Raw genomic sequence first — 57,671 nt, 5'->3', positions numbered from 1 at the left:
GGGACTGCACGATCCTTATTGTTTTCATGTCAAATCGGAAAGCAATCGGAGCTCTTCCATTTGCTGGCGAGTGGCCGGTGTTCCTAATTGGTAGATGGTCCGGTACACCTTGTCCAGAGAGGATTGAAACAGGGCATTGGCGTTTTGTTGCGGTGTATCCGGCCAAGGAAACAAGTACCCTGTCATTTCTTCGTCTTTCTCCTGCATCATGTCCAGTTCAATCCGAACTTGATCGGCCTCTTCCGGCGTTGCTTCGATCTCCCATTCATAAGCGCTCGCTCCCTGCTCGTTCAGCACGGACCGGCTCTGCACGGAAACATAATAGGTTGACTTCTCCATGGACGCATCTCTCCTTCGCTTTGATATTCGTCCTCTTTCTTAGTTTTCGTAAAAGGACAGACATTTTATGCCTTCCTTCGGCATATATCTGTATCACTTTGGCGACGTAGGATTAAAAAGAGTGGACAGCGTATGACAAAGACAAAGAGAGGATGAACCGTCATGTGCGGAATAACCGGTTTTATACAATGGAGCGGCGATTTGACGCAGGACTCGCAGCTGCTGGTAAAAATGACAGAAAGTTTGGCTCACCGCGGACCTGACGGATCCGGCACCTGGATTTCCAACCCGTGCGCATTCGGTCACCGAAGACTCAGCGTGATCGACCCCGAGAATGGCGCTCAGCCGATGATCATTCATCAGGAAGAGGAAGTCTATGCCATTGTATATAACGGGGAATTATATAATGCTGCGGAGCTTAAAGACGAATTGGTACGACGCGGTCATCGTTTCAATACGAAATGCGACACGGAAGTTTTGTTAGTCTCCTATATCGAATGGGGCCCCGAGTGTTTGGAGCGCCTCAATGGAATATTTGCATTCGCTATTTGGGACAGCGTCCGGGAACAGGTATTTTTGGCTCGGGACCGGGTGGGAGTGAAACCCCTGTTCTACAGCTATATTGACGGAACGCTTGTATTCGGCTCGGAACCGAAAGCTTTGCTCCAGCATCCGAAAGTGGAGTCCGTCGTAGGGGCCGAGGGGCTTGCGGAAGTATTTATTATCGGCCCGGCGCGTACCCCGGGACATGGCGTATACAAGGACATATCGGAGCTCCGTCCCGGCATGGCCATGATCTTTAACCGGGAAGGCTTGCGCAAGTATACTTATTGGAAGCTGGAAAGCAAGCCCCACGAGGATGATGCCGACCAAACGGCAAGCTTCCTTCGCGATCTTCTCCGCGACACCGTGGAGCGTCAGCTGGTCTCCGACGTACCGGTCTGCTCCCTGTTATCCGGCGGACTCGATTCCAGCGCGCTTTCCTCGCTGGCCGTCGATTACTACAAGCGGACGGGCCAAGGACAAGTGCACACCTACTCCGTGGATTATGTGGACAACAACAAACACTTTAAGTCCCATTCCTTCCAGCCGGGAGCGGATGCGCCATGGATTAAACGGATGCACGAGGAGCTGGGCACGAACCACCATTGGATCGAATTCGACACGCCCGAACTGGTAGAAGCGCTGGATGTCTCCACGCAAAAACGGGATCTTCCGGGCATGGCCGACGTGGATGCTTCCTTGCTTCTCTTCTGCCGCGAGATTAAAAAAGGCGCAACCGTCGCCATATCCGGTGAAGCCGCTGATGAAATATTCGGCGGTTACCCTTGGTTCCACCGGGAAGAAATGCTCAATTCCGGTACCTTTCCGTGGTCCGTCGCGCCGGATATGAGAGCCGGGCTGCTGTCTGCCGAAATCCGGGACTGGATCAAGCCGCTGGAATACCTCGGGGACCGCTACTCCGATGCGGTAGCCGAAGTGCCTAAGCTGGACGGGGAGACCGGGCAGCAGGCCAAAATGCGGATCATGTCTTACCTCAATATCACCCGCTTCATGCCAACCCTGCTTGACCGCAAGGACCGGATGAGCATGGGCGTTGGACTGGAAGTCCGCGTCCCCTATACCGATCACCGCCTCATCGATTACGTGTGGAACATCCCTTGGAGCATCAAAACGACAGGAGACCGGGAGAAGGGCATTCTACGCAAGGCCCTTGAAGGCGTGCTGCCGGATGACGTCCTGTACCGCAAAAAAAGCCCGTATCCAAAAACCCATAATCCGAACTATCTGGCGGCCGTCAAAGCACAGGTGCTGTCCATTCTGGATGATTCTTCTTCGCCGCTCCTGCCGCTCATCGATACCGCCCGGATCCGGGAGCTGGCATCTTCGCCGGATGCTTCCTCCAATCTGCCTTGGTTCGGCCAATTGATGTCAGGTCCGCAGCTGTTTGCCTACCTGGCCCAGGTTCATTTCTGGCTCAAAGAATATAACGTATCCATCCGTTAAGTCCTTATAGACTGCGACAAATCAAAAAAACCATACCGGCACATGCCGGTATGGTTTTTCGCGAATGGTATATCAATTAAGCGCCTGCAGGTCCGCTACAAGCTTTCGCAGCGCTTTTCCCCTGTGGCTGATCTCCTGCTTCTCCTCCAGGGAAAGCTCGGCCATCGTCTTCTCATGGCTTGGCAAATAGAAGAGCGGGTCATACCCAAAACCGCCCGCTCCGGCAGGATCCGAAGTGATCCAGCCTTCAACGTTCCCCTCCGCCTCGAGCTTTTCTCCCGAGACCGGATCATACAGCACCAGAACGCAGACGAACCGGGCCGGACTTAGCAGGGGCTGCTCGGTGTCCTCGCCGAGCCTTAACCGTTCGAGCTCGCCGAGCAGCTTCTCGTTATTGTCCTCGTCCGCGCCATGCTCACCCGCATACCTGGCGGAATAAACGCCGGGCGCGCCGTTCAGCGCATCCACGCACAATCCGGAATCATCGGCCAGCACAGGCAATCCCAGTGCGTCACCGACTTCCTTGGCTTTTTTGAATGCATTGGCTGCGAAGGTTGCTCCATCCTCAACGACATCAGGCAGATCAGGGTAATCGTACATGCTCTTTACATCCGTGCCGAAAGCAGCAAAAGCATGCGCGAATTCCTTGACTTTCCCCTGATTGCGTGTAGCTACAATGAGTGTATCTCCAAGTGTCAGTTTCATGGGATCAGACTCCGGTGCTCGCATTCACGGAACCGATCTTGGCCGCAATCGGGCCAAGCGCCTCCTGCTGACGCTCGATAAGCTCGCGGATCCCCTGTTCTCCCAGCTCCAGGATTTGATCCAGCTCCTCGCGGGAAAACGGGCTCTCTTCGCCGGTTCCCTGAACCTCAACGAATTTGCCGCTTCCGGTCATGACCAAGTTCATGTCCACCTTCGCCTTGGAATCCTCTTCATAGTTCAGATCCAGCAGCGCCTGTCCGCCGGCAATGCCCACGCTAATGGATGCCAGGTAGTCCGTGATCGGGAATACCGCTAATTTATGTTGTTCTGCAATTTTATTTACAGCTATGGCTAAAGCTACAAATGCTCCTGTAATGGAGGTGGTCCGCGTTCCGCCATCCGCCTGGATTACATCGCAGTCCAGCGTAATCGTCCGCTCGCCAAGAGCATGCAGATTCACAACAGACCTGAGCGCTCTGCCGATCAGCCGTTGAATTTCCATCGTCCGGCCACTGAGTTTACCGCGATTGGCTTCCCGTTGGTTGCGGGATTGTGTTGCGCGCGGCAGCATTGAATATTCAGCCGTCACCCAGCCCTTTCCTTGTCCTTTCAGAAACGGGGGAACTTTCTCGTCCACGGTTGCCGTAATCAGCACCTTGGTGTCCCCCATCTCGATGTACACGGAGCCTTCCGCATATTTATTCACATGGGTCGATAAATTCATCGGTCGGAGCTCATCGCTCTTACGTCCGTTAGATCTCATGTTTTCTGCCTCCTACTTCTTATCGCAATCCTGATTAGCATTCCCTATTCTACCAAAGTGCAGGCACAAAAGCACCTTTTGCGGGGGAAATTTCCCAAAGATGGCGGAGAATCGGTCAGATCGAGATTTCGTTGATGAACTCCGGACGGCTGACGGGCTCGCTATAATTTCGGCTATCCGTTCCAACCACCTCCGTGAGATCGTTCATCCGGATTTTCACTTTGGCATCATCCGCATTCTCGGCTACGGTAAGCACGACGGCCTGCAGCAGCTCGGTCGGAACCTGCTCTCCCTGTTCAAACATGCTGTCCTGAAGCGATACGGTTACGGCTCCGTCCTCCCCTTTTTCAACCGCCGCAACAGTGGTGTCATCCGGGATGACCTCAACAAGTCCGTCGCCATACTGCGGTCCGCGAATCAGCTCGTTTAAGGCCGCCTTCACTGCGTCTTGTCCGGTTGGAACAAGTCTTGTGACCGGCACGTAGTACTGAATGCCTTCCGGCGTCACCGATGAGAAATAGACCGTGACCGGTGAAGAGTTCGTGTACAAGGCATCATCCGCTTTTTGAAGATTGATTCCCATCGAACGTGAAAGCGGACGGTCCAGCGGCATGTGATTGACCGGCATTTCCGTCAGCTTGACGCCGTCCACCCATACCTGCATCTGCTCGATGCCTTCATGTCCTGTCAGCGTCCACGTCAACGCCTCCAGGATTCTCCGTTCATCTGCCGCTTTATATTCCGCAAATGATTTATTGAATTCGACGACCGCCAATTTGCTCTCCGGATCGACTGTCACGTTATGGACCTGCGTACCGGCAGGCAATACTGCCTGGAAGCCCTGTGGAACATAGCCCGCGTAACGGCCTCCGTTCACCAGCACTTCAAGGGATTCCTTCACCACGCTGGCGCCCTCCACCTTCGGAATGCCCAAGGTTACAGGTGCCAGCATCCCCCGTGCATCCGCAAGATATACCGTTGTCTGCATGCCAATGTCTCCTTGAGCCGCCGTGGATCCGGCCGTGTTCAGCATCTGCTTCTCCACTTGCGCAGGCGGCGGGTCAATCGCTTCCGATTGCTTCCCGGATAACATGCCGCAGCCGGACATCACGATCGGAACAGCAAGCAGCCCGGCGGCGGAAAGCCTGCGAAGAGTACGTTGATTACGTTTCATGTATTGTTCCTCCCTAACATTTTTTTGTACAGGTTGTACTCCTATGTATACGAGCCCTTTCCAAAAAAATAACTCTCAGTTTTGCCCTTTCTGGACAAAGGGGTGCGGAAAAAGTACAATCGTCGTAAGCATCTTCATCAACCACGAAAATGAGGTGAGTTCCATCATGGCAGAAAACGATTCAAACATTCCATACAGCCTGAACAGCAAGAAGGTAGCGGAAGCGACACGGAGCCTGCTGCATAAGCGTGGAATCAAGTTGGAGGAAATCGCGGAGCTGGTGATGATCCTTCAGAAAAAATACTACCCGAATTTGACGATGGAAGAGTGCATCGAGAATGTGGATGCCGTACTCAGCAAACGTGAAGTGCAAAACGCGGTGTTAACCGGCATTCAATTGGACATTTTGGCCGAGGAAGGCAATCTCATATCCCCGCTTCAAGAAATGCTCGCCAATGACGAAGGGTTATACGGCGTGGATGAAGTCCTGGCATTTTCCATCGTTAACGTGTACGGAAGCATCGGCTTCACCAATTACGGGTATATCGACAAACTCAAACCCGGCATTCTTGAGCAATTGAATGATAAATCAAGCGGCCGCGTACATACCTTTCTCGACGACATCGTCGGCGCGGTTGCCGCAGCCGCCAGCAGCCGGATCGCCCATCGCAAGCAAGCGGACCGGGAGATCGAGCTGTACGGTACGACCGAAGAGCTTCCAAAAGAATAAACCACTTCAAAAAGGGAGATTCGCTCAGCGTGCGAATCTCCCTTTTCCAGCCTGCCGGAAGATTGCGGCTTATCCGCAACCGCAACCTACCATTTTCGAACCGACGGGCTGATTTCAAAGAATCATAGACGATAGCAGGTAGAAACGCAGCCGGGATTCGGACCCGAAGGCTGAGTTTCTTCCTTTATAAGAAGGCTGATCACCGCTATGAAAAATCGGGCTGCCCTTCACATAAATCGGTAAATTTATGTCGTCATTTTTGCGAGTCTCGATCATATGCTATATGAAGAACAATCCAATAGAGCACCTATGGAAAGCCCCGCCATTTCCATGGCGGGGTTCTTTTTTGAGCATCGATATCGTTGACTATCCCTTCAGGCCAACCTTCACAGGCGAAACATTCCAGATGTCGGATGCATAACGGTGAATCGTATTATCGCTCGAGAAATGTCCCGAGTGCGCGATATTGACGATCGACTTCTCGGTCCAGGACCAGGCATTCAAATAAGCATCATCAATGGCCGACTGGGTTGCGACATAACTGGCAAAGTCCTCTAACACAAAAAACTCGTCATTATGGTCCAGCAGAGACTGCAGGATCTGCCCAAACTCCAGCTCGTGGCAGCAGAACGGGCCTGAGGAAATCAACTGATTCAGCACGCGGGCGATCCTCGGGTCCTGCTCATACCGCTCCCTGGATACGTAGGCCCCCGTTCTGTAATACGCTAACACGTCCTCCAGCTCCAATCCGAAGAGGAACATATTCTCTCTGCCGAGCAGCTCGAACATTTCCACGTTAGCCCCATCCAGCGTTCCGATGGTCAACGCGCCGTTCATCATGAACTTCATGTTTCCCGTGCCGGAGGCTTCCTTGCCGGCCGTGGAAATCTGCTCGCTTACATCGGCTGCCGGAATAATTTTCTCCGCGAGTGAGACCGAATAATTTTCAAGAAACAGCACCTGAAGTTTGTCATTGACCTGCGGATCCTTATTCACGACATCCGCAACGACGTTAATGAGTTTGATGATGCTTTTGGCCAGATAGTAACCCGGTGCTGCCTTCGCGCCAAAAATGACGGTACGGGGAACGCGATCCATGCCCGGCTGATCCTTAATCTCGTTATACACATGCATGACGCGTAAAATATTCAGCAATTGCCGCTTATAGCCGTGCAGCCGCTTCACGTGCACATCGAATATGGAATCGGGATTGACTGCGATCCCTTGTTTATTCGCGATATAATCGGCAAGCCGCTCTTTATTGCTCCGTTTGATCCGCTGAATGCCCTGCTGGAAGGCGGAGTCGTTCTTCAGTTCCTTGAGCTGCATTAACTGACGCGGATCCGTAATCCATGAATCGCCGATACCATCGCAGATCCATTGACTCAGGCCGGGGTTGCTATGCATCAGCCAGCGCCGATGGGTAATCCCGTTCGTTTTGTTGCTGAAACGCTCCGGATACAGCTCATAGAATGGTTTCATGACCTGCTCCTTCAGCAGCTCCGTGTGCAGCGCCGCCACGCCGTTCACGTGATAGCTGCCCACGATCGCCAAATTGGCCATGCGGATCTGGTCGCTTTCCATGATGGCGAGATGGGAGATGCGCTCATGATCGCCAGGATAACGGTCCAGCAGCATGCCGCAGAAGCGCTTGTTGATCTCTTCGATCATCATGTAAATGCGCGGCAGCAGCTCACGGACCATGCCGGCAGGCCATTTCTCCAACGCTTCGCTAAGCAGCGTGTGGTTCGTATAGGATACGGTCCGGCTCGTAATGTCCCACGCCTCTTCCCAGCCCAAGCCCTTGTCGTCGATCAGAATTCGCATCAGCTCCGGAATCACCAAGGTCGGGTGGGTATCATTGATATGAATGGCAACGTGTTCGGGAAGCTCATGATAGGTTTTGCCCAGCTTGTCGAACGTTCTGAGAATGCTCTGAACGCCGGCCGAACAGAGGAAGTACTGCTGCTTGAGGCGAAGGAGCTTGCCTTCGTATGCCGAATCATCCGGGTACAAAAACTCCGATATCGATTCAACCGAACGGTTGTATTCCAAAAATTTATAATAGCTGTTATGATGGTGGGCCGAACGGATTCTGGATATATCCGAGGCGGACTCGGCGCTCCACAGCCGCAGCGTGTTCACCTGCCCCTCGCCGTAACCGATGACCGGCACGTCGTAAGGCACGGCCAGGACCCGTTCGTAGTCCGCCGCGTGAAACACGGTCCGCCCCTCCTGCACGTCCACCTCCACGCGGCCCCAGAAGCGCACTTCCACCGCCTTGTCTGCCCGACGTTCTTCCCAGACGTTCCCCCGCTGGAGCCAGTTGTCCGGCAGCTCCACTTGATGGCCGTCGATAATCTTCTGTTCAAACAAGCCGTACTTATACCGGATGCCGCAGCCATGGCCTGCATAGCTGAGCGATGCTAACGAATCAAGAAAACACGCGGCAAGGCGTCCGAGCCCCCCGTTGCCGAGGCCCGCGTCCGGTTCCTGTTCCTCGATCTCATTCAAATTCCATCCCAGTTCCAGAAGGCCGCTCCGGACCATATCCAGCACGCCCAGGTTCAGCAGATTGTTGCCCATCAGCCGGCCGATCAAAAATTCCAGAGAGAAATAATACACCTGCTTCTGCCCGGTATCCCGGTATATCCGGTTGGCATCGGCCCATTCCCGTCCGACATATTCCCGGATCATGCCGCCGATGATTTTGTAAACATCCTCAGCCGTTGCTTCCTCAAGTCCCTTCCCCAACCGACTCACCAATTGCTCCGTAAAGACCTGCTTGAATGTTTCCTTGTTGTTAAACAAAAGAAAGTTCCTCCTGACGGATCGTTTTATTTTAGGATCAGATCGAAATGTCCTTGGCAATGACGAAAGGTTTGCGAAAATCGCCTTGGAGCTTATGATCGCGAGAGATGATCACATCTTTATCGAGTATGACGTTCTCGAGCCTTACGTTTTCGCCGATCAAGCATTTTTGCATAATGATGGAGTTATGGATGCTTGCGCCCCGCTTCACCTGTACCCCGCGGAACAGAATGCTGTTCTTCACTTCCCCGTCGATCTGGCAGCCGTTGGCAACCAGCGCATTGCTTACATCGGCCGAATTCAGGTATTTGGCGGGAACCTCGTACTTGATCTTGGTGTGGACCGCCTGCTTGCGGAACAAGCTGTTATACGCCTTCGGATTCAGGAGGTTCATGCTCGTACGGTAATAGCTTTCCAGCGAGTTGATCACCGCGTGATATCCGAGATATTCATATCCCGCAATGTTCAGCTTGTGCCGGTTTTGCATGATCGCGTCCCGAAAAAAGTTGTTGCCGCCATGAGCGATGCAATGATCGGCCATCTCGAGAAAGCGTGATTTCTCCATCACGAACATCTCCATGTATACCGCATCATGCTTGTGTTCATAATGAATGTCCGTGACCATGCCGTCCTCGTCAACTTCCAGGCGGGCGCAGGAACGATGCTCCTCCCTCGGTGCATTCACCCTGGTATACACGAGCGTTACGTCGGCGCCTTGCTCCAGATGGTACTCGTACACCTCGTTCAAATCCACCGTGCTGATATGCTGGCTGCCGGAATGCACGATAAACCTCGCCGCCCCCCGCTCAAAAAAATCGAGATTGTTATAAATATGCCGCAGCTCGCCGGCGGACACATCCGTTTCATCGTTCCAATCCGGCGGAAGTATGAACAGGCCGCCCCGTTTGCGATGCATATCCCACGGCCGGCCTTCGCCCAGATGGTCCATCAAGGAGCGGTATTTCCTGCGAACGAACAGGGCGATATCCTCAATGCCCGCGTGCATCATATTGGACATTACAAAGTCGATCAGACGGTACCTTCCCGCGAAAGGGACGGCGGCCCCGCACCGGTAATACGTCAATTCACTCAGCACATCCCGTTCATGCTCCAAATTTATAATACCCATGAGTTCTCTCATCTGCGCACCCGTCCTAACCTTGATTATTGTGGGACGAAGACGATTGAAGCAGCTTCAGGACGTCTTCATCATGACCGCTTACAAGCACAATCTGGGATGGATCTTCCGGCGGCGGACCGATCCGGGCATGATCTTGAATGACCATGTCCTCGGTCACGATCGCCCGGTGTATGCGAACATGGCTGCCGATGCGTACCTTGGGCATGATGACGGAATCGGTAATGACGCTGCCTTCCCCCACCTCCACGCCATAAAAGAGGACCGAATGCTCGACCTCGCCGCACACGGTGCAGCCTTCGTTGATCATGCTGTTCCGGACGATGCCGTTCGGAGAAATATACTCTGCCGGCTGATTCGGATTTCGGGTGTAAATGCGCCACAGCGGATCGTTCAGATCCAGCTTGGGCTGCTCGCTCAGCAGATCCATATTGGCTTCCCACAAGCTCTCGATGGTGCCGACGTCCTTCCAGTACCCTTCAAACGGATAAGCATACAGCGTTTTGCCGTCCGCGAGCATCCTCGGCAGAATGTCGTTGCCGAAATCATGGCTCGTATCCGGAAGGTCCGCATTCTGCAGTAAATAAGAACGCAGCAGCTTCCAGCGAAACAGATAAACGCCCATGGAAGCCGTTGTGCTCTTCGGATGCGCTGGCTTCTCCTCGAACTCGAAAATCCGGTAGTCCTCATCCGTGTTCACCATGCCGAACCGTTTCGCTTCGTCCAGGCTTACTTCGATGACGGAGATGGTGCAATCGGCATCTTTCTCCTTGTGGTAAGCCAGCATGCGGTCGTAATCCATCTTATAGATGTGATCACCCGACAAAATCAAAACGTGCTCGGGATCGTACTGGTCGATAAACTTGAGATTCCGGAAGATCGCATCCGCCGTCCCACGGTACCAGGTCGTCCCGTCCTCGCGTTCATGCGGCGGGAGCACGAAAACGCCCCCATTCAGCCGATCCATATCCCAATCGCTTCCTACGCCAATGTAGGAATGCAGAACCAGAGGCTCATACTGGGTGAGTACCCCGACCGTGTCGATTCCCGAATGGGAGCAGTTACTCAGCGGAAAATCAATGATCCGGTATGTACCCCCAAAATAAACGGCCGGTTTGGCCAGCGTCTTGGTCAGGCCCTTCAGCCGTTTGCCTTGACCTCCTGCGAGCAGCATCGCGACTACTTCTTTTTTCTTCATGACAGATTCTCCTTTGAGGGGCTTAATGAGATACGAATCCTATAACATGAAAATTGCAGAGTGAACCAAGGGAACGCTTCGATACGAAAAATGGCGGGTGGATCATGGTGATCAGTGTTAAAGAAAAAAGCGCTTGAGGGAATGCCTTGCCAAACAGCAAAGGTACATCAACTATATGCGGGGTAGAGAGAAACTCTGACTCGAATGAGGGAAGGCCCCCCATCTTGGGTATCACCTGCCTTCTCTTCTCTAAAAAAAGGTCGTGGCGACACTTGCCAGGCATCCTGATCGCGGCCGTTACGCCAGCAGCCTAAGGGCCACTTCAAAATATCGGATGCTCCATTATGTAGCCTTCTGAATCTATTAAACAAAAAACCGCCCTTTCTACGCATGATGGAAGCCAACGTACAATTAGACGGTTTTATTCATGTCTTGATTATATCAGGAATGCGGCGGTTTCCGTACAGAAAAATAGCACATTCCGTCCCCGGTTTCGATCATCGCGGCTTCTCCGCGCCGGGCCAGCTCGGCGAGATGGGCCAGCGCTTCGCACATGGCGAAACGCAGCTGGTGGATGCCGAGCTTATCGCCGAAGAGGGCGGTGCAGACCTCGTAGGCGGTGAGCCGTCCGGCAGCGCTCAGCATGCCGGCGATGGTGGTCAGGCGCTCCTCGTGATGGAGGAGGAGCGCGTCGATCCGTTCACGGAAATGCGTGAACGGGTGGCGGTGTCCGGGATACGCCGTCCGGACATGCAGTTCCCGCAGGCGGCGCAGCCCTGCAAGGAAGAGCGCCAGCGGCTCGGCGTCGCTGCCGGGCACCAGGCTCACGTTAGGCGAGATTTGCGGCAGCACGGCATCGCCACATAACAGGACGCCGCTGTCCGCATGGAAGAATGACAGATGCCCCGGAGCATGGCCGGCCGTTTGCACCGGCATCCAGATCCGGTTCCCCATCCGGAACGGCAGGTCCTCCCCGATGAACGAGATCTCCGGCTGCGGCGTGACTTGGGGAAAGAAGCTGTTCAGATGCTCCTTCAGCAGGGCAAGCTTGGTTTCCGGCATGCCATGCTGCCGAAAGAACGCGGGGAGCGCACGATCCATCGAGGAATCCGCTCCCCACATCAGCATCGCTTCCCGATGAGCCCGCTCTGACATCCACACCTTCGCGCCCGAACGTTCCTGAAACCACCCGGCAAGCCCGTAGTGGTCCGGGTGATGATGGGTCAGCACGACGGAGACGATGTCGCTGAAATCCATCTCCAGCTGCTCCATCGCCGCCAGCCATTCCCGCTCCGAGGAAGCCGTGCGCGGCCCCGGATCGATGACGGTCACCCCGTCATCTCCCCGCAGCACATAGCTGTTCACCCATCGTAACGGGTTGGACAGTGTAATTTTCACCTGACTGAGCTGATGCTCTTCTATATAATGAATATCCGGGCTGGAGCCCTTCTCTTCCTGATTCATCGTAGATGCAACCTCCGTCCGCAGTATGACTTATTATCCGACTCCTTCATCATAAGCTTGTAATCGGGATATGTATAGAAGGCTGCGGTGGTTTGTTTGCGGGGGCTATCGGTAATCAGTGCCTTGGAATGATAGATTGCTAGGGTGCCGCATTATGAATTGAGTGAGCTAGTATGTTCCAATAATGGACGCTACACGTACGTATCGTTCCTCCAATCGCTGTTGCCCCCGGATTTTTCTTACTGTATATATCTATTGTAAAAATCCGATGGCAAAGGCGACCGCTGCCGCTTTTCCGGAATCGATTCGTCCGCTCCGCTGCTTCGTGCTTGTTCATCATAAAGCGTTAAACATCTGGCAGGCTGTGTCATTCACACGTAATCATATAAGCCCATGCACATATTCCCCTTCTAACAAAACAAGAAGGCAACCTCAAAAAACAATTTGAGTTGCCTTCCCTCCTACTGACTTGCACGGTGTCCACTACATTTTCAAGCTATTCTAATATCCGATATAGGTTCTATCCGTTGGGCGTAATGTTCCTTCACATCATCTCCAACTTCATGAATACTCGCCTCATACTGAGAGGCTCCATTGCATTCACTTCAGCTGACGGACTGCCTCCTCGCGGGAACGCTGGATTGCTTCCTCGGCAGGCATGCTAATCTTGATTCCATCCTCGCCCATCCATTCAACCTCCCCCGAAGCCGCACCGCGCCCGACGATGATGCGCAGCGGAGCGCCCGCAAGGTCGGCATCCTTAAACTTGACCCCGGCCCGTTCGTCCCGGTCGTCCAAAAGAGGCTCAAGACCAGCACCGCTCAGCTCGCGGTAGATGTGCTCGGCCAGTTGCATCTGGGTCTCATCCTTCACCGCAACCGGGATGATGTGGACCCTGAACGGAGCGACGGACATCGGCCAGACCAATCGCTCATCCGAGATACGCTGCTCGGCGATGGCGGCCATGACGCGGGAAACGCCGATACCGTAGCATCCCATGATCAGAGGTTTTTCCCGGCCGTCGGCATCCAGGTACTTGCCGTTCATGGCGTCACTATATTTGGTTCCCAGCTTAAAAACATGCCCGAGCTCAATCCCGCGATGAAACTGCAGCGGTGCTCCACAGCGCGGGCAAGGCTCTCCTTCCGTCACATTCCGGAAATCGCCGACGTACTCCAGCGAGAAATCAAGTCCCGGGCGGACCCCCTTCAGATGGGTGTCCTCCAGGTTCGCACCGGTAATGCCCTCCGCCATGGCGGCCACTTCATGATCGACCATGATCTTTAGGCGTAAGCCAACCGGTCCTGCAAACCCGACAGGTGCCCCTGTCGCCTGTTTGACCTCTTCGGCACTCGCCATTTCCGCAGCTTCTGCTCCCAAGTAGGACTTCACCTTGGTCTCGTTCGTTTCCCGGTCGCCGCGGACAAGCACTGCAACCAGTTCCCCGTCCACGCGGTAAATCAGCGTCTTCATCAATTGCTCCGCACCGACCTGGAGGTAATCCGTCAGTTCCTGAATGCTCTTCACACCAGGAGTGAATATGCGCTCCATAGCTGAGCTGCCGCCGGTTTTTACGGAATCCCTCATAGCAGCAGGCTCTCCCGGAGCCGCAGACTCCGCACGTTCCAAATTCGCCGCATAACGGCAATCGCTGCAGGATACAACGGTATCCTCCCCTATGTCGGCCAGCGCCATAAACTCATGGGTCTCCCCTTGTCCGCCAATCGCGCCGGCATCGGCTTCCACCGCCCGGAACATCAGACCGCAGCGGCTAAAGATCCGCTCATACGCGTCATACATGTTCCGGTAGGACGCGTCCAGTCCCTCCCAGTCCCGATCGAAGGAATACGCATCCTTCATCAGGAATTCCCGGCCCCGGAGCAGGCCAAAACGAGGGCGTCGCTCGTCCCGGTATTTGCTCTGAATCTGATACAGGTTGACCGGCAGCTTCCGGTACGAGGAAATCTCCTGGCGTACGATGGACGTAATCACTTCTTCATGGGTTGGTCCAAGCACGAATTCACGGTCATGGCGGTCATAGAGCCTGATCAGCTCCGCGCCGTATACGTCGTATCTGCCCGATTCCTTCCACAGCTCGGCGGGCTGGACAGCGGGCATAAGAAGCTCCTGCCCGCCTGCAGCATCCATTTCCTGCCGGATGATCGTTTCGATCTTCCGCAAGACCCGCCAGCCCAGCGGCAGGTATGAATAGATTCCTGCCGCCGTTTGACGGATATAGCCGCCGCGGAGCATCCATTGATGGCTCAGTGCTTCCGCCTCGGACGGCACATCGCGCATCGTGGTCATCAATAATTGGCTTTGCCGCATCTTCCTCATACTCCTTCTTATACCCATGAATGAACCTGCCCCAACGCAAAAAGAGCACATTCGCTCCTAGGGACGAATGTGCTCGTGGTACCACCCTGATTCCATCTTGCAGACCGTCTGGACGCTCATAGCAAGATGCTTCATGCGGCGGTAACGGGCCAAACCGGCGCCGCTTGGTTAAGGCGGGCAACTACAAGGTAGGAAGAATGCAGCCTGGCGGGGAGAAGCCTTTCAGCCGGGGGCTTCCTCTCTGTCTCGCCGAATCTTGCATTCTCATGTCCTTGATGATGGTTATTCACGGAATTTCATTTTCCAATACATTACAGCCGTGCGGCCGGAATGTCAAGCCTCAATAGGACGGGATGTTCTAATGAGCGATATGGTCCAGCACCTGCTGCAAAATCCCGATAACATGCTCATCTTCATACGTGTAATAATATATATTTCCGTCCCTTCGGTATTTGACCAGTCTCAAACTGCGCAGATAGCCAAGCTGATGGGATACCGCCGACTGACTCATGCCAAGCACCTCGGCAATATGACCGACAGGGCATTCTTCCTGTGAGAGCAAATGAAGAATCCGGATCCGCGTCGGATCCGAAATGGCCTTCAGGAGTCGTGACGCTTCCATGGCCTGGTCTTCGTGCAGCAGCTCATGGTGTTCTTTTTCCATAAACTTACCCCCTCTTCTCCATAATGGCTTGAACGATTTCGCGGGCATCCCGTGAAACTCCTGCCAATAGCGCGGAGCCCCGATGCGTCTGCCAAGGCAAGCCTACATAATACAGCCCCTTCACCGGACTGATGCCGCGTGTATGAATAAGTGCCTTCTTGCGATCCAACGCTTGCTCTATATGAAGCCAATCATAACCGGCAGCAAAGCCGGTAGCCCAGACGATGTTCCGGACCTTTAACGCCGTCCCATCCTCGAATCGCATGCCGGAAGCGCCGGCACCAACGGCTCTCGTTTTCAACACCACTTTACCGCACTTGACCGCTTGTTTCAATTCATATCCGAAAATCGGGTCCCCCATGCCCCTCAGCTTGCGTCCCACCCAGGAGGAACTGCTGGCTGAGAGAACGCCGAGCCTGTCCAGCCACCAGAACATTCCCTTCCCCCAAAGAGTCATTGGCAAATACCGCGGCGGCTGCCCAAGCGCCAAATACGTCTCCCGGTCCCCGGACAATTCCACCACGATCTGGGCCCCGCTGTTTCCGCCGCCAACGACAAGCACATCGCCCTCTTGAAGCTGGGAAGGCCTCTTGTACTCGGACGAGTGCAGCTGGAGAACATCCCCCGGAACAGAGGCTGCAAACGCAGGGATTCTAGGCTGCCGAAACGGTCCGGTTGCGATAATAAGCGCCTTGGTATGGAAGCTTTTGCGATTGGTATCGACGATAAACATTCCACCTTCCTTGCGGACCGATGTTACATTCGTCGCGAACTGAATGGGCAGCCTGAACCGTGCCGCATAGGATTTCAAATAGGAAGCCACTTCATCTTTATCCGGGAACCCGTGCGGATCCCCCTCTAAATCCATCCCATATAGCGCGCTATGCGTTCTGGGCGTGAACAATTTCAGGGAATCATACCGCGTCTTCCAAACCTCCCCAGCCTCCGATCCCCGATCCAGCATCAGAAACTTCACCCCCGCCTGCTGCAGCCAATAGCCGGATGCCAATCCCGCCTGTCCCGCTCCGATTACGATAACATCCCAAACCATATAGGAATCCCCCTTATATATATGAATAATTGCTCATATATACATATTACATGCATCTTGCTTCCCTTTCAAGCATAAAATGGAAGTTCCAAGGGAAGCTGCATGGGAACCATCCGCATGAAACTGGAATAAATATCTGATGAATCCAGTTGACAATACACACATTCGGTCATACTATAGGCATAAAGTTGCTTCAAGGAAACAATATATGCTCGGCCCAATTTATTAGGGAGAGGTTAAACTTTATGGATGAGACAAAACATCGGCAGCATCTGCATCAGGCAGCTCTCGGAGAGCGATTTTTGATTGAACAGGTGGATATCCGCGGCGAACATAAACGGCGGCTTCTGGACCTCGGTTTCGTTCCGGGTTCCGTCATCGAAGTGTTGAAGGCCAGCCCGCTCGGAGATCCTACCTCTTATAGAGTAGCAGGCACCGTCATTGCGTTAAGAAAAGAAGAGAGCCAGTTAATATGGGGTAAGGTGATATCATCATGAGAACGCATACCGTCGCGCTGGCGGGCAACCCGAACACGGGAAAAAGCACGCTTTTCAATGCGCTCACCGGCTTGAAGCAGCATACCGGCAACTGGTCCGGCAAAACGGTCAGTCTCGCGAGCGGCCATTACGAATACAAAGACGCCCGCTTCCAGTTCATCGATCTGCCCGGGACGTACTCCTTGTTCTCCAACTCGGCCGATGAAGAAGTGGCGCGCGATTATATTATTTTCGAGAAACCGGACGTCACCCTTTTGGTCCTCGATGCAACCGCGCTGGAGCGCAGCCTTAACCTGGCCCTTCAAGTGCTGGAAATGACCGACCGCGTCATCGTTTGCCTGAATCTGATGGACGAAGCGAAGAAAAAAGGAATTCAGGTTAACGCGCGCAAGCTGGCGGATCAGCTCGGCGTTCCCGTCATTCCCATATCCGCCAGAAACAACGAGGGGCTGGACGTATTGTCCGAACAGCTGCTGTTGATGTCCTCGGGACAGACTCCGACCAAGCCCTACCGGATGAGATACAACGAACAGCTGGAGGCGCAAATTTCGGGATTAGAGTCCCAATTACGAGACGTTGTCGGAGACGAATATCCGGCCAGATGGCTGGCCATCCGCTTTCTCGACGGAGACCGCAAGCTGATTGCGACGCTGAAAGAGAGATTAAAGGCCGCGGATAAAGGGGGGATTTCACTTGGAACAGCTAAAGCGCTTGGAAGCTCTAACAGCGGCCATTCCTTCTGATCAGGTTGAGGATGTCCGGGAAGACATCGTGGGCGAGTTATTCAAAAAATCCCGGGAGCTGTGCAGCGACGCCGTCACCGTGACCAACCGGGAGCTGCTGTACCGTTCCGAGCGGCTGGACCGCATCTTCACCTCCAAGCTGTGGGGATTCCCGATCATGCTGGCCATGCTCGGCGTTATTTTTTACTTGACGATCGCCGGGGCAAACGTGCCCTCTTCCATGCTGGCCAGTTTCTTTGGCTGGGTTGAAGGATACCTGACCATGGCTTTTCAGGCCATCCATGCTCCCGACTGGCTCCATGGCGTGCTGATACTCGGGCTGTTCCGGGGAACCGCCTGGGTTGTCAGCGTGATGCTGCCTCCCATGGCCATCTTCTTCCCGGCCTTCGCGCTGCTCGAGAACTACGGCTATTTGCCGCGGGTAGCCTTTAATCTGGACCGACTGTTCAAAAAAACGGGAGCGCACGGCAAGCAGTCCCTCACCATGGCGATGGGATTCGGCTGTAATGCGGCCGCCATTATGTCGACCCGGATTATCGAATCGCCGCGGGAGCGGATGCTCGCCATTCTGACCAACAACTTCGTGCCCTGCAACGGTCGCTGGCCGACCTTGATCCTGCTGGCTTCCTTGTTCATGGCGGCCGGCTTTTCGGGAGGAGCCCAGACGCTCGTGACCGCCTCCGTTGTCATGGGCATGGTGCTGATCGGCGTCGTTGTCACGCTTACGGTGTCATGGGGATTATCGAAGACGGCATTGAAAGGCGTTCCTTCCCACTACACGCTGGAGCTGCCGCCATACCGCAAACCGAAAATCCTGAATACCATACTCCGGTCTACGCTCGACAAAACGATTTATGTCCTGCGCAGAGCCATCATCGTTGCAGCGCCCGCAGGCGTGCTGACCTGGATTTTGGCCAATATCTACGTCGGGGATTCCAGCATCCTGATTCACTTTGTAAGCTTCCTTGACCCGTTTGCACGCGCGCTCGGACTTGACGGCTTCATTCTGATGGCCTTTATCATCGGGCTTCCCGCGAACGAGATCGTGCTGCCGATCCTGCTGATGGGATATTTGGCAACAGGATCCCTGACGGAGGTGGAGGATATGTTTGCCCTCAAGCAAATCTTCCTGGACCAAGGCTGGACCTGGCTGACCGCGCTGAACATGATGCTGTTCTCACTGCTCCATTACCCCTGCGGAACCACGCTCGTCAACATCTGGAAGGAAACGAAAAGCGCGAAGTGGACGTTCCTGTCCTTTGCCATTCCGACGGCCATCGCCATCGGCGTGACCTTCCTGGTCGCCCAGGCGGCGCGGGCATTGGGATGGGTTTAAACGACAGGCTTCGGCAGGCAAAAGTTAGTTTCATCATGTACGGGGCATCCGCAAGGTTAATCTAACCTTGGGATGCCTTTTTTAATGGCAAGCGGCCCTGCAAGCTAATCATTATGCAATAGAAAACGAGCCGCTCCAAGAAATCCCTTGGAACGGCTCGATTTTTTTATTCGATGAAACTTAACCTTTAACAGAACCCGCCGCAATGCCCTCCACGATACGATCGCTGAGGAAAAGGAACATCAGCAGGATCGGCAAAATGCTGATCATCAGGGTTGCGCCGATAGCGCCCCAATCGGTCGTGTACTGACCGATGAAGTTCTGGACGCCGACGGTCAGCGTCTTGAACATATCCGAGCTGATGAACGTGTTCACGAAGATAAATTCGTTCCAGTTATAAATCATGTTAATGATGGCAGTCGTCGCCAGCACCGAGCCCGTCATCGGAAGCACGATCCGGAAGAAGACCCGGTGAACCGAACAGCCGTCCATGACCGCCGCCTCTTCCACTTCCTTCGGCAGCGTGTAATAGAATCCGAGCAGAATCATGATCGTGATCGGCATATTGAAAGCCACGTACGACAATATCAAAGAAACCGGATGATCGGTCAAACCGACCTTGTTAAAAATGCTGAACAGCGGGATCAAGGTGGAGTGAACCGGAATCATCATGGCCACCATAAACAACCCGAGCACGAAAGAGCTGCCCTTCCATTTCATTCTCGTAATCGCGAAGGTGACGAGACTTCCCAGAATGACCGTAAGCGCAGTCGCGACAACGGTGATCCACACGCTGTTCAGAAAATAAACGCTGATGTTGCCGGCGCTCCATACCTTCTCGTAATTCTCCCAGCGCGGATTCATCGGAAGGGACAGAGGCGGAAGATCGAATACTTCCTGATTGTTTTTCAAAGAGAACAACAGCAGCCATACGAGCGGGAACAGCTGGAATACGGCTACGCCGATCAGCACGATGTACAACAGCGCGTATCCAATCTTGCCGCCCGCTCCGTTTCCGGAACGGGCGCGCCCTTCTTGGAGCTGTCCTGTGGCTCCGGATATCATGAAGCATCCCTCCTTATGAATATTGGATCGTTTCTTTCGATGCTGTTAATTTCCGAATGACCCACGTTACGATCAGACAGATCACAAGCAGGAAGAACCCGATCGCGCTGCCGTAACCGAAATCATAAGCGCGGAAAGCCGTATGATACATGTAGGACGCCATGACTTCACTCGCGCCGTTAGGCCCCCCGTCCGTCATGACGAAGATGAGGTCGAAGTATTTCAAGGAACCTACCACCGCCAGCACGATCGTTACCTTGATCACTTCCATGATGAGCGGAAGCTTGATTCGGAACGCGATTTGGAAGGAGGTTGCCCCATCGATTTTAGCTGCTTCAACCAGCGAAGCCGGGATATTCTTCAAGGCTGCATAATAGATCAGGATATAAAAACCGGCATACTGCCACAGAATCGGAATAAATAATGCAAATAATACAAGCGACGGTTCGGCTAGCCATGCGGGCGGGTTCGTGATCCCGATGGACTCCAGGAAGCTGTTCACGATCCCGTTCGTCGGGTGATAGATGCGCAGCCAGAGCTGCGCGATGGCAACTGAGGACAGCAGCATCGGAATGAGATAGATTTTGCGGAACAGGTTGGCGCCTTTGATCTTGGAGGCCAGCACCATCGCCACGGCCAGGTAAATCATCAGGCTTGCAGCCGAGAATACGGCTAACAGCAGGGAGTGCCATGCACTGTCCCAGAACTTGCCGTCCGAGAGCAGGGCCTGATAATTATCGAGCCCGATAAAGGTCATCGCACCGATTCCGTTCCATTCGTTCAGTCCGTAATAGGCGGTGAGTATGATCGGAATATACACGACAGCCATAATTACAAGCAGTGCAGGCAGAACATACAGCGCGATGATTTTTTTGTTGGACATCACTTTATCCAAAGTGTCCGACTCCTTTCTTCCTATGGTCTTGAGGAAAGGTTTATCCGGCATCGCTGCCGGATAAACCAGGGTCCCGTTTCTTTGTTGTCCTACAGAGTCTTAGTTCCCTTTGGAAATCGCTGCGTCATGCTCTTCGGAGAATTTCTCCGGTGTGACGGCTTTGCCGAAGAGCGCCTGGATCATGTTCAGATGCGTTTCGGCGGCATTCGCCTGCATTTGAACATCCGCGAACAAGGTAATGCTGCTAGCTTTGTTCATTTCATCGAACAGATCGATGTACAACTGTGGAAGCTCAAGCGTCGAGGTATCCACTTTGGTTGCCGGGATGACGCCCGCGCCCGTTACCGACTGCTCGCCCCACTTGGTCACGAAATACTCCACGAATTTCTTGGACTCTTCCTTCACCTTCGAGTTTTCGCCGATAAACAAGCCTACGCCCGGTCCGCCTACCCAACTGTTAATATCGCCCTTGCCGCCTTCGACGGTCGGGAATTTGAAGAATCCGACGCTGTCGCGGAATTCTTGCGGAATCTCTTCATTTGTCGTAAAGTTCGGGAGTTCCCAGGTACCCATCATGTACATGGCCGCTTTGCCGTTCAGGAATTCCGACTTCGCTTCCTCATTGGACAAGCCGTTGAAGCCTTTGACAAACGCGTTGCCATCAACCAGCGATTGAACTTCGGCGGCTGCCTTGACGAGCGATTCGTCCTTAAAGGAGCCCGAGCCGCTGATTGCACCGGCCAGCTTTTCTTGTCCGCCGATCCGGTCTGCCAGGTACATGTACCAGAGCGAACCGGTCCAGCGATCCTTGTTGCCGAGCGCGATCGGAGCAATTCCGTTATCGGACAGCGTTTTCACGACCGTCTTGAATTCTTCGTAGGTTTGCGGAATCTCCAGGTTGTGTTGTTCGAATATCGCTTTGTTGTAATAAACCGGAGCGATATTGAACTCCAGTGGAAGCGCATACGTTTTGCCGTCAATCGCATAAGCCTCGGTCGTGCCCGCCACGAACTTGTCGCCCAGCTGGCCGTCCAGCACATCGTCGACCGGTGCAAACAGGTTGCCTTCCACGTACGGCTTCAGGAATCCGGCTGCCCAGGTCACTCCTACGTCAGGAAGCTCGTTCGATGCGGAAAGCACCTTCAGTTTGTTTTTGTACTGCTCATTATCCAAAACTTCTTGTTTGATCGTCACGTTCGGATTCTCTTTTTGATATTCTTCGATGATCTGATTCACGATTTTGTTCTGTCCCGCGGAGACGCCCGCCGGCCACAAGTGCATGAAGTTTACCGTAACTTTATCGCCTTCGCTGCCAGTGCCAGCGTTGCCCGATTCTCCCGTGCTGCTGCTGTTCGATCCACAGCCGGCAGCAACCAGAGCGAGACATAATGTCAAAAGCAGAACCGTCCATTTTTTATTGAACACGTTTACAACCCCTTTTCTAGTATGCTGTTCGCGTTATGAAACCGCTTTAATCAAATTTTATCAGTGAGGGGAAGATTGTATAAGGTCATAATGATTGGGACTAATTCCACTTTTATTAGATTTCCTCTCCGCTATCGGAAACGCTGTGGCGATATTGACTTGGGCTTACTTCCTCAAGGTCCCGGAACACTTTCACGAAATATTTTGCCGTCTGGTATCCGACCTTCTCCGCAATTTCCGAGATCGGCAGCGGCGTCCCCGCCAACAGTTCCTTGGCCCGCTGCACCCTGCGGCGCGTCAGATACTCGCTGAACGTGAGCCCGGTCTGCTCTTTGAACAGCACGCTGAAATAACTGGAATTCAGATGAAGCACCTCCGCCACTTCCTTCAGCGATACCGGTTCCTGAAGATGCTGATCCACGTACTTCAGCGCTTCCTGCACTTGGACGCTGTATCCCTTATCCTGCTGCGCCGCCTCCAGCAGCTTGGGGTCGACCAGTTTCTCCATCCGCTCAATCCGATCGATCTTTTCCCGCCGTTCCAGCGCCGATTCAACCGCGGTTACCAGCTTCCGCTTATCCAGCGGCTTCAGCAGATAATCCACGACCCCGTATTGCAGCGCTTTGCGGGCATAGTCGAACTCCGAGTAGCCGGATATGACGATAATGACTGGCGGATGCTCCAGTTCATGCAATCGCTCAATCAGCTCCAGCCCCCCGATTTCCGGCATGCGGATATCCGTTACCACCAGATGCGCCACCTGCTCCTGCAGCCACTCCAGCGCCTCTACGCCGCTTGTAGCCGTCACGATGTTGCATCGGCCGGACGACCACGCCTCCAGGGTCTTTCCTACCCCTTCCCTCGTTCTTGGTTCATCATCCACGATCAGTATCGTTTTCATGCTTTCTCCCCCTCCCCGTCGATAGCCGGGAAATCGTTCGGTATTTGAAATGAAATGGTCGTCCCCTGACCGAGCACGCTGTGAATGCGCAGGCCAGCCTGCTCGGAAGCGTAATACAGCCGGATTCTCTGCTCGACATTGGCTATGCCGACACCGCTCTTTTTAGCGGATTCCGCATACCCTTTTTCCATGGAGGAATATAACGAGGCCACGGTCTCCTCGTCCATCCCGGGTCCGTCGTCGGCAATCGAAACAACCGTGTAACCCGGTTGATCGGAGGCTTGCGCGCGCACAATGACGGTGCCTGGCCCCAGTCGCTGCTCGACGCCGTGCAGGATCGCATTTTCCACGATCGGCTGGATCAGCAGCTTTGGAATCGGCACGTTCTTGCTGGCTTCGTCCGCCTCGATTCTCCAGGATAACCGGTCGAGCATCCGCATTTTCATAATCATCAAATAACGTTCGGCATGATCCAGCTCGTCCCGCACCGATACCCATTCATCCTCGTCTTTGCGATTGATGACGTAGCGGAATAATCCCGACATGGCGACCACGATCTGGGCCAGTTCTTCTTCGCCTTGATCGTCGAGCGCCCAGTAAAACGCTTCCAAGGTGTTAAAAAGAAAGTGCGGATTGATCTGCGCCTGCAGCGCTTTAAGCTCCGTCCGGCTCTGAATGATCTCCTTCTGATACACGACCTCGATTAATTCGTTCAGGGAATCCACCATCTGATTATACGAATTGTTAAGCTCATTGATCTCCATCGTCTTCGAGGTGACGGCAATGGGCTTCAGCGTTCCCAGCCTCACGCCGCGCATGGCTTTGATCAAATTGAGAATCGGCCTGATGATCATCGTCGTCAGAATAAAGCTCAAGATCAGAAACAGCAGCGCACCGACGCCTCCGGATACGATTATCGCGGTCCGCAGCACCGATATCCCTTCGGTTGTATAGTCTACTGGCGTCAGGATGACCAAATTCCAGCCCGTTGCCGCAGACTGCCTCTGTACGGCGATATAGTCCTCATCGCCGACCGTAACGGTCTCTCCTTCGCGGTGCAGAACCGCCCTCGAATCCACCGCCGTCGCAAAATCCGACGAGATTTCATGGCCCGCCTGATCAAACAGCCCCATCGTTTCACGCGAATCGCTGCCCATGCCGCCCGCGGAATCCGTCAGCGCAAAATAATCCTTCTCCAGCTTCACGAGCAGGTACCCGCCATGCATAAAAGAATGGTCGATCAACCGGATTCGTCGTACCGCTACCACTACGTCGGGATCCCGGGGATCCTGGCCGAACCAAACCAGCTTCCCCATGCCCTTGTCAGCCGCTATAATCCAATCGACCCCGACCCGGCTGGTCAAACTGCCTTCGTCGAGCGGGAACAGCCGCCGATAATCCGTTGTATACAATTCAAGCGACCGGATGCCCGTAGCGTATGCCTCATACTTGCGAACCTCCTGCTGCAGGGACTGCCGTTCTCCGAACGTAATCGGATGACCTGCGGTCTCCTGCGCGAGATAACGCTGAACCGTTGCGTTCGTGGACACTTGGGCCGTCAGCGTATCCACCTGCTTAAGCAGCGCATCCAGCTTGCCCGTGGCCTGCACGGCCGTCTGCTGGATATGCTTCTCGGCACTGTTGCGCAGAAGGGCGGAAACCTGGTCATATACAAAAACCCCGACTAATGCCAACACGATGATCATCACCAGCATAAACCCGAGGAAGATTTGATTCCGCAGCGTATTCAGCCTGCCAAACCTGTTCACGTGCTTACCCTCCCTTTCGCTTGGAACTGTAATTCACTATACACAATCTTGAAGAAGTTAGGGAGTCCTCGCTCATCTGCAGGGGCGGAAGCCATATGTACTTTATTACTATAAAAAGAGGAAGTGCGGGCAGGTTATTTTTCCCTCGCACTTCCTCTTATATACCGCTGAAACTTCCGCTATACGGGATACAATTCCTGATGACGACCCAGCTCCTTTTTGCAATCGGTGCACAGCCCTCTTACGGCACCGGAATCATCCGCATAAAAGGTCAGCGGTCGCTTGCGGCGGCACTTGCTGCAGGCTTGTCCACGCTGCCCGCTGCTCGATCGCGTTTTGGATTTCAGCTGGATGACATTGCCCTTTCTTCCGCTGCTTCGCTTGCGTCCAAACCCTATCAATACCAAGAGAACCAGAACGGCTCCGGCCGTAATCCCGATCATCCATCCCATGTTTATTCCACCTCCGACATGTGCAGGCTATTTGTACAAAACAGCTACAAAACGATATGCAGGTTTGCATTCCAAGCTCGACCCAAACGATCGTCACTGCCTCCAACACCAACTGCCAACATTTTACCATATCTTCATTGTTAATAGAGGTTCCTGCTCATTATCCGTCACCCTCGATAACCGGATTCTTGGAGCCGAAACACAAAAAAGCCTTCTCACTCCCGAGCTAACGGGAAGGAAGGCTTTCGCTGTGCTTTCGTTCATGCAACCGGCATGGTGTCAGATCTTCAACTCACCGAGTTTTATCAACTCAACGACAGCTTGCGAACGGCCCTTGACGTTTAATTTCTGCATGACATTGGAGATGTGGTTACGCACCGTCTTTTCGCTAATAAACAACTGCCCGGCGATATCGCGAGTCGTTTTGTCCTGCACAAGCAATTCAAACACTTCGCGTTCACGGTGGGTTAACAAGAACTTGCTGTTATGGTCGGTCCCCTTCAATGGTGTCACCCCTCCTTGCCCGGGTATGTGTGGTCTAACAAGGTTAAGGGATACAGTCAACTCATCTTATGTAAGATCAAGGGGGAAGGTGCGAAAGAGGCGAATAAATTGGGCGTTTGGCCCGTATCAGCGATTTTTATCCTTGCTTCCCACCGCTTGTTGGTCTATGATGGGGGTGTAAAAATTATTTTCTTATTTTTTTCATATTTTTAAAAATAATTTTCAGAACGAAATCCCATTCGTTATGCCCAGGCAATAAGCTCACCGGGAACCTTAAAGGAGGCTTGTGATGACACCAATCTTGCATATTATTTCTGTCGAAAAGGAAAGTCTGCCCCGTCAGGAACGACGGCTCGCGGAATTCATTTTGACAGCCCCATCCGAGATTGTGCATATGGGCATTAAGGATCTTGCCGATCAGTGCGAGGTCAGCGCTGCCACCGTAACTCGTTTTTGTAAGAATTTTCAGTGTAAGGGGTATCCTGATTTTAAGCTCAAGCTTGCGGCCGAGATCGCTCATGCCGAAATGGCCTCGCGCACGGGAAACACGCGCTATCAGGACATCGTGGCGGGCAACCCGCTGGCCGGGATCGTCGAGGCGATCGAATCCAATCATCTGACTTCCATCCGGGATACGACGGAGTTGCTTGATCTCGGTCAGCTGGAGCGTGCCGTGGATGCCCTGTGCCGCGCGAAACGCATTGATCTGTACGGCGTGGCGACCTCTTCCATCGTGGCGCAGGACTTTTACCAAAAGCTGATCCGGATCGGAAAAAACTGCACCGCTTTTGCGGATTCCCATATGCAGATCACGTCAGCCTCCACACTGACCTCAAGCGATGTGGCCGTTGCCGTTTCTTACTCCGGCGAAACGCCGGAGACCATCGATGCATTGGCCTGTGCCAAAGACGCCGGCGCCTTCACGATCAGCATCACCTCTTACCGGAGCAGCGCGATCTCCGCCCTCGCGGATATTACGCTGTATTCATCGTCGCTCGAGGAAGGAATGCGCCGGGGTGATATGGCTTCGCGTATCGCTCAGCTTCACATTATAGACATCCTATTCATGGGAATGGCCAGCCGGGACTTCTCCACGTATGTCCCCCGACTGGAGCAATCATATCTTAATGTTCAAAATTATCGCAAAAGCCGAGGAGGACAATAACCAATGAATATTTACACATTCCGCGACGAAGAACAATTCGTGCAAACAGGCGCTAACCTGATTTCCAGCCTGCTGCACACTAATCCGCGCGCCACGCTTGGATTGGCTACGGGAAGCACGCCGGTTGGGCTCTATGCCAAGCTGATTGAAATGAACCGTCAGGGGCTGGTCAGCTTCGCCCAAACCACGACATATAATCTGGACGAATATGTAGGCCTTCCGGAGAATCATCCCGAGAGCTACCGCACTTTCATGAATGAGAAGTTCTTCAATCATGTCGACATCCAGATGGATCGCACCCATGTGCCGAACGGCAATGCTGCCGATCCGGAAGCAGAATGCCTGAATTACGACAAAATGCTCGAAGAATACGGCCCGGTTGATCTTCAGCTCCTCGGCCTTGGACATAACGGACATATCGGTTTCAACGAGCCTGGCGAATCCTTAAGCGGCGGTACCCATGTGGTTGAGCTGCAAGAAAAAACACGCAACGCCAATGCAAGATTCTTCCCAACCCTGGACGATGTCCCGACGCACGCGATTACCATGGGCGTTGCCACCATCATGAAGGCCCGCCAAATTCTTCTGCTCGTTCGAGGAGAGGATAAAGCGGAAATCGTACACCGCGCATTGACGGGGCCGATTACCACAGAGTGTCCGGCATCGCTGCTTCAATGTCATCCGAACGTTGTCGTCCTTCTGGATCAAGGCGCAGGGAGACTGCTGGTATGAGCAGCGAACGCAAAGATTCGGTCCAATTGTTGTACGGTCAAGTCTTGACGCCAGACGGCTTCTGTGCAGACGGCGTGCTGGCGATCCAAGGTAAGGACATTGCTTACGCCGGCGATGTTTCCGGGCTCCCCGCCGAGCTTAAACAGGCTGCAGCGGAAGTGATCAACCAACCCGACGGCTACATTATTCCCGGATTTATTGATATCCACGTGCACGGCGGCAACGGCGAAGATTTCATGGATGCAAGTAAGGATGTCCTGGATAAAATCACGTCATTCCACAGCTCCCAGGGAACCACGTCCATGCTCGCCACCACGATGACGGCGCCGAAGGCAGCCATCGACCATGTGCTTCGGGAAGTTAACGACTACCGCAGCCAAGGCATGCCTTATACCAAACTGGTAGGCGCACATCTGGAAGGTCCTTTCATCAGTCCGAAATGGCCAGGCGCACAAAATCCGGAGCATATCGTCCATGCCAATATCGACTGGCTGGAAGAATGGGTGTCCACATACCCGGATCTGATCCGCCAGGTGACCCTGGCACCGGAGCGCGAAGGAGCGCTGAAGGCTATCTCCTGGCTCAGCAGCCACGGGATCGTGGCCGCACTGGGTCATACGGATGCTACCTACGAGGAAGTGGAGGCCGCCGTTGAGGCAGGACTGAGCCATGGCGTGCATACGTTTAATGCGATGACAGGACTGCATCACCGCAAGCCTGGCGTGGTGGGTGCGATGCTGGGCGATGATCGCCTAAGCTGCGAAATCATCGCCGACGGCATCCATGTTCACCCGGCTGCCATTCGGATTCTGGCCCGCATGAAACAGGACGGCAACCTGATTCTGATCACCGATGCGATGTCCGCTACCGGTATGGCTGACGGCGAATATACGATTGGCGATCTGCCGGTCGTTGTCGAGAACGGCATCGCCACGCTCAAGAGCAACAAGGATAGCTTGGCTGGCAGCACGCTGACGATGATCAAAGGATTCCAGCTGCTGGTCCGAGAGGTCGGTTTGAGCATTGAGCAGGCCTCCAGGGTCGGAAGCCTCAATCCCGCCAGAAAAATCGGCATCGATGACTGCACCGGATCCCTTGAGTCCGGCAAACTTGCCGACGTACTGGTGCTCTCCAGCGACCTGGAGCTTCAAGGCGTCTGGATTCAAGGACAACGCAAACATTAATCTGATTGATCATGACCTATAGCAAATATAGGAAAGGAGCTGCCTTTTTAGGGATGATTTTCACATCCTAAAGGGCAGCTCCTTTTGGTATTGAAGTTTTACCGGCTGTTACGATTACCGCCAAACCAACCGTCATCCGTATCATTCTTCATCAGGTTGCCGCGGGTATCGTTCATTCCGTCACGACCGCCAACATGAAGCGGGAATACGCGGTTAATCCATGTGCCGAAATCGCGCGAAAGCGTACCAACCGTGTTCGCTGCACGACCATCCGTTCCAAAACGACGGGCATGCTGATAAAATCCTTCATCTGCGGAAACATATACTTGACTGATATGTGGAGCGGTTTTGCGAATTTTGTTCGTTATTTCATTATGAACATGCTGAGGAACCTCTTCACGAGTACTCATCATACCCATGTTGTTATTGTTGTAAGTTCCATAAGGAACGCCATTGATGCCTGTTCCCATATAGGTGTTATTAGTCGTTCCCCTAGTTCCTGTAAGGCTGTTGGTTCGTAAACCGTCAGTACCCATAAGTCCATCAGTGCGCGTTCCCATAAGTCCGTCAGTACGTGTGCCGTTAGTACCCATAAGTCCATTCGTACGTGTTCCGTTTAACGTATTATAATTGCTGCCCCCAAATCCGCCATGGGTTGTCGTTCCATTTACACCGAAGCCACGGTTATCAGCCGTGCGACCAAGCCCTGTTGTGTTTTCTACAGCACGCGTGGTATTTCCCACGACACGTTCTGTACCCCTAGCCATGTTGTTCAGTAGGCCCACACTGCCCGTGCTCGAAGTTCCGAACGTACGGTTCCTAACATTTGTTCTGTTCATGCCTGTCGTCGTCCGGCCGTCTGTATAACGGTTTGGAGTGCTCAAGCCTGTGACATGCCCGTCAATACTGTTGGTGTTTGCGCCATCTTTGGACAGCGAAACATACGCAGTGTGATTCGTCACGAAAACATGTGCAGGTCCCACACCACTGATATCTGACACTTTTTTGGACAGCGTTTTGCTGTACTTCAGGTTCGTCAGGTCATGCTGCTGCGTGTTTCGCACGTGCAGGTTATTATTACGCACGGATTTCACACCGACACGGCCACCGTCCACATTGTTCGTACGTGTCGTGTTACCGTCATTGGCGTTACCGCATCCTGCTACTGCAGCCATACTAAGCAGTAATGCCGCGGAGACGGTCAGGTTGAGGGCCTTGGATTTAATCATGATTCATCCTCCATCTCTATAATGAGTGTGTTAACATCGTATAGGATGACCTTGCGACAGAAGTGGTATGCTGAAAGGTTTTAACATGGAGAAAAATGCGCTACAGGCCATTTATGCACAAAAAACGCCGATGGAATCATCGGCGATCATTTCATTAACTAATCCATTCAATTAAAGAAGTCCTTCTTAATGACCGCTGTCTGCTGACTTTTCAAGAACTTGTTCCACCCAAGCCAGGTTCTCCTGATACCATCGAATCGTCTCACGAATGCCGCTTTCGTAATGATATTGTGGAGCCCAACCGAGTTCCTTCTTTATCTTATCTGCATTTATCGCATAACGGCGGTCATGTCCGGGACGATCTTTGATATGCTGAATCAAGGTTTCGGGTTTGTTCAGTTCAGACAGGATCGTTCGAATAACCTGCAAATTATTCCGTTCATTATGTCCTCCGATATTATATATTTCGCCGTCGACACCCTGGCGCAAAACCAGGTCGACAGCTCGACAATGATCTTCCACGTACAGCCAATCGCGAACGTTCAAACCGTCGCCGTATACCGGAAGGGGCTTGTTATGCAAAGCATTGTAAATGATAAGCGGTATTAGCTTTTCAGGATACTGATATGGGCCGTAATTATTTGAACAGCGCGTGATATTGATCGGTAATCCAAACGTCTCATAATAAGCTCGAACCATCAAATCGGCGCCTGCTTTGCTTGCAGAATACGGACTGTTCGGTTGAAGCGGTGATTCTTCGGTAAATAGGCCGGCGGCTCCCAGCGTTCCATAGACCTCATCGGTAGAGACCTGGACAAACTTGCCGACTCCATATTGCCTCGACAGATCGAGGAGCGTCTGAGTTCCTGCCACATTCGTCAAGACAAACAATTCAGGCTGCAAAATGCTGCGGTCAACATGGGATTCAGCCGCAAAATTAACGACCGCATCAACCCCCTCCTTAAAGAGGGGTTCTAAAGCTGCCCGGTCTCTGATATCCGCTTTCACAAAACGATATTTGGGATTCGTCCGCACTTCGCTCAGATTTCCTGAATTGCCGGCATACGTTAGTTTATCCACATTAATAAATTCGTCATTCGGATGTTGAGACAGCATATATCGTATAAAGTTACTGCCTATAAATCCCGCACCGCCTGTGACAACGATCTTCATGTGACCTCACCCCTCGTATATATAATTATTTTCTGCCAAAGCCAATCGAGGATGCTTTGAATCTTTGTCTGAGAGAACAGGTTTGTTCACAGGCCAATCGATATTGAGATCCGGATCGTTCCAGGCTATTCCTCGATCATGCTCTGGCGAATAGTAGGCATCGACCTTGTATATGACCTCCGTATCGTGGACAAGGGTACAAAAACCATGGGCAAATCCTTTGGGAACGAGAAGTTGAAGGTAATTGGCTGCGGATAAGATAAAACCTTGCCATTGTCCATAGGTAGGGGAACCCGACCGAATATCAACGACCACATCATAGATCGCCCCGCTTACAACGCGGATCAATTTCGTCTGTCCCTCGGGAGACAGTTGGTAATGCAGCCCTCTAATAACACCTGCCTCACGTGACATCGAGTGATTGTCCTGAATAAAATGGTCGTTAATGCCGCATCCTTTAAAAACTCGATCATTGAAACTTTCCATAAAAAATCCCCGATGGTCTTGGTGAACGGTCGGTTCAATCCGTTTCACGCCTTGGAGCTTTGTATCCGTGATTTTCATCTGCTGCCTCCGGTACATGGATTTGAGAGAGCTTTACCGAAAACATCGGTTGCCGCTCTCTCGATTATTTATATGTCTAATCCCTAATTAGGATATAGGCAATAACGCTCCCCGATGCAAAAATCCCGATCGCCGCTGCAGATCGAGATTTCGCAATGATATATATAAGATCTAATCTAAATCGATTCTTATCTTCTCTTTAACTTCTTCCAGCAGGCTCAGCACTTCTTCCAAACGGTCCCCTTTCACGATGATCTGGCCGATTCGGTCAGTGCCAACCCTGAATTTATTTACCTTCTCACCTATATGATAATCAAATGATATTTGAATAATATTCTCATGCTGATCATTTCCGTTCTCAAGTCCCGTGATATCCCCATCTTTATCGGAGATCAGTAATTCACACGCACAAGGCTGTGAAGTATGAGAGGGAAATGACGGATTCATGCGAAGAGCAGCCTTGATGATCTGCTCATAGTAATCGAATCCATAGAAAGTGGACACCAGTTCGGGCAAGCATGTAGCTCCTGCTCTGCCTCCGATTTCAAGAACATACACATGCCCGTCTTTCAAAATAAAATCCGCATTGATTGCGCAATGATTTAATTCCAGCGCTTCGATACTTTGTTTCAATTGGGAAAACAGATCTTGCTGCACTTCTTCGGGCAATTCATATGGGACATAATGACCGATGGGAACACCGGTATCCCCATAAAAGACGAAATCCCCGTGCGGCATGATGAATTGAATTTGGTTATCGTAGACGAATGCCTGTGCGCCAAACTCGGTTCCTTCAATAAACTCTTCAACGATGAAAAAATCCAGTTTCGTGTCCTTGCGCACGGTTTCAAATGCGTATTCCACATGGGCCATATCGGCAACCTTCACAATGCCCTTGCTTGCTCCCCCGTCCACTGCCTTAAAGATAAGCGGCGGCGACAATACTTCGAAAGCGCTGTAAGCTTCCTGCAAGGTTTGGACTTTCAGAAATCGTGCCGTTCGTACGCCATGTTTCATAAAAGCCTGTTTCATCTTCCATTTATTTGAGGAGAGAAGAGCGGATTCATAACTCAATCCGCTTACTCCCAATTCATCCACGACTCTGCCGATCGACTTGACGGCCACGTCCGTACCCGTTGTACAGATTCCATGAATTCCTTCATGCCGGGCGATTTCGACAATCTTATCCATATGGGTCGTATCCTCGTAGTAAACCTTGTCTGCCTTGGCAAACCCGGGATAGTTTCCTTGGCGGCTCACAACAATAACGTATAATCCCATTCTTTTCGCTGTTTCAATTAATGGGAGCTGGGAGATTCCCGCACCTAGAACCAACAGTTTTCTCATGGCTTAAACTCCCTTATACGGGTTATGATCCGATCCAAGTCCTCCTCCGTAATGTTCGGATGAATAGGAAGGGTCAGAATTCTTTTCCAGATCTCGGAGGAGAGCGGCACGATCGCTTTGAGATGCAGGTAGCTCGGATGCAGATGGCACGGATAATAATGGACGCCCGTCGCGATATTGTGTTCCTGCAAGTGTCCAATCATACGGTCCCTCTGGCTTTCCTTGCTGAATTTAACCTGGAACAAATGCCAGGAGCTTTGAGCATACGGCTGTTCACGAGGAAGTTCCAGCCATTCCAAATCCTTCAGTTCGGATTGGTAACGAGCCGCTATTTCTTTTCGTCTTCCGTTCAATTGGCTCAGCTTATTTAACTGAACGAGCCCGATGGCAGCCTGCATGTCGTTCATATGATATTTGTATCCTACGTCATCAACGAAATACTGCCATGCATACACCTTCTCATGTGACGACCGTATCCACGTATCGCGGGAAATGCCTACCCACCTCTTCTCACGCAGCTTACGGTTCATCCACTCGGTATTGCAGGTAATTGCGCCGCCTTCACCACTCGTCAAATTTTTGACGGCATGAAAGCTGAAGCAGGTAATATCGCTGATGGAACCGATCTTTTTGCCTTTATATTCCGCGCCGCATGCATGCGCAGCATCTTCTACTACCTTAATTCCATTCGCATGAGCCAACTCATGGATGGTATCCATATCGCAGGGATGCCCGCCCATGTGAACGACGATAATTGCCTTGGTTTTATCTGTTATCTTCCGCTTGATATCTTCCGGTGATATGTTCATCGTATCGGGTTCAATATCCGCAAAAACCGGCGTTGCTCCCACATAGCTAACCGCATGGACAGTGGATATGAACGTGATGGAAGGCACGATGACCTCGTCACCCGGCCCAATACCCAAAATGTCCATGGCCAGATGGAGCGCGGCCGTACCAGAATTGAGCGCAACCGCGAAACGGCTGCCGACATACTTGGCAAATTCCTGCTCGAACTGTTCCGTTTTGGGGCCAAGTCCAAGCCATCCCGACCGTAAAACATCTGCCACAGCGTCGATCTCCTCTTGACCTATACTCGGTTGAAGAACGGGTATCAGCTTATGGTCCAAGTGAACCTCTCCTTTCATAATCCCTCGTCATTCCGACATTAGAATTTGTGAACGCCATCGTTCGGCGCAAGCTTCCACTGAAAAATTCGCCCATGCTACTTGTTCGGCATGTTCCGCGATGCTCTGCCGTAGTTCCGGCTGTTCGATCAGTTGGACCATGGCTTCGTACCAATCATCGCTCTCACCGGAAACAATCAGGCCGTTTTCCTTCCCGGCAACCCATTCCTCGTAAGCCGGAGAAGAAGAATATATACCCGGAATCCTGCAAGCGGAATATTCGCGAAATTTATTGTTGCTTTTGCAATCATGCAGCAGCGTTCGCTCCAACGGCGCTAACCCGATATCCCAGTTGGACCGGTAAAGACGCTTCAGAAAGTTTTTATAGTTCTCATCGTAGGATTCCGTAAACACCTGCGGCTTCTCCCGGAGTTCCTCGGGAACATACCCGCAGAACTCGATTCTGAGTTTATCCCCGTACTTCCCAATAATTTTGTGCAATGCCCCGATAACGGGTTCAAAAGCCACTTGTTTTTTTCCGCCTTCATACCCGATTACGACTTTCCCTTCTTCTTTACGGTTCTTTTTCAAACCGGAAATAACGGAGAAATCAACGCTTCCCGGAAAATAAACTATTTTTTGGGGACTAAAATGCGTTTCAAGATGTTTGGCAAAAAAACTGGAAGCAACCTTTACGGTCTGGGCGTTTTTCAGAAATTTAACATACGTCTTTCTTCGTGAAGAATCATGATAATATCGTCCCATATCCGAACCCGGAGACATCGCGATAAAATGGTCGTCGATCACGTACACCGTTCTTTTTCCCATCTCCCGGGCCATCTCCAGATACTTATAAGCTTCGGGCTGAACCGTTCGGAAGAAGAGGACGATATCCGCTTCAGCCAGCCTTGATCTGTCCATCTCATCATCGGATCTGACGTCAAAGTCGCAGACTCCCATCTTCTCCAGATGGCGGAGCGGCTGCTCAATGCCGATTTTATAGGAAGCGATTTTTTCCGATCCGACGATGAGTACGTTTATATCCCCTCTTTTCCCTCTTTTCCCCATGTTCCCGCTCTCTCCCCCGATTTTTACGTTTTGAATATGAATTTCTTCCAATTATCGATGCATGTCTGAAGTGAAAAATGCTGACGGGCTGACCTATGCGCATTCTCCTTGATTCTCTGCCGCATCGTCGGATCTTCAATCATCGCCTTGATTCCTTCATACCAATGCTGCTCGGTATGCTCAACCAGGTAGCCGGTTTCGCCCTGCTCGACCCAGTGCGTATAAACAGGAGACTTCGAGTATATGCCCGGAATGCCGCAGGCACCGTATTCACGGAATTTGGTATTCGTTTTTCCCTTGTTAAATGAATTGTTCGCAAGCGGCGCAATCCCGATGTTCCAGTTGCTTTGATTTAGCTTTTTCAAAAACTCCTTGTATTCCATTCCCCCGCCTTCATATTTGACGCTTGGATGATCAGCCAGCGAAGGCGGAAGGTAGCCGTAAAATTCTAATCTCACGAATCCCCCATAATAATCCAAAATTTTGTTCAACGCTGAAATGACGGGCACGAAATCTTCCTCTTTGTCCCCTCCTGCATAACCGATGACCACTTGCCCCTGATCCTTATCCGCCTTCACGTTCTGGTCCAGCCACTCGAAATCGATGCTGGCAGGGAAGTAAATCACGTGTCTATTGTACCGCTCATGAATATAGGTGCCGAGATCAGGTGCATCGACTTTAATGATTTGCGTGTTTTTCAAAAACTTAATAAACGTCTCTCGACGGATCGGATCGTTGTAATATTCGCCCACCGGAGTTGTTGGCTGAATCTCCAGGAAATTATCGTCAATAACATAGACCGTCCTTTTATTCAGCTGATGGGCCAGCTCTAGTAATGCATAGGCCGCCGGTTCCACATTGCGAACGAATACAATCATATTCGCGGCCGCAATCATTTCGTGGGTCACGTCGGTTTCCAGTTTCACGTCGAATTGCAGGTTCTCTTGTTTATTCAGCGTTCGGAGGGGCTGGATAACGCCGATTTCAAGTGACGGTATCATGCCTGCCGCGATAACCAGAACGTCCATCTTGGGCAGAGCCGTCTCGATGACGGCAACAGCGGTTTGGGACCTTTTGTGGGCATCGGCGCGCCCTTGAGCGAGCCCTTCCTCTTTTCCCCGCTGGAAACCGTCTAAACTGCCCTTTTGATATGCGCTAAGACGAACAGGATGGTGTTTTCGTTTTCCAGCTCGCTTTCGAGGCCTTATTTTTTTTCTTAAAGCCATCTTATCCTTCTCCTTTATAAGCTTCTTGATGACCGGCCTCCATACCCTCCGCATAACCAACGTTAAATCCTTCGTTATACGCTTTATCAAACCCCGCATCATAGGATTGATTGTATTCGGCAGCCGTTTGTCGCGGAGCTATTCTTCCTGGACCTTTTCTTCTCTTTCCCCCAAAAACTCGATTCGCCCCCTTCCCTCTTAAGCCTCTTCCACGGATTCCTTTTCTCTTCAACGCAGCACCGCCATTTTTTTTCCTTGCTCTCATTCGTCTCACCCTTTGCTCTTTAATTAAATGTTATCCGCCTTAATTACCGGAGGAGAAATGATTGGAATTTCCTCCGCATATTGCTGGATTTCGTGCTCGTTCACTAGCAGCGGCTCGTAAAAATCAAGGTGCCAAGCCGCTAAGACGAGCCGATTCAGGAATCGCTGCAGCCGATTCCCCTTGTACTGATAAACGCTGCCGTTCTTATGCTTGATCAGTTTGCCTTCTTGCTCCCAAGATTCCGTGGATGGAAAATACACAGTCCTCATACGCCCGACGGCTTCCTCCGCAGCCATGCGATCCCCGAGCGGCCAGCAGCGGAGATCAACCTGTGACACCCGAACAGCCTGAATTCCGACGGCTCCGTGAATCGGATGCCTGATTCCGTTCTCAATCCAATAGATTACCGAGTCTGCCCCTGTCACGAAGATACACGTCGGGTACATATCAACGGTCCGCAGCTTCATGTCCCGGTTCAAGCCCCGCTGCCACTGCAGGGACAACATCTCATGAGGATCTTCCCACTTGCTGGAGTAGAAAGTAAGATTATTCGCATACACTTGTTCGAATCTGGAATTTAGCTTCTTCATGCTGACGCTGCCATAATGGTGAATAAACGTATCCTTGGCTATAATAAGCTGCATTCCAAGAAGACGGGCACGCAGCCCATAATCGTCATCTTCACAGTTGCCGATCTCAAAGCCCTCGTCAAAAAAACCCAATCGGTAAAAATCTTCACGCCGGATCAACATGCAGAAACCTGTCAAGCGTTCTGTAACGGTCCAGCTGTGCGCATTAGAGTGATTGTATGACTTGGAGAATTGCTGCATCTCGGCGATATCCTGGTAGCTGACATGAATAAGTTGCTCTCCGCTGATATAGTTTGTCACCGGACCTACAATCCCGAACTGCGGATCGCTGTGCAGACAAACGAGCAAATTCGAGAGCCAGTTGGCCGTCACAACGGAATCATTGTTTAAGATCATCAAGGTTGTTCCTTTTGCCATCATCAGTCCCTGATTTACAGCCCCTGCAAAGCCTAAATTTTCTTCATTGATTCGAAAGCGGAGCCCTTGGGAAGATTTGAGGAATTCTGCAGTTCCGTCATCGGATGCATTATCAATAATAATGAGTTCATACGGGGTGTCGGTGTATTGAGCAATACTTTCTATACATTCTTTTAAATAAGGAAGCTGATTATAGGTCGGTATAATGATACTTGTACCCTCAAAAACATTCCTGAATTGGGATATTCCCATATGCCGCCCCCGGCTGTATCCATCCTTGTAGCCGGTATGGAAGCCTTTGTTAAACCCGTCGTTGTAACCGTCTGTTTTATGATGGCTGATGTGGTTCATAAGGTTGATTCCCCGCTTGCTAAGGAATCGGCCAGATGCCCGAAATCGACAGCGACCTTTCCGAGCTCGGAGGCAATTCGCTCTGTAATGATAACAGCCGGAATGCCGGCGCCCACCAGCGCGATGTCGAATGGATGCCCTCGAATTTCATCCATGATTCTGGGAATATCGTGGATTCCTTCCACGGGGGCCACCGTGCCCGCCACCTTGATTCCGCGGCCTGACAGCACCCGTGAAAGACCGGGGGCGGAATTGCCCACAACGAGAACTCGACGTCCTGCTAGGATCCCTCCCAGTAAACCTTCCAAATGCAATGCATAGTTGACCGTCGATAACGTTAGTTGCAGCTTTCGGTAATCAATGCCATGAGCTCTAAAAACAGAAAAGCCCAGAGGTTGAAAGTTTGGCAATCTGAGTTTGGGAATGCCAACGATATCTGCCTTTCTCACGGATGCTGCCAACATATCTCTTGCTTTTAGATCAGGTAAACAAACACCGGCATAACTTAAAAAATGTCCTTCTTTCCGCACTTCTTCCTCGTTCAAAACCATGTCCTGCGCTAGCGTAAGCAGTTCCCCATCCCCTAAGCGGATAACGGACAACGGGGAGCTTGAATCCAAAGCTTCATTAAGCCTCCTTGCAACCTCCGCCGCGCTTAGAAGACGATAATACTGAGAACTCATTTGCTCCATTCCAGCTTCGATAATCTGGCGAACCGAAATTTCAGGAAGAATCTCCAGCTCCGGAAGAATCGAATCCACAATTCCCTCTCCTCCATCGTATAATCCCTTCGCGTACTCCTCTACCGAGTTTGGTTTAACCCTCATCGTTTCAGGTGCCGAGTGCTGCGACCTCATCATTGCCTGGTCGTAGCCTGCATCGAAGCCTTCATTGAACGAAGCTGCCGCTTGCTCCAGCAATTTCTGGGTGCAGTCGCTTTGCGTTTGGCCTTTTGTTCGCTGAAGAATAACTTTTCGCTTATGTCGCCTCTTTACCAGCCTGCGTCTTCTTTTCTCTAAGTGCTGCCGTATGATGATCACCCCGTCTTACGCACAATATATTCTTTGGAACTCATTAGGAAACGGGTATAACAATCCATTTTGGCTTGACTCAAGGGAATATGATACGAAGCATCGAACTCAATCGTTTATGATAGGTATGATCCTTTCTTGTTCTCATCAAGCCTTTTAACGCAATTCGTTGTCTCTCTTCCTCATGACGCAAGTAATAGTCGATTTTATCCATCAGTTCAGCATAAGAGCCATAGGTTTCTATTTCCGTTCCAGGGGAATATAACTGATCCATATCATGGCGGATATCCGATAACTGAAGCGTGCCGCAGCCGGATATTTCAAACGTGCGGGGATTGACGGAAAGCGCCTTTACTTTCCTGCTGTTGGCGTTGATCGTATCGTCATCGGATGAACGGTGATGGTTGATCACAATCTTGGCTCCATTGTAGTACGTTGCCGTGTCCTCCGGCGTCATCCAATCGCCGAGCTTAATCTTGTCGGACAGCTGGGCGTAATGTTTCATCCGATCCCACCACCATCCGGAAATGACGACTTTTTTATTTTTCAGTATCGGGGCCAGATGATCCATTAACTCCACTCTGTTCCAATAGGCCGTTCCGATAAAACAAATATCGGTCTGATTTGAGGTTGGCACATGCTTCGGAAAAAATACATTCGGGTTGACTCCAAAAGGCAAGTGATATACATGTTGACAACCTAAATCGCGATAAAAAGAAACGCAGTTGGATTCAAGCGTAAAGATATAATCGTAACGGGGAGCGATCGAAACCGTCCAGTCCGTATAGTACGGGTCATCCGTAAACCAAATGGCCGTTTTAAATCCGTTATCCCGAAGCGCTTTGAGCGTATCGGCTTCCAAAACAACCCCGTTTAAAGCAAGTACTAGGTCCGGCTGGAATTTCTTAGCCAAAAGGACGATATCTTCGGAAGGGCTCGCGACCGAGAGACTTCGAACCAGTCCCTTTAAAGCGTCAGTCACCGCCTGATCCAGCGCAGGATACGGAACGCCAATGCCTGCAGTGACATAAAGAATACGGAGATCGCGGACCTGCTCCTCTTCCTTGGGTAAGGACCTTATTACCGCATCGGAAAAACCGAGCCTGTATCCCTCTCTCCGTCCCACTGAATAACCTTTTCTGTATCCTTCCAACTGGGCGGATTGCTCTCCCCCCTGAAGCAGCAAATGCTCATTCATATAAGGTTCACCACAATCGGCCACTGGCTTGGTATAAGGACTGGAAGGTTCCAGCGTCCGTCCACCATCCGTCTAATATGTCATAGGTAAGCTGCCCCTTCGATGCATACACATTGTTCACGTCGGTAATTTCCAGTTCGCCTCGTGCGGATGGTTTAATGGTTCGGATCGTTTCAAACACCGTCGAATCATACATATAAATACCGGTTACGCAATAATCGGATTTAGGATCCTCCGGCTTCTCCTCGATCATGACAATGTTGTCTTTCTCCAAGACCGGAACACCGTATCTCTTCGGATCAAGGACTTTCTTCAGAAGTACGCGCGCTCCAGCGGCCTGTTTTTCATAAGCTTGCACAAAAGTTGATAGATGATCCTCAAACAGATTATCGCCAAGAAGCACAACGAACTTTTCGCCAGGTGTTATGAACGGTTCGGCAAGGTATAATGCTTGGGCAATCCCCCCGGCTTCTTCCTGGATTTTAAATGTGACGCTTACTCCCCATTCTTTTCCGCTGCCGATCAGGTCTGTATACAGGCCAGCCGATTGCTTGCCGATCACGATGAGAATTTCCTCAATGCCCGCTTTTTTGAATTTTTCGATTCCGTGACATATCATCGGAACTTTCCCGACAGGCAGCAGATGTTTGTTTATGACTTTGGTCAGTGGATAAAGCCGGGTACCCGTACCTCCTGCCAGAATGACGCCCTTCATATAATCCTTCCTTTCGCAAAATAGATGATTATACATAGATCGTTGGATCGACGCCCCATTTATCCATGAATTTTTGTTTGTTAGTATCGATAAGATGCTTCACTTGACTCATGTCCTGCTTGGCAAAGCTGGCACTCCCATGATGAAAAACGAAAACATCGCCCGCAATCCTGAACGTATATCCCGCATTCCTGGCCCGATAACAATAGTCATCGTCTTCAAAATGACCTGGTGAATAACGTTCGTCCAGCAGTCCGATCCGATCCATCAATTCCCGTTTAAACAGGAAACATAAGCCCACGATTCGATCCACTTGAAGCCACTTACTGGCATCCGGCTCATTCAGCTGGTTCGACATCTCCTCTAAGCTGGTATATGGCATATCGATCTGTTGTTTCCCGCTCGCATAATTGGTAAGCGGCCCGACGATCCCGATATTGGTTTCGCTGTTCAAGCAATTCAACATATTCTGCAACCAGTTGCGGGTGACGATGACGTCATTATTCAGCAGAAGCAGCGTATCGCCGGTTGCAATTTTCAAACCCTTGTTGCATGCGGCTGGAAAGCCAATGTTATTTGCCAATGAAATGAAGGTAATCCCCTCCTGACGGCAGATATCAACGGTACCGTCGGAGGAACCATTATCAACAACGATGATCTCATAAGGCTCATTCGTATGGCGTTTAATCGAATAAATACAATCCTTTAGCAGATCCCTGCCATTGAAAGTCGGAATAATGATACTTGTTTTATTCATAGCTACCACCTTCTAAACCTTGGTTAGCTGCCTTTGTCTAATCTGATCCATAAAAGATAGCCGCGGCCCCTTTAAGTCGAATACCGTCTTGAGAGCTTCGATGTGGTCTCCAATGATCAAGTCGGAAACCGCGTTTTGTTGTCCGACATTTCGAGCTCGGAGCCGATTTTTTGTAATAACGTCTACACTGGCCGGTGCGTTTATTTTTAAACCCTTTTCAAGGGCGATGACTTGCGCTTTCGGTGGGACAGATAAATTGGCGTATCCGATGATCTGGGCAGCTTCCTTCCTCATTGCGTGAGGTACCGCTGTAAGCGAATTGGCTTCGAGATCCGCCCTGCCCATGGATCGATTAATAAACTCCTTAACCGTTGTTACGTAATCTCTTTCGGAAAACATCCCGATCCATGGAGAAATATTATTTAAGGCAATATCACTACCCTGTTCAATGGCATCAATGAAAGGTACGAGATGCTCGGCTAATATTGGAACATCTCCATCAAGGAACAGCAGAATGTCAGAATCGGCTAACTTCGCCCCGACCGCTCTGCCAACATCGTGTCCCAAAGCCTGTTTATAGTGCACAATAATGGCTCTCGATTGGTTTCGGATCATTTCAAAGCTTTCATCGGTTGATCCGTTCACCACAAATATGATTTCATGAAGCGGCAGCCGATGAAGCTGCTCCAGCAATTTTATAATCGTATCTTTCTCGTTCATCACCAGGACGATCGCCGCTACTCTTTTATCCGTTGGCAGAAGTACTGCATTTCCAAGATATACTCCAGTATGCTTGCTGTGTCCTTCCACAAATTTTGATGCCGCCGCGTGATAAACGGTCCATGGCAGCGGTTTGACTGAATGGTACCAGCGGTTCCAGCTCTCGTTCACTTTGATATGAGGGTCTATATCCGCTGTTGTTGGAACTTCATGGGCCGCTTGCTGATAACCGGCAGCATAAGCTCTCTCTTTCCAATTGTCGACCACTCCATTTGAAATCCGACGATTCTTGAATATAAGAGCCTCCAATTTATGACCGCTCCGTTTTCTATTGGTCCTTGCTCTTTTATTTATGGGTCTCATTGCTCTCCTAAAAGATTTTGAAGCGGGAATCTTACCTCGTCTCTGCTTTCTTCGCACCATCTCATCACCACACGCTTTCTCTTTTTCGTGCGAGATCTGATCGATTTCCCCGCATGCCGGATTTAGAGATTAACCAATCTATCGCCTCCAAATGATCCCCCACGATCAGGGTTTCCAGGGGATCATTTCCTCTGGTTCTACCCCTCCGGGGATTTCTTTTTCCTACATCCACGTAATGGATCCCGCGTACTTTCAAACCATTATAAATAGCCATTGCTTGAGCTTTCGGAGGAACGGCCAAATTGTCGATACCAATCAAATATACTGCTTTTCGGCTCATTGCATGTGGAATGGTTGTCAGTGAAGCTCCTTTCAAATCGGGATTGGATACCAAAATGTTTAACGTATGCTTAGCGAGGATAACGCTGTGAACGTGATGCTTATCGATCGGACCCAAATACTTGTTCAAAGCCACGTCCACCCCCTCTTCCACAGCTTTCGTTAAAGGGGTCAAATCACTTGTTTTTATTACGATGTCTGCATCGGTAAACAGCAAGATGTCTCCTCTAGCCGCTGCAGCGCCGATACTTCGTCCCACGTCATGACCAAGCGGAAAGGGCAAGTGGATCACCCTCGCTCCGATGCTCTGAGCAATATCTGCCGTACCGTCCGTTGAACCATTAGCAACAACGATAACCTCTGTGGCGGAGTGCACTTGGCTGGCTTGCCGAATGACTGCCGCAATGGTCTTCGCTTCGTTCATGGCAGGAATGATGACGGATACCTTCGGAGACTGGGCATTTATGATCCGGGACAGGGATCTTCCCCTCTTTTTTCTGTTAACGGGACTCGCAGGACTTCGTTTCGACATGTTTCTCACCTGCCAAGTTGGGATTAAGGACACTTCCTCCTCATTTTATGTATAGGTTTATTTACTGTAACGGCGTTCGTACCTTACACCGAATAAAATTGGGTTGAGCGGATGGACCAATAAACATACCAACTCTATCGATATCGAATAAACTAGAACATCAAAAAGAAAGGAAGTGAAGACCTATCAGAACATTCAGGGCAACATTATTAGGCAGAAACGAGGTACCCGCCGTTAGAACGCGGGCCACGGGGAATATTGTTTTTCAGCTCAACAACACAGGCACTCAGCTAAGATTCAGACTTGTTATTCGAAATATCAGCCAAGTGACCCAAGCTCATATCCATCTCGGAAGAGTCGGACAAAACGGCCCCATTGTCGCATTCCTGTTCGGTCCGTCAAAATTCGGTATAACCGTAAGACGCGGGATTATTCAGGGTGTCCTGACGAATCAGGATTTGATCGGTCCTCTGCAAGACAGAACGATTCGAGATCTGATCCGTGAATTCGAGCGTGGCAATGCCTATGTGAACGTTCATACGATCCAAAATCCGAATGGTGAAATTCGCGGGCAGGTTCGGCGATAAAATCACATCATCTTATTTGTATATACGTTTTATGAAGAAAACCCTCCAACTGTGCATAGAGCGGAGGGTTTTACACTTGGTCGGCTTTGGCAGCGGGAACGTAGGTTTTAATCTATCTGTTCTTCCAACCTCTCAAAAATGTGCGTTTCATCTCATCCATCTGCCTTTACATTCATCTCTCCCATTGCATTAACTGTTACTAGATTAAGAATACAAAAAACCTTAATCAATTCTATATGAGGAGGTAGACGTGATGGCCATTATTTCGGTCTTCCCTTCACCTACAGGGACGCCAATTGCAACTGCGGTAGCTTCAGCTGTCGCTGGTGACGTCGTATTGGTTAATGATGGAACGTATCCTGAGCCGGCGGTGACTGTAGCGACTTCCAACGTAAAAGTTATAGCTAAAAATGAAGGTGCGGCGATACGCCAAGGACTCAACGCTGCCGCAAGTGCGTTCATTGTCACAGCAGCTACGGGGGTTGAAATTAACGGATTCTCCATTCAAAACTACACGGCCGATGCGATTGATGTTACCGCTGGTACCAATCACCGCATCATTGGCAATACCATTAACAACACGCTTGGTATTGGTATTGATTTAGCGGCCGGTACCGGACATGTAGCCTGGAGAAACAGTGTTCAAGATGCAGGCGGCGTTGCAGGAATCAACGTAGTAAGCACCGACAGCTGGATCGTACAGAATGTATTCTTCAGCAATACAAGTGTGGGTATTTTGTTGGCCGGCGCCAATAATGCGGCTATTGGTAATACTGTCTCTCAAAACGGCACAATCGGCATCTCGAGCACCGCAGCGAACAATCTGTTATTCGGCAACACGGTCACGCAAAACGGAATAAGCGGAATCACCGTTGCAGCAGCAAACAACGTGCTGATACGCAATAACGTGGAAAACAACACAGGTACCGGTGTTTCGATCACAACCGGCGATAACGGATATCTTGGAGCCAACGATTCGAATCGTAACACTCAAACCGGTATCGCAATTGCCACCGATTTTAACAGTGTGGAATTCAACGAAATGGAGTTCAACCAGAATTTTGGACTCCTCATTTCCGGCGATGAAAACACCGCATTCGGAAATCGGTTCACCGGTAACACGCCAACTCAAATCTCCGTAACAGGTACAGATAATAACTTGTTCTAAATTCCTAGTGTATGTAAGGCTTTTACGCTTGCTCTCCTCGTGAGGGCAAGCACTATTTTTCAACTGAGTTACCCGCAAGGGCATCCCGTAAACATGATGGTTTGGAGGTCATTTGATGAGAAAAATTCTTGTGGTCGGCTCAGAGGAAACCGCATCATACCAAATCATTCTTCTTCCCCCTCTCCGTTATCTGGAAGGACAAGGATACTGCAGTTTCAAGATCCTTCCACATAAGCAAGTAACCCGATCTATCATTTCTTCATATGATATTATTTTGTTTCTGAGAAGCATTGAGCCTGCAGCGCTCCAATGTTTAGAATGGGCACACCGTGAGGGAAAGAAGACCGTATACGTCATTGACGACCATTTTCTCGCGATTCCTCAAACCACCCGTCTTGGCCAAATATACTCAAAACCCGCTTATAAAGAAACCTATACTTACTTTCTAAAGAACGTACACGCAGTCAAAGTAGAATCACCCGTCTTTCGCGATGTGATTAAGATGCACTTCACTCCTAAAGTGGTCTATTTTCCAGGAAGCATTGATGTTTCCTATACACAATTGTCCAACAGTCCGAAAAAGGAAGATCGACTCGTGATCGGATATGAAGGTGCCAAAAAGGAAAGTTCTTTCCGCCCGGTTATTCCTGCATTGCAGCGCATACTTAAGGAATACGGAGATTTTGTTAGACTGGAGTTCTACGGGTACTGTCCTGAAGAATTGAAGGGGCATCCTAATATCTCCCATTGGAAACATAATGAAAATTACAGCCAGTTCATGCAGCAGCTGTATCGGGCCAATTGGGATATCGGTCTTGCACCCATGGATGATGGTCTGTTCTACCGCTGCAAAAGCAATGTGAAGTTCCGCGACTATGCTGCCTGCCGCATTCCCGGCATTTATTCATTATCCCCCATATACCGTGATTGCGTATTCCACAAAAAAACGGGTTATTTTGTTCCTCAAACAGAGCAGGGCTGGTACGTCGGAATTCGAGAAATGATCGACAATCCCAAACTTCGAAAAAAAATTTCACAAAAGGCCGCAAAGGCCGTGGCCAAGAACTTTACGGTCAAACAGTGTGCGAAAAATTGGAAGTCTCTTTTTCAAGGCCTGCTCGACATACCATAGAACCTGTAATAGATGATGACCTATTATCTGGAATGGAGAGTGATAGCATGCCTACTATTCAAGAGGCAGCGTTGGTTCTTAACCAGCATTATGACATCAAAAAGCCGAAAATCGAATGGATTCAGGACGAACCGGATAAAGCGGTGTGGAAGGTAATCGATAACAAAGAAACCTATATCCTTAAGTCGGATTACAGATCAAGCAAAACCTTCACCCCTTCTATCACTCTACAATACGAGCTATCCCAACAGGGGTTGAAGGTTCCGGAGGTAATCGCCACGAATCAACGGAAACTATGTACGAAGCATGGTAAGCATCGTTATTATTTATCTAGATATATTTCTGGCGGTTCTGCATCGATAATTGACCGCGTAAAGGTCATTGGGGATTTTCATCAAAACGCTACATGGCCAAGTTCACTCTCATCCAATCAAAAACCGAGCGCCTTGAAGAATGGAATAAACAGATGGATATCTGAATATCAATTAAAATTAAAAGATTTGATGAAATGGAAAGACCAGTACTCCTTGCCGTATATTCAACCCTGTTTACAATTAGCTGAGAAATGTATAAGAGTTTCTTCCCGAAGAGCCCCCCTCCTCGCTGATCATCTCACATCCCTAAACAATAGGAGATGGCTTGTACATGGGGATTTAACCCATTTAAACGTAATAAAAACGCCATCAGGAGATTTATGGATCATTGATCTGGAGCATTCAAGAATTGACTCTCCCATCAAGGATATCCGTTATTTATTACCGAGGGTCGTGTTATCTTCCCACTATAAAGAGTACTTTACGAGATTTCCTGAAGGGAAGTCTTATAAAGAACTCTACTATATAGATGCGATATTTCCTCACAGCCTCCACTTCTACCTCGGCGGATCGATCAGGCAAATGAAACTTCCGCTGAAGAGTACCAAAGTACAAGAGATTGTATCAGACGAACTAGCGAAGGATGACATGATAAGCAAGGAGTTGGGCGGCATTAAATAAGGGAATACCGAAGGGGCCGTTGTACGACAACGGCCCCTAAGATACATATTAACGTTTCAATCTTTTCATAACCGGCTTCTTGTGGTGCTTGCTCCAATTAAAAAATTCATTATTACGGATATTGCCATTGATCGCGGTAAATGGAACCTTATTCTTCCAGGCAACGTAATTAAAACTGATTTGGTCTCTTTTACTATAACTTATAATTTGTCTCCACCATGTGGTCATTGCTCCCATAACGATAGGATCATTATGGCGTCTTAGGATCACGCCGGACTCAATCAGTCCGTTATCCCTCGGATATCCCGCATTCTTATACAAAGCTACTTGTTTTAGTATGACTTCTTTGTTATCCTTCCCCAAGGCAATACAAGCCTCAGCTTCTTTATAAATACAATTCCGATGTGAATGTTTGTAGAACACGAGCGGTGAGGCGCTATATTTTTCAATAAACCGATCGATATCTCCGACGATTCTGATATTCCCGTCAACCCAAACACTGTGTTTGTAGGTCGGGAATAATAAATGCGGCATAACTTTTACCCATCTAGCTTGACGGGCCGAATCAGCGAATATTTTATCTAACTTAATCATTTTCCAGGTTCCGGACTTTAATTTCGGATTATCCGTAAAACAATAGTAATCACAATATTTGCTCATTTGTAAAGGATCCTGCAGCTTATCGTAATTGCCGGTTATCGCTGTGTATACTACGTTTTTTCGTTGATTACTTGTGATGATTTGTCGTCTGCACGCTAAGAGCCACTTTAATTTTGCCCTTGTTTCTCTGAGCGATTGATGCACGACCATTTTTTGTACCGATTGTTTAACCCTTTCCTCGCCATGCTTGCGATAGAGAGCAGCTTTTCCATTCTGCACTAATTTCTTTCTTCTATCGGTTCCAAAACTTGCCGACTTTTGATGATAGATATAACAATGGGTGGCAACCTTTAATTTAAAGTTGGCAGCCCGGGCGCGAAGGCAATAATCATCTTCTTCCCCGTAACCTACCGGAAAGTTCTTCTCATCAAAATATCCGATTTTGTCTAACACTTCTTTCTTGATCATTAAACAGAAGCCGTTCAAAAACATGACTCTCGGAAAAATCTTATCCGAGGCTTGATAGACAAGCTCGGCCATTTGTTCGATCGTCAAGTCGGGCTCCAATCCATTACGGTTCCAGTCCCGATGGGGAATGGATTGCCAGCTGGCTGCATTTGACAGCGGACCGACGATACCGATCCTGCGATCGGATTCCATGGTTTCCGTCAGCCTTTCCAACCACTGACCGGTTACGATCGTATCGCTGTTGAGGAGGACGCAGTATCGTGATGTTGACTGTTTTAATCCTTGATTCGCTGAAGCCGTATAGCCTTGCGGTTTATCGTGTCGAATTAATTTATGGTGAAATTGTCGTGTGTACTGTTCCAGATATCGCTTTGTGGTTTGATCGCTTCCATCATCTATGATAATTAAATTAATTTCTTGTGTCGTGTTATTTTGAATGGACCTCAAGCATTGTTTTACTGCGTTCAAACCGTTATGCACACAAATGACAACATCAATCAATCCCTTCCCTCCCTTCCCCGTTATCTTTGATCGACACAATCGGGGATGAGCTCTTCTCCAATCGCTTATGTCCGCCGAGCAAGACGATGTTTCCTTTAATCGACCGGGTCACATTTTTCGTGTCATACAGCAAAGCGGCATGCTCAGCAATAAATCGGTAATCGATCGTACTATGATCGGTAGTAATAACGACCAGGTCGGCGGAGGCAATCAGATCGGGCAAAAGTTCTATGGAGGATATCCTGTGGCCGTTGTCCATAAACCATGGAATGAACGGGTCATAATAGGTTACCGCAGCCCCCTTCTGCTGTAGAAGCCTGAACACTTCCAGTGACGGCGATTCCCGCATATCGTTGACATCCTTTTTATAAGCCATGCCGATCAATATAATGTTGGAGTTTTTTAGCGGCTTTTCATGGTCATTGAGTATGTCGGTAATCTGCGATATGACATAGCGGGGCATATTGCTGTTGATATCGCTGGTCAATTCAATAAATTTGTTATAGAAGCCGAACTTTTTAGCTCTCCATGACAGATAGGTCGGATCGATCGGGATGCAGTGGCCGCCGATCCCCGGCCCCGGGAAAAAGGGGATGTAACCAAACGGCTTGGTCGAAGCAGCGTCGATCACTTCCCAGATGTTAATCCCCATTCGGTCACACATGAGCGTCAGCTCGTTCACGAGCGCAATGTTTACGCTTCGAAACGTGTTTTCGAGCAGCTTAACCATCTCGGCCGCTGCCGTTGAGCTTACGGGAATCACGTTATCCAAAAAAGAACGGTAAAATTGAATGCCGAGATGTGCACATTCCTCCGTGATTCCACCTAAGATTTTAGGTGTGTTTTTCACATTGAATTTACGGTTTCCAGGGTCCACTCTTTCCGGAGAATAACATACAAAAACATCCTTGCCCACTTCCCATTGCTTATTGGCTTCAATCACATTCTTAATTAATTCTTCGGTCGTTCCGGGATAGGTGGTGCTCTCCAAAATAATGAGCGTATCTCTCGAAGCATACCGGATGATGGAATCAACCGCTGACCGAATCATGGAAACGTCAGGATCTCTGTTGATGTTAAGCGGGGTGGGCAAGCAAATAACGATGATATCTGCCTCAGCCAGCGCTGAAAACTCATGAACGGCATACAGGCGCTGATGGATCAAAGAATCGATATCTTCATCCTTTATATCCGTAACATACGATTTTCCGCGTTGCAGCTGTTCCGTTTTATTCTTATCAATGTCAATTCCGTACACCCTGTAATTGGCTCTTGCCGCCTCCACTGCCACAGATAGTCCGACGTAACCAAGACCGATCACGGCCACCGTTGCCGTCTTGGTTTTTATTTTATGCAAGATTTCGCTCATCCTGGTTGTCCATCCTTTCTTGAAGAGTAAGTCCTTGTTCAAAAAACACCCATGATGAAATTACCGGGCGATCATGAATTTCCTTCTCCTGATAAAATATGAAATACGCCTGAGAGTAGCAACGGCGAATTCACCAGACATATTACCCATGTCATTCCTATTCGTCCGGTACATACAGAAAAGACAGCGAACGGTTTCGCTGTCGTAGTATACAAGCCATATTGTCCTGCCTCCCGAATGCATATTAATTACTTTCCGGAGTCTCCCCGAGCAAACGCTCCGCTAAAATGGCGGGCTTCTCTAAACGTTGTTGTACCGTTGGCCAGTTCTCCTTCGTAGCCGTATGAATAACCATATCGTAAGGGACCCCCCTGATCGTCAGGCCATTGCGTTCGATTCCGGTTCGCGGCAGCCCGCAGTGATCATGAAAAGAAACGACGCTCGCATTCTCGATAACCGTATTGGAAAACACACTGGACAAACCCAGAATATCGAACGCAACGTGAAAAATAAGCCATACGCTGGCAGGAGCGGCTGGGATCGAATCGGAAATGATCCATCTTCCCCAATTGCCGGCTTGACCATCAATATCATAGATCGCGATGGTTCCGATCGGCACTCCCGAGAGAAGCTCAATGCAGAAGTAATAATCGCCCTCTCTATGAAAATATTCTTTCAACCATGCTTCATGCACAGCATAACGAGAGTCGATTTCTCCGATGTACTTCGATAACTCAGGGGACCTTCTCAGCTTGAAAATAAATTCGGCGTCGTCCATCGTAATCGGTCTTAATCGAATGCCGAAACGTTCAACGGTGATGTTGTGGTTCACGACTTCACCTCAATGATCCTGGCGATGTCATCCAAGCTTTGAATACCCGCTACTTCCCTGATGGAAAAGCGAACATCGAATTGCTCTTCAAGGCGAAGAATGAGCTCCATGTGCTTTAAAGAATCCCAATTCGGCAATTCTCCCCGCTTTGGATTACCTTGAGGCGGAATCGGGGTGTTCAACACCTCGGATAAGATCGACCCAATTTGTTTGCGTATTTCCGTCATCGATTTACCTCCACTCTGGCAGGATGGTTCCCGCAAGCAGCTTTTACACGTGCATAGAGATCCCTAAGCGGCAGCTGTTCCGGCGAGCCCTCAACAAAACGCTTTATCCAGTCCAAGGCGGGGGCATTCCGCGGCCCCTGGGACATCTCAATGTGGATACGCTGCACTCCGCGATCCATCAATTTCTCCAAGATCCAGGCAAAGGCTACCGTTTCAATGTCACGTCCAAGCGCCCTGCAGCTAAAAAGCGTCTCGATGAGATGCGCTTGTTCGCCATCCAACCTGCATACAAAGGTGCCGATAATTCCGCTGTCTGACAGTATATCCGATAGGCCAACCGTAATCGTAACGTATTTGGAGGCGTCCATAACGTCATTTGCTTCATTTTCTGTCATACGCCTTAAAGCTAGGTTAAACTGATTTGTTTTATGACTTAGATCATACAGCCGCTTGACATGGGAAGCTTCATTCTCATAAATGGTAATGACCATGTTCAAGCTGTCTAAATAGGAATGGTAATCCGATGCGGTTTGCCTGATCTTCTCTCTTGCCTGATTGGCCTGGATATCCGTTGTTCGGGATACGGCAATGTCATCCCGGTGAAGTTGATACAATCCAGGAAAATGACATAAACCCAGCATCGTTTCTTCACCGTTTCGTTTGGCACGTAGAAGGCGTACCTCCGGTAGTTCTGCAGCCATCTTCACCAATTCCGCCGGATTGTCATCCACAAACAAGAAGGCAGACGGATCGATATTCAGTATTTGAGAGAGCCGATTCAGATTTTCTGCTTTTGTCTGCCAATTTGCACGAACAGCGGCAAAATCGTCCCATCTCAGCGGAAAATCGGTGCGCGCATCGAACAGTGCTTTAACATCTTCCTCCTCATTTCGGCTGCACAAGGTAAGCATAATTCCTGATTGTTTTAGTTGAAGCAGCAGCCTTTGCAACCGATGATGGCCTTCCGTTAACGTTACCCCTTCAGCTCCTTCTTCTCCGAGGACTCCGTGATATAGCGTATCATCTAGATCCAGGGCTATCGCTTTAAGCCTCGGAACCAAGGAAGCGGGCAAGAGCTGGACGCCAAGGTGACGGGAAATAATCGTTGTTGCCTGATTGGAAAATGGGTAGTTGCTGATTTCTTCGTTCCGATAATCATAGAAGGATTCGGTGCCTTCATGGGCCAATTGGGCTAAATCGATCAGAACACAGCCCGTGTTGTTCTCAACCGCCCCCAACAAAAACGAATTTAACTTCCGGAACCATCCACGGTCGCTGGCACGGAAGCTGAGCACCCTATCGGCATCTTCCAAGGACTCCGGCCAGTTATTTATCCAGATCGGTTTATCCGTTACCATTCGCAGTTTAACGATCCGTTCATTCAGCCATTGTGCAGCTTCTTGTGCACTCATAGAGCGGGCGTAAATCCGCCAATCTAACCAGATGATATATACATCCGCCTGAGCTTCCCCTCCAATACCGGACAGAGCGCTATCATAATCTGAGTAATCAAAACAGACATCAGCCTCCCATAATCCGCAAAACGGAGACATCAAATTGGCAACAAACTCAAAGGGCATCGTTCTGTCAACTCGTATTCGGAAGGTTCGAATGCTTGGAAGCTTCGGGCTTCCTGCAATCCGACCCCTGGAGGGAAGGGAGCACAGCAGAGAATCCGCTAAATCTAAACGGGTTAACACATGATTCATTCCTATACCTCCCTCCTGATTTCAGAGCTTTGACCTGGCCATCATGCCAATGTTCTTGATACTCCCGGAGCCTATCCCGCTAAAGCCATTGGCATTAATATAACCCGAGCTCCTTACCCCACACATTGATTCTTTCTAAATAATGATCCAATAAATGAACCGTCTTCAGATCCTCCACGCCCCAATAGAGCTGCTGGAACAAGCTGCGTTCCAAAACGCGCTGCAAATAGGCCATTTTGTACAACGTAACCGGGTCCGTATCGAACCGGATTCCATATTTGAGCATTTCTGCGGCATATAAAGGCGCACAGCGTTCAATTACGGCATTTTCGTCGCCTCTCCAGTCCTTGCGGTATGCAAAAAACACACCCATTAAATTAAACATATCGAACCAGCAAGGTGAGAAACGTGCACCTTCCCAATCGATAAACTTAATGTTCCAGTTCTCTTCGGCTACATTGTGGCAGCCGATATTCGGTGTTTGCAGATCATTGTGAATGATGCTTTTACCTGCCTGCAGAAGCTCGGGAAAATAAATAGGTCCTTTTTGTAACATGGTACGGACATTAGCGTAGCTAGACTCCAGCCTCGCCTTTAATTCGGGACGTTCCATTGCTTTATCCAGATATTCTATAGTTCTTTGATGCGTCTTCTGGCGCTCTTGCGTTGAGTTGGGGGAATCGTAAAGCGGGAGCCATTCCTCGAATGTTTCCCAATGACTATAAAAATTGTCGTTATAGGTTAGCGCGTGAAGTTTCGCCAAGGAAGGGATAATCCGGTCAAAATAATCAGGTGTAAAGATAACCTGACCCTTTACTTGAGGGACGAACTCCATGAATACCCATACATCATCACCATTCATACCTTCCACGATCAGATATATGTTAGGTATCAGATCCGATAAAATATGGGTTGCTTTTCGGTACATGTTTAACTCGATAAGTTTCTGTTCGTTCACGGGTGCTTTGAATATCTTTAAAATCATTGGATATTTTTGTCCGTTTGCCGTAATTTCGAGTTTCCAGATTGCACTCTTGAATGTTTCTTTCAAACACTCCATATTTCCGTCGTTCAAAACAACGGAAGATCCGAAATGGCTTGCAATCTGATCAGCGCATCCAAGCTCCCGCCACTTCAGACTTATATCGTTAAGAGGCGGGTTTGCCAATAAGGCTTGTGCATCCTCAAGCCCTTTATTATATCCATCTTCTTTTCCCTTTTTAAATCCATCCGCACGACCTTGCTCGAACCCTTCCGAATTTCCTGTTTTCACCATATCCGCGATCCTCCACTCCGTATTCCTTTTATATCCTATGTGGAGGACCTCCGACATGACATTAAAAAAACGCGATTTAACATTCCGTATACACGATTTTACATCCTGCGAATAATTGGATCTTTATGCGGATGGGCGCTGGATAAACATTGTAAAGCAACGCAAAATAACCCGCAGAACACGCGGGTTAACCGTGTAGTATTCAACTTCGTATTCATAGGACCGAATGTTTCTAGCGCTAATAAAGCTCCAAATTTTTTCCTAAGACCTTGATTTTTTCTAAATACGCCGGCAGCAGCTTCGCCTCTTTTTTTCCGGTAACAGCCCAATTCAGCTGCAGATACAGCCCTTTCTCGAGTATTCGTTTTGCAAATGCCATCTGATACAGTTTTAGTGGATCCGTATTAAAGATAACTCCGTGCTTTCTCATCTCATTCGAATATAATTGAACGCAGCGGCGGGTTATATCCTCTTCCTGATCCCCCCATTCTCGGCGGTATGCCAAGAAAACCCCGATCAAATTGACGAGATCAAACCAGCACGGGGCATATTTTGCGCCTTCCCAATCGATAAACTTGATTTTCCACGACTTCTCCTTAACATTGTTGGTCGCTATGTTTGCAGTGTGAAGATCTCCATGGATAATGCAGCAGCCTTCATGAACGACCTCCGGGAAATAATCCGGCCCTCTCTGCAGCAGGCCCTTTACGAGTGAGTAGTATGGATTAATCATATCTTTCAACTTGTTGTTTTTCATCGCTTCATCTAAATAAAATAAGGTTAACTTATTTATGTTTTTTCTTTCTTGTCTCATAACATTGGAATTATATCGAGGCAGCCAATCACCGAATAGTCCCTCATATTGTATAAAGCGTTCATTCATCGTAGAGGAGTGGAGCTTCGCTAGTGTCGGAATGATTTTGTCAAAATGATCCGGATTATACTGAACTCGCCCTTTAAGAGGCTCAACGTATTCCATGAATACCCACAAATCGCGTCCGTTCATATTTCGTTTGGTCTTATAGACCAGTGGCATGAACGGTTGAAGCACTGTTCTTCCTTTACGGTAGATATTTTTCTCAACCGTGCTTTCCGGCCGGTCTTTTTTGAGCGCTTTCGAAATTTTAAGAATGACGGGGACGCGCTTTTGGTCATGTTCGATTTCAAGTTTCCATATGCTGCTTTTGTAGGAGTCTTTTAAACATTCCATGGTTTGATGAACCCATCTCGCTTCGGTGCCAAAGGACTTGAATGATTTGGGGAAACCCATCTTACGGCATGTTCTTCGAATGAATCGCTTGTCTATTCTGCTGGTTCGACTCATTAGTCCTCACCCCATTTTTTGCTTTTAACCATCGTATGTCGAACATAGCGATACAAATCCATTCATTCGCCTACCAAACGGAAATGTGCTCTGGCTCAAATTGGTCCGCGGGGTTCTTCCATACATAATTTTGATTCGGTAAACGGGATCGTTCTTCAGCCTTAGTTATATAGAATGCTACCTGTGTCGTCTAGGCTAAGGTAACAGCCTGTCTCCCATCTTCATACCCTTTCGCAAATCCGGCTTTAAAATCTTCCATGTAGGAATGATCATACCCTTTGTCATGGATTTGGTGGGATAAAGGCCGGGATCTGCCGGCCTCAGACCTGGAGCTGTAGCGTCCACCGGCTCGATGGCGCTTGACTGGCTTGCCATGGCGGCGTTTAGTAACTGATGACTTCAGGCTTCTCAGCCCTTTTGCGAATGACTTCTTCCGTGCCATGGGTGAAGCCTTACGATGATTCCTGACCGTTAATGCCGTGTTCATGGCGAATCCTCCTGCAAGGTTCAATTCGTAGCTTCTAACCCGGCCTCATTGTAAAATAGCTGGCACTCGGATGTTATCCAGGGCGATGCCGGACTGCCTAATTTGTACCGATTTAACGGAATGCCTGTCAACATTTCAGCCATCACGGATTGATAGCCGACAAGCAGCCGAATATTCTCCGCAAGCGTGCGCGCGGTTGTTTCGGAATGTGCCGTAACCTCTGCGATACTTTCCAAAATACTTGCCAGCGCTTGCTGGCTTCTAGCAATGGATGATACCATAGCAATCTTGGCCTCATGTTCCCGTTGTATGCGCGCGATCATGAGTCCGTATCTCCGAAATCGAATGCATCAAATCCCATGGCATCATCTTGTTCAGCGTCCGTTCCGAGAATAATCCGCAGATTACGGCACAGACCGGAGCCTATTTTCGTCAAGCCCTCGATTTGCTCGACAATTTGCTCGTGAATGGATAACGAATCCTTCAACTCTCCCTTGGAACGAGGATATTGAGTCAAGACCCATTGACAAACCTTTTCGGCTTCTACCGCTTTCCCTTGAAGAATGAGATAGGTATTATATTGAATAGTCACGGATGCATCGAGAATCCGCATGAACGATTCCTCTTTACTCACATACATTCCCCCTTAACCAACGAAGTCGGATCCCATTATTCTTCGCCTTGCTCGTTCGCTCTAAGCTCTTTCATTACGATTTCCAAACTGTCTGCCGATGTTTGTTGCAGGTCGGCCATGGCGTTCAAATAAGCAGCAATGCTGCTATTGACTTGTTCCACCTGGGATCCTGACGACCGGCCACCTAATAATTGTCCCCCTAACGATGGTCCTCCTAACGATGATCCTCCTCGTGAATTCGGTTCTTCGGAGGCTTGGATTTCATGATTCGGTAAGGAATGTATAATTTGAGCCATGCGGA

The 57,671-nt window shown here is 50.1% G+C and carries 56 protein-coding genes (1 of these 56 running past the window's edge); 12 read left to right on the top strand and 44 right to left on the bottom strand.

What is annotated here, in order from left to right:
* Positions 1–24: 24 nt before the first annotated feature.
* On the bottom strand, positions 25–339 hold the full coding sequence (locus tag GYMC10_RS07420; protein ID WP_015733985.1) for a hypothetical protein: 315 nt from the start codon (positions 337–339) through the stop codon (positions 25–27).
* A 162-nt stretch (positions 340–501) separates the two neighbouring features.
* Between GYMC10_RS07420 and asnB the strand changes: the two genes are divergently transcribed.
* The gene (gene asnB / locus GYMC10_RS07415) at positions 502–2,346 is read left to right on the top strand and encodes an asparagine synthase (glutamine-hydrolyzing) (protein ID WP_015733984.1); all 1,845 of its coding nucleotides are present in this window, start codon (positions 502–504) and stop codon (positions 2,344–2,346) included.
* A gap of 72 nt (positions 2,347–2,418) precedes the next feature.
* On the opposite strand, the gene GYMC10_RS07410 is transcribed toward asnB, so the two are convergent.
* From GYMC10_RS07410 to GYMC10_RS07400, 3 genes are all read right to left on the bottom strand, one after another.
* On the bottom strand, positions 2,419–3,051 hold the full coding sequence (locus GYMC10_RS07410) for an XTP/dITP diphosphatase (RefSeq protein ID WP_015733983.1): 633 nt from the start codon (positions 3,049–3,051) through the stop codon (positions 2,419–2,421).
* A 4-nt stretch (positions 3,052–3,055) separates the two neighbouring features.
* The gene (gene rph, locus GYMC10_RS07405; RefSeq protein WP_015733982.1) at positions 3,056–3,814 is read right to left on the bottom strand and encodes a ribonuclease PH; all 759 of its coding nucleotides are present in this window, start codon (positions 3,812–3,814) and stop codon (positions 3,056–3,058) included.
* Between the two features lie 115 nt (positions 3,815–3,929).
* Positions 3,930–4,988 (bottom strand): GerMN domain-containing protein, encoded by a 1,059-nt coding sequence (locus GYMC10_RS07400; protein ID WP_015733981.1) that lies wholly within the window; start codon positions 4,986–4,988, stop codon positions 3,930–3,932.
* A 166-nt stretch (positions 4,989–5,154) separates the two neighbouring features.
* On the opposite strand from GYMC10_RS07400, the gene GYMC10_RS07395 reads away from it, so the two are divergent.
* On the top strand, positions 5,155–5,718 hold the full coding sequence (locus GYMC10_RS07395; RefSeq protein WP_015733980.1) for a phosphatidylglycerophosphatase A: 564 nt from the start codon (positions 5,155–5,157) through the stop codon (positions 5,716–5,718).
* Positions 5,719–6,084: 366 nt separating this feature from the next.
* Here GYMC10_RS07395 and GYMC10_RS07390 read toward each other — a convergent pair whose 3' ends face one another.
* The 7 genes from GYMC10_RS07390 to GYMC10_RS07360 all read right to left on the bottom strand — a co-directional run bounded on the left by GYMC10_RS07390 (position 6,085) and on the right by GYMC10_RS07360 (position 16,381).
* Positions 6,085–8,529 carry a glycogen/starch/alpha-glucan phosphorylase gene (locus tag GYMC10_RS07390; RefSeq protein WP_015733979.1) on the bottom strand — a complete coding sequence of 815 codons (2,445 nt, stop codon included), beginning with the start codon at positions 8,527–8,529 and terminating at the stop codon, positions 6,085–6,087.
* 37 nt (positions 8,530–8,566) lie between these two features.
* Positions 8,567–9,670 carry a glucose-1-phosphate adenylyltransferase subunit GlgD gene (glgD, locus tag GYMC10_RS07385; RefSeq protein WP_015733978.1) on the bottom strand — a complete coding sequence of 368 codons (1,104 nt, stop codon included), beginning with the start codon at positions 9,668–9,670 and terminating at the stop codon, positions 8,567–8,569.
* 13 nt (positions 9,671–9,683) lie between these two features.
* Positions 9,684–10,865, bottom strand: a complete 1,182-nt coding sequence (locus GYMC10_RS07380) for a glucose-1-phosphate adenylyltransferase (RefSeq protein ID WP_015733977.1) — start codon at positions 10,863–10,865, stop codon at positions 9,684–9,686.
* A gap of 441 nt (positions 10,866–11,306) precedes the next feature.
* On the bottom strand, positions 11,307–12,329 hold the full coding sequence (locus GYMC10_RS07375; RefSeq protein ID WP_015733976.1) for an MBL fold metallo-hydrolase: 1,023 nt from the start codon (positions 12,327–12,329) through the stop codon (positions 11,307–11,309).
* 600 nt (positions 12,330–12,929) lie between these two features.
* Positions 12,930–14,657: a proline--tRNA ligase gene (locus GYMC10_RS07370; protein ID WP_015733975.1), complete on the bottom strand. Its 1,728-nt coding sequence runs from the start codon at positions 14,655–14,657 to the stop codon at positions 12,930–12,932.
* A 367-nt stretch (positions 14,658–15,024) separates the two neighbouring features.
* Positions 15,025–15,330, bottom strand: coding sequence for an ArsR/SmtB family transcription factor (locus GYMC10_RS07365; RefSeq protein WP_009591630.1), 306 nt, complete (start codon positions 15,328–15,330; stop codon positions 15,025–15,027).
* Between the two features lie 4 nt (positions 15,331–15,334).
* Positions 15,335–16,381 carry a flavin-containing monooxygenase gene (locus GYMC10_RS07360; RefSeq protein ID WP_015733974.1) on the bottom strand — a complete coding sequence of 349 codons (1,047 nt, stop codon included), beginning with the start codon at positions 16,379–16,381 and terminating at the stop codon, positions 15,335–15,337.
* A 245-nt stretch (positions 16,382–16,626) separates the two neighbouring features.
* On the opposite strand from GYMC10_RS07360, the gene GYMC10_RS07355 reads away from it, so the two are divergent.
* From GYMC10_RS07355 to GYMC10_RS07345, 3 genes are read left to right on the top strand one after another with little or no spacing between them, the layout of a single operon-like run.
* Positions 16,627–16,878: a ferrous iron transport protein A gene (locus GYMC10_RS07355; RefSeq protein WP_015733973.1), complete on the top strand. Its 252-nt coding sequence runs from the start codon at positions 16,627–16,629 to the stop codon at positions 16,876–16,878.
* Positions 16,875–17,621 carry a FeoB small GTPase domain-containing protein gene (locus GYMC10_RS07350; protein ID WP_015733972.1) on the top strand — a complete coding sequence of 249 codons (747 nt, stop codon included), beginning with the start codon at positions 16,875–16,877 and terminating at the stop codon, positions 17,619–17,621. The genes GYMC10_RS07355 and GYMC10_RS07350 overlap by 4 nt, the downstream gene beginning before the upstream one ends.
* Positions 17,572–18,957, top strand: a complete 1,386-nt coding sequence (locus GYMC10_RS07345) for a nucleoside recognition domain-containing protein (protein ID WP_009591592.1) — start codon at positions 17,572–17,574, stop codon at positions 18,955–18,957. Before GYMC10_RS07350 ends, GYMC10_RS07345 begins: the two co-directional genes overlap by 50 nt.
* Before the next feature lie 180 nt (positions 18,958–19,137).
* On the opposite strand, the gene GYMC10_RS07340 is transcribed toward GYMC10_RS07345, so the two are convergent.
* The 7 genes from GYMC10_RS07340 to GYMC10_RS07310 all read right to left on the bottom strand — a co-directional run bounded on the left by GYMC10_RS07340 (position 19,138) and on the right by GYMC10_RS07310 (position 25,968).
* On the bottom strand, positions 19,138–20,022 hold the full coding sequence (locus tag GYMC10_RS07340; protein WP_009591597.1) for a carbohydrate ABC transporter permease: 885 nt from the start codon (positions 20,020–20,022) through the stop codon (positions 19,138–19,140).
* 13 nt (positions 20,023–20,035) lie between these two features.
* Positions 20,036–20,917: a carbohydrate ABC transporter permease gene (locus GYMC10_RS07335; protein WP_015733971.1), complete on the bottom strand. Its 882-nt coding sequence runs from the start codon at positions 20,915–20,917 to the stop codon at positions 20,036–20,038.
* Positions 20,918–21,016: 99 nt separating this feature from the next.
* Positions 21,017–22,342: an extracellular solute-binding protein gene (locus GYMC10_RS07330; protein WP_015733970.1), complete on the bottom strand. Its 1,326-nt coding sequence runs from the start codon at positions 22,340–22,342 to the stop codon at positions 21,017–21,019.
* 115 nt (positions 22,343–22,457) lie between these two features.
* Positions 22,458–23,243: a response regulator gene (locus GYMC10_RS07325; RefSeq protein WP_015733969.1), complete on the bottom strand. Its 786-nt coding sequence runs from the start codon at positions 23,241–23,243 to the stop codon at positions 22,458–22,460.
* The gene (locus GYMC10_RS07320) at positions 23,240–25,012 is read right to left on the bottom strand and encodes a sensor histidine kinase (RefSeq protein WP_015733968.1); all 1,773 of its coding nucleotides are present in this window, start codon (positions 25,010–25,012) and stop codon (positions 23,240–23,242) included. The genes GYMC10_RS07325 and GYMC10_RS07320 overlap by 4 nt, the downstream gene beginning before the upstream one ends.
* 179 nt (positions 25,013–25,191) lie before the next feature.
* Positions 25,192–25,464, bottom strand: coding sequence for a hypothetical protein (locus GYMC10_RS07315; protein ID WP_015733967.1), 273 nt, complete (start codon positions 25,462–25,464; stop codon positions 25,192–25,194).
* Positions 25,465–25,743: 279 nt separating this feature from the next.
* Positions 25,744–25,968, bottom strand: a complete 225-nt coding sequence (locus GYMC10_RS07310) for a helix-turn-helix domain-containing protein (RefSeq protein WP_006208732.1) — start codon at positions 25,966–25,968, stop codon at positions 25,744–25,746.
* Positions 25,969–26,257: 289 nt separating this feature from the next.
* Here GYMC10_RS07310 and GYMC10_RS07305 point away from each other — a divergent pair, with 289 nt between their 5' ends.
* Genes GYMC10_RS07305 through nagA form a run of 3 tightly spaced genes read left to right on the top strand, consistent with a single transcriptional unit; the run spans position 26,258 to position 29,049 of the window.
* Entirely contained in the window at positions 26,258–27,133 is an 876-nt protein-coding gene (locus GYMC10_RS07305) for a MurR/RpiR family transcriptional regulator (RefSeq protein ID WP_015733966.1), read from the top strand.
* A gap of 3 nt (positions 27,134–27,136) precedes the next feature.
* Positions 27,137–27,865, top strand: a complete 729-nt coding sequence (nagB, locus tag GYMC10_RS07300; RefSeq protein WP_009591745.1) for a glucosamine-6-phosphate deaminase — start codon at positions 27,137–27,139, stop codon at positions 27,863–27,865.
* Entirely contained in the window at positions 27,862–29,049 is a 1,188-nt protein-coding gene (gene nagA / locus GYMC10_RS07295) for an N-acetylglucosamine-6-phosphate deacetylase (protein WP_015733965.1), read from the top strand. The genes nagB and nagA overlap by 4 nt, the downstream gene beginning before the upstream one ends.
* A gap of 98 nt (positions 29,050–29,147) precedes the next feature.
* On the opposite strand, the gene GYMC10_RS07290 is transcribed toward nagA, so the two are convergent.
* From GYMC10_RS07290 to GYMC10_RS07220, 15 genes are all read right to left on the bottom strand, one after another.
* Positions 29,148–30,278 (bottom strand): YhcN/YlaJ family sporulation lipoprotein, encoded by a 1,131-nt coding sequence (locus GYMC10_RS07290; RefSeq protein WP_015733964.1) that lies wholly within the window; start codon positions 30,276–30,278, stop codon positions 29,148–29,150.
* Between the two features lie 186 nt (positions 30,279–30,464).
* A complete protein-coding gene (gene rfbB / locus GYMC10_RS07285; protein WP_015733963.1) occupies positions 30,465–31,451 on the bottom strand; it encodes a dTDP-glucose 4,6-dehydratase in 987 nt (328 codons plus the stop codon).
* Positions 31,452–31,457: 6 nt separating this feature from the next.
* A complete protein-coding gene (rfbC, locus tag GYMC10_RS07280; RefSeq protein ID WP_015733962.1) occupies positions 31,458–32,015 on the bottom strand; it encodes a dTDP-4-dehydrorhamnose 3,5-epimerase in 558 nt (185 codons plus the stop codon).
* Positions 32,016–32,186: 171 nt separating this feature from the next.
* Positions 32,187–33,362 carry an ATP-grasp domain-containing protein gene (locus GYMC10_RS07275; protein WP_015733961.1) on the bottom strand — a complete coding sequence of 392 codons (1,176 nt, stop codon included), beginning with the start codon at positions 33,360–33,362 and terminating at the stop codon, positions 32,187–32,189.
* Positions 33,359–34,510, bottom strand: coding sequence for a DegT/DnrJ/EryC1/StrS family aminotransferase (locus GYMC10_RS07270; RefSeq protein ID WP_041621944.1), 1,152 nt, complete (start codon positions 34,508–34,510; stop codon positions 33,359–33,361). The genes GYMC10_RS07275 and GYMC10_RS07270 overlap by 4 nt, the downstream gene beginning before the upstream one ends.
* 9 nt (positions 34,511–34,519) lie before the next feature.
* Positions 34,520–35,557 (bottom strand): glycosyltransferase, encoded by a 1,038-nt coding sequence (locus GYMC10_RS07265; protein ID WP_015733959.1) that lies wholly within the window; start codon positions 35,555–35,557, stop codon positions 34,520–34,522.
* A 23-nt stretch (positions 35,558–35,580) separates the two neighbouring features.
* Positions 35,581–36,783, bottom strand: a complete 1,203-nt coding sequence (locus GYMC10_RS07260; RefSeq protein ID WP_015733958.1) for a glycosyltransferase — start codon at positions 36,781–36,783, stop codon at positions 35,581–35,583.
* A 1-nt stretch (position 36,784) separates the two neighbouring features.
* Complete coding sequence (locus GYMC10_RS07255) at positions 36,785–37,048, bottom strand: hypothetical protein (RefSeq protein WP_041621943.1); 264 nt, start codon at positions 37,046–37,048, stop codon at positions 36,785–36,787.
* Positions 37,049–37,071: 23 nt separating this feature from the next.
* Positions 37,072–38,406, bottom strand: a complete 1,335-nt coding sequence (locus GYMC10_RS07250) for a glycosyltransferase family 2 protein (RefSeq protein WP_015733957.1) — start codon at positions 38,404–38,406, stop codon at positions 37,072–37,074.
* Positions 38,403–39,167: a GT-D fold domain-containing glycosyltransferase gene (locus GYMC10_RS07245; RefSeq protein ID WP_260871429.1), complete on the bottom strand. Its 765-nt coding sequence runs from the start codon at positions 39,165–39,167 to the stop codon at positions 38,403–38,405. Before GYMC10_RS07245 ends, GYMC10_RS07250 begins: the two co-directional genes overlap by 4 nt.
* A 349-nt stretch (positions 39,168–39,516) precedes the next feature.
* Entirely contained in the window at positions 39,517–40,635 is a 1,119-nt protein-coding gene (locus GYMC10_RS07240; protein WP_015733955.1) for a glycosyltransferase, read from the bottom strand.
* Between the two features lie 7 nt (positions 40,636–40,642).
* Positions 40,643–41,350: a sugar phosphate nucleotidyltransferase gene (locus GYMC10_RS07235; protein WP_015733954.1), complete on the bottom strand. Its 708-nt coding sequence runs from the start codon at positions 41,348–41,350 to the stop codon at positions 40,643–40,645.
* Between the two features lie 28 nt (positions 41,351–41,378).
* Entirely contained in the window at positions 41,379–42,107 is a 729-nt protein-coding gene (locus GYMC10_RS07230; protein WP_015733953.1) for a glycosyltransferase family 2 protein, read from the bottom strand.
* Between the two features lie 12 nt (positions 42,108–42,119).
* Positions 42,120–43,136 carry a glycosyltransferase family 2 protein gene (locus GYMC10_RS07225; protein ID WP_251499220.1) on the bottom strand — a complete coding sequence of 339 codons (1,017 nt, stop codon included), beginning with the start codon at positions 43,134–43,136 and terminating at the stop codon, positions 42,120–42,122.
* 118 nt (positions 43,137–43,254) lie between these two features.
* Positions 43,255–44,061: a glycosyltransferase family 2 protein gene (locus GYMC10_RS07220; protein WP_041622119.1), complete on the bottom strand. Its 807-nt coding sequence runs from the start codon at positions 44,059–44,061 to the stop codon at positions 43,255–43,257.
* Between the two features lie 185 nt (positions 44,062–44,246).
* On the opposite strand from GYMC10_RS07220, the gene GYMC10_RS07215 reads away from it, so the two are divergent.
* From GYMC10_RS07215 to GYMC10_RS07200, 4 genes are all read left to right on the top strand, one after another.
* Positions 44,247–44,648, top strand: a complete 402-nt coding sequence (locus tag GYMC10_RS07215; protein WP_041621942.1) for a CHRD domain-containing protein — start codon at positions 44,247–44,249, stop codon at positions 44,646–44,648.
* Between the two features lie 253 nt (positions 44,649–44,901).
* Positions 44,902–45,816, top strand: coding sequence for a right-handed parallel beta-helix repeat-containing protein (locus tag GYMC10_RS07210; RefSeq protein WP_015733950.1), 915 nt, complete (start codon positions 44,902–44,904; stop codon positions 45,814–45,816).
* A gap of 115 nt (positions 45,817–45,931) precedes the next feature.
* A complete protein-coding gene (locus GYMC10_RS07205) occupies positions 45,932–46,948 on the top strand; it encodes a glycosyltransferase (protein WP_015733949.1) in 1,017 nt (338 codons plus the stop codon).
* A gap of 47 nt (positions 46,949–46,995) precedes the next feature.
* Positions 46,996–47,943 carry a phosphotransferase gene (locus GYMC10_RS07200; RefSeq protein WP_015733948.1) on the top strand — a complete coding sequence of 316 codons (948 nt, stop codon included), beginning with the start codon at positions 46,996–46,998 and terminating at the stop codon, positions 47,941–47,943.
* 48 nt (positions 47,944–47,991) lie between these two features.
* On the opposite strand, the gene GYMC10_RS07195 is transcribed toward GYMC10_RS07200, so the two are convergent.
* The 11 genes from GYMC10_RS07195 to GYMC10_RS07145 form a co-directional block, all read right to left on the bottom strand.
* Positions 47,992–49,512 carry a glycosyltransferase gene (locus GYMC10_RS07195; protein WP_015733947.1) on the bottom strand — a complete coding sequence of 507 codons (1,521 nt, stop codon included), beginning with the start codon at positions 49,510–49,512 and terminating at the stop codon, positions 47,992–47,994.
* Positions 49,505–50,881: a nucleotide sugar dehydrogenase gene (locus tag GYMC10_RS07190; RefSeq protein WP_015733946.1), complete on the bottom strand. Its 1,377-nt coding sequence runs from the start codon at positions 50,879–50,881 to the stop codon at positions 49,505–49,507. Before GYMC10_RS07190 ends, GYMC10_RS07195 begins: the two co-directional genes overlap by 8 nt.
* Before the next feature lie 244 nt (positions 50,882–51,125).
* Positions 51,126–51,713 (bottom strand): GNAT family N-acetyltransferase, encoded by a 588-nt coding sequence (locus GYMC10_RS07185; RefSeq protein WP_009591613.1) that lies wholly within the window; start codon positions 51,711–51,713, stop codon positions 51,126–51,128.
* On the bottom strand, positions 51,710–51,940 hold the full coding sequence (locus GYMC10_RS07180; RefSeq protein ID WP_015733945.1) for an acyl carrier protein: 231 nt from the start codon (positions 51,938–51,940) through the stop codon (positions 51,710–51,712). The genes GYMC10_RS07185 and GYMC10_RS07180 overlap by 4 nt, the downstream gene beginning before the upstream one ends.
* Complete coding sequence (locus GYMC10_RS07175; protein WP_251499236.1) at positions 51,937–53,352, bottom strand: HAD-IIIC family phosphatase; 1,416 nt, start codon at positions 53,350–53,352, stop codon at positions 51,937–51,939. Before GYMC10_RS07175 ends, GYMC10_RS07180 begins: the two co-directional genes overlap by 4 nt.
* A gap of 391 nt (positions 53,353–53,743) precedes the next feature.
* Positions 53,744–54,925: a phosphotransferase gene (locus GYMC10_RS07170; protein ID WP_015733943.1), complete on the bottom strand. Its 1,182-nt coding sequence runs from the start codon at positions 54,923–54,925 to the stop codon at positions 53,744–53,746.
* A gap of 238 nt (positions 54,926–55,163) precedes the next feature.
* Positions 55,164–56,135 carry an aminoglycoside phosphotransferase family protein gene (locus tag GYMC10_RS07165; protein WP_036662636.1) on the bottom strand — a complete coding sequence of 324 codons (972 nt, stop codon included), beginning with the start codon at positions 56,133–56,135 and terminating at the stop codon, positions 55,164–55,166.
* Between the two features lie 304 nt (positions 56,136–56,439).
* Positions 56,440–56,736 carry a hypothetical protein gene (locus GYMC10_RS07160; protein WP_015733941.1) on the bottom strand — a complete coding sequence of 99 codons (297 nt, stop codon included), beginning with the start codon at positions 56,734–56,736 and terminating at the stop codon, positions 56,440–56,442.
* Between the two features lie 20 nt (positions 56,737–56,756).
* On the bottom strand, positions 56,757–57,059 hold the full coding sequence (locus GYMC10_RS07155; RefSeq protein WP_015733940.1) for a hypothetical protein: 303 nt from the start codon (positions 57,057–57,059) through the stop codon (positions 56,757–56,759).
* The gene (locus GYMC10_RS07150; RefSeq protein WP_235201757.1) at positions 57,056–57,376 is read right to left on the bottom strand and encodes a hypothetical protein; all 321 of its coding nucleotides are present in this window, start codon (positions 57,374–57,376) and stop codon (positions 57,056–57,058) included. Before GYMC10_RS07150 ends, GYMC10_RS07155 begins: the two co-directional genes overlap by 4 nt.
* 29 nt (positions 57,377–57,405) lie before the next feature.
* Positions 57,406–57,671, bottom strand: partial view of a hypothetical protein gene (locus GYMC10_RS07145; RefSeq protein WP_015733939.1) — the 3' portion only. The gene runs 91 nt beyond the window's last position; 266 of the gene's 357 nt are visible here — the last part of the coding sequence; its start codon lies off the right edge, out of view; its stop codon occupies positions 57,406–57,408.

The organism is Paenibacillus sp. Y412MC10 (assembly GCF_000024685.1).
GTDB lineage: Bacteria > Bacillota > Bacilli > Paenibacillales > Paenibacillaceae > Paenibacillus_AQ > Paenibacillus_AQ lautus_A.
Note: the sequence above shows the minus strand (reverse complement) of the source record. Positions and strands in the feature narration are given on the sequence as shown.

Bases quoted from the DNA above. Each gene is read 5' to 3' on its own strand.
- GYMC10_RS07165 (WP_036662636.1), bottom strand. From the start codon at position 56,135: ATGGAATGTTTAAAAGACTCCTACAAAAGCAGCATATGGAAACTTGAA.
- GYMC10_RS07375 (WP_015733976.1), bottom strand. From the start codon at position 12,329: ATGAATCAGGAAGAGAAGGGCTCCAGCCCGGATATTCATTATATAGAA.
- GYMC10_RS07270 (WP_041621944.1), bottom strand. From the start codon at position 34,510: ATGAAAGGAGAGGTTCACTTGGACCATAAGCTGATACCCGTTCTTCAA.
- GYMC10_RS07305 (WP_015733966.1), top strand. From the start codon at position 26,258: ATGACACCAATCTTGCATATTATTTCTGTCGAAAAGGAAAGTCTGCCC.
- GYMC10_RS07315 (WP_015733967.1), bottom strand. From the start codon at position 25,464: ATGGGATGGATGATCGGGATTACGGCCGGAGCCGTTCTGGTTCTCTTG.
- GYMC10_RS07410 (WP_015733983.1), bottom strand. From the start codon at position 3,051: ATGAAACTGACACTTGGAGATACACTCATTGTAGCTACACGCAATCAG.
- GYMC10_RS07230 (WP_015733953.1), bottom strand. From the start codon at position 42,107: ATGAATAAAACAAGTATCATTATTCCGACTTTCAATGGCAGGGATCTG.
- glgD (WP_015733978.1), bottom strand. From the start codon at position 9,670: ATGAGAGAACTCATGGGTATTATAAATTTGGAGCATGAACGGGATGTG.
- GYMC10_RS07365 (WP_009591630.1), bottom strand. From the start codon at position 15,330: ATGGAAAAAGAACACCATGAGCTGCTGCACGAAGACCAGGCCATGGAA.
- GYMC10_RS07190 (WP_015733946.1), bottom strand. From the start codon at position 50,881: ATGAGCGAAATCTTGCATAAAATAAAAACCAAGACGGCAACGGTGGCC.
- GYMC10_RS07160 (WP_015733941.1), bottom strand. From the start codon at position 56,736: ATGAACACGGCATTAACGGTCAGGAATCATCGTAAGGCTTCACCCATG.
- GYMC10_RS07210 (WP_015733950.1), top strand. From the start codon at position 44,902: ATGGCCATTATTTCGGTCTTCCCTTCACCTACAGGGACGCCAATTGCA.
- GYMC10_RS07370 (WP_015733975.1), bottom strand. From the start codon at position 14,657: ATGCGGCAAAGCCAATTATTGATGACCACGATGCGCGATGTGCCGTCC.
- nagB (WP_009591745.1), top strand. From the start codon at position 27,137: ATGAATATTTACACATTCCGCGACGAAGAACAATTCGTGCAAACAGGC.
- GYMC10_RS07220 (WP_041622119.1), bottom strand. From the start codon at position 44,061: ATGTCGAAACGAAGTCCTGCGAGTCCCGTTAACAGAAAAAAGAGGGGA.
- GYMC10_RS07235 (WP_015733954.1), bottom strand. From the start codon at position 41,350: ATGAAGGGCGTCATTCTGGCAGGAGGTACGGGTACCCGGCTTTATCCA.
- GYMC10_RS07265 (WP_015733959.1), bottom strand. From the start codon at position 35,557: ATGGGGAAAAGAGGGAAAAGAGGGGATATAAACGTACTCATCGTCGGA.
- GYMC10_RS07205 (WP_015733949.1), top strand. From the start codon at position 45,932: ATGAGAAAAATTCTTGTGGTCGGCTCAGAGGAAACCGCATCATACCAA.
- GYMC10_RS07150 (WP_235201757.1), bottom strand. From the start codon at position 57,376: ATGTATGTGAGTAAAGAGGAATCGTTCATGCGGATTCTCGATGCATCC.
- GYMC10_RS07275 (WP_015733961.1), bottom strand. From the start codon at position 33,362: ATGAGAAAACTGTTGGTTCTAGGTGCGGGAATCTCCCAGCTCCCATTA.
- GYMC10_RS07255 (WP_041621943.1), bottom strand. From the start codon at position 37,048: ATGAGAGCAAGGAAAAAAAATGGCGGTGCTGCGTTGAAGAGAAAAGGA.
- GYMC10_RS07175 (WP_251499236.1), bottom strand. From the start codon at position 53,352: ATGAGTGCACAAGAAGCTGCACAATGGCTGAATGAACGGATCGTTAAA.
- GYMC10_RS07355 (WP_015733973.1), top strand. From the start codon at position 16,627: ATGGATGAGACAAAACATCGGCAGCATCTGCATCAGGCAGCTCTCGGA.
- GYMC10_RS07290 (WP_015733964.1), bottom strand. From the start codon at position 30,278: ATGATTAAATCCAAGGCCCTCAACCTGACCGTCTCCGCGGCATTACTG.
- GYMC10_RS07180 (WP_015733945.1), bottom strand. From the start codon at position 51,940: ATGACGGAAATACGCAAACAAATTGGGTCGATCTTATCCGAGGTGTTG.
- asnB (WP_015733984.1), top strand. From the start codon at position 502: ATGTGCGGAATAACCGGTTTTATACAATGGAGCGGCGATTTGACGCAG.
- GYMC10_RS07325 (WP_015733969.1), bottom strand. From the start codon at position 23,243: ATGAAAACGATACTGATCGTGGATGATGAACCAAGAACGAGGGAAGGG.
- GYMC10_RS07155 (WP_015733940.1), bottom strand. From the start codon at position 57,059: ATGATCGCGCGCATACAACGGGAACATGAGGCCAAGATTGCTATGGTA.
- GYMC10_RS07400 (WP_015733981.1), bottom strand. From the start codon at position 4,988: ATGAAACGTAATCAACGTACTCTTCGCAGGCTTTCCGCCGCCGGGCTG.
- GYMC10_RS07420 (WP_015733985.1), bottom strand. From the start codon at position 339: ATGGAGAAGTCAACCTATTATGTTTCCGTGCAGAGCCGGTCCGTGCTG.
- rfbC (WP_015733962.1), bottom strand. From the start codon at position 32,015: ATGAAAATCACGGATACAAAGCTCCAAGGCGTGAAACGGATTGAACCG.
- GYMC10_RS07395 (WP_015733980.1), top strand. From the start codon at position 5,155: ATGGCAGAAAACGATTCAAACATTCCATACAGCCTGAACAGCAAGAAG.
- GYMC10_RS07170 (WP_015733943.1), bottom strand. From the start codon at position 54,925: ATGGTGAAAACAGGAAATTCGGAAGGGTTCGAGCAAGGTCGTGCGGAT.
- GYMC10_RS07350 (WP_015733972.1), top strand. From the start codon at position 16,875: ATGAGAACGCATACCGTCGCGCTGGCGGGCAACCCGAACACGGGAAAA.
- GYMC10_RS07360 (WP_015733974.1), bottom strand. From the start codon at position 16,381: ATGGTTTGGGATGTTATCGTAATCGGAGCGGGACAGGCGGGATTGGCA.
- nagA (WP_015733965.1), top strand. From the start codon at position 27,862: ATGAGCAGCGAACGCAAAGATTCGGTCCAATTGTTGTACGGTCAAGTC.
- rfbB (WP_015733963.1), bottom strand. From the start codon at position 31,451: ATGAAGATCGTTGTCACAGGCGGTGCGGGATTTATAGGCAGTAACTTT.
- GYMC10_RS07200 (WP_015733948.1), top strand. From the start codon at position 46,996: ATGCCTACTATTCAAGAGGCAGCGTTGGTTCTTAACCAGCATTATGAC.
- GYMC10_RS07340 (WP_009591597.1), bottom strand. From the start codon at position 20,022: ATGATATCCGGAGCCACAGGACAGCTCCAAGAAGGGCGCGCCCGTTCC.
- GYMC10_RS07250 (WP_015733957.1), bottom strand. From the start codon at position 38,406: ATGAACCACATCAGCCATCATAAAACAGACGGTTACAACGACGGGTTT.
- GYMC10_RS07260 (WP_015733958.1), bottom strand. From the start codon at position 36,783: ATGGCTTTAAGAAAAAAAATAAGGCCTCGAAAGCGAGCTGGAAAACGA.
- GYMC10_RS07380 (WP_015733977.1), bottom strand. From the start codon at position 10,865: ATGAAGAAAAAAGAAGTAGTCGCGATGCTGCTCGCAGGAGGTCAAGGC.
- rph (WP_015733982.1), bottom strand. From the start codon at position 3,814: ATGAGATCTAACGGACGTAAGAGCGATGAGCTCCGACCGATGAATTTA.
- GYMC10_RS07240 (WP_015733955.1), bottom strand. From the start codon at position 40,635: ATGAATGAGCATTTGCTGCTTCAGGGGGGAGAGCAATCCGCCCAGTTG.